General features: G+C 39.4%; 55 protein-coding genes (2 of these 55 only partly in view). 53 read left to right on the top strand and 2 right to left on the bottom strand.

Going from position 1 to position 57,671, the window contains the following annotated elements; all coding sequences use genetic code 11:
- The 41 genes from J2S11_RS03360 to J2S11_RS03560 all read left to right on the top strand — a co-directional run.
- Nucleotides 1–1,669, top strand: partial view of an FtsK/SpoIIIE family DNA translocase gene (locus J2S11_RS03360; protein WP_370875433.1) — the 3' portion only. It extends 779 nt beyond the left edge of the window; the window shows 1,669 of its 2,448 coding nt (coding positions 780–2,448); the start codon falls outside the window, past its left edge; it ends in the stop codon at nt 1,667–1,669.
- A gap of 112 nt (nt 1,670–1,781) precedes the next feature.
- Nucleotides 1,782–2,273, top strand: coding sequence for a DUF3907 family protein (locus J2S11_RS03365; RefSeq protein WP_307390912.1), 492 nt, complete (start codon nt 1,782–1,784; stop codon nt 2,271–2,273).
- Between the two features lie 261 nt (nt 2,274–2,534).
- Complete coding sequence (gene yfmF / locus J2S11_RS03370; protein ID WP_307390915.1) at nt 2,535–3,848, top strand: EF-P 5-aminopentanol modification-associated protein YfmF; 1,314 nt, start codon at nt 2,535–2,537, stop codon at nt 3,846–3,848.
- Nucleotides 3,835–5,109 (top strand): EF-P 5-aminopentanol modification-associated protein YfmH, encoded by a 1,275-nt coding sequence (yfmH, locus tag J2S11_RS03375; protein ID WP_307391090.1) that lies wholly within the window; start codon nt 3,835–3,837, stop codon nt 5,107–5,109. The genes yfmF and yfmH overlap by 14 nt, the downstream gene beginning before the upstream one ends.
- 65 nt (nt 5,110–5,174) lie before the next feature.
- Nucleotides 5,175–5,906 carry an elongation factor P 5-aminopentanone reductase gene (ymfI, locus tag J2S11_RS03380; RefSeq protein WP_307390918.1) on the top strand — a complete coding sequence of 244 codons (732 nt, stop codon included), beginning with the start codon at nt 5,175–5,177 and terminating at the stop codon, nt 5,904–5,906.
- Between the two features lie 99 nt (nt 5,907–6,005).
- Complete coding sequence (locus J2S11_RS03385; RefSeq protein ID WP_307390921.1) at nt 6,006–6,263, top strand: DUF3243 domain-containing protein; 258 nt, start codon at nt 6,006–6,008, stop codon at nt 6,261–6,263.
- Between the two features lie 250 nt (nt 6,264–6,513).
- Complete coding sequence (locus tag J2S11_RS03390) at nt 6,514–7,311, top strand: DUF3388 domain-containing protein (RefSeq protein WP_307390924.1); 798 nt, start codon at nt 6,514–6,516, stop codon at nt 7,309–7,311.
- A 14-nt stretch (nt 7,312–7,325) separates the two neighbouring features.
- Complete coding sequence (locus J2S11_RS03395) at nt 7,326–8,240, top strand: helix-turn-helix domain-containing protein (RefSeq protein ID WP_307390927.1); 915 nt, start codon at nt 7,326–7,328, stop codon at nt 8,238–8,240.
- A gap of 160 nt (nt 8,241–8,400) precedes the next feature.
- Nucleotides 8,401–8,892, top strand: a complete 492-nt coding sequence (locus tag J2S11_RS03400; protein WP_307390929.1) for a YajQ family cyclic di-GMP-binding protein — start codon at nt 8,401–8,403, stop codon at nt 8,890–8,892.
- A 172-nt stretch (nt 8,893–9,064) separates the two neighbouring features.
- Nucleotides 9,065–9,655 (top strand): CDP-diacylglycerol--glycerol-3-phosphate 3-phosphatidyltransferase, encoded by a 591-nt coding sequence (pgsA, locus tag J2S11_RS03405; protein WP_307390932.1) that lies wholly within the window; start codon nt 9,065–9,067, stop codon nt 9,653–9,655.
- Between the two features lie 63 nt (nt 9,656–9,718).
- Nucleotides 9,719–10,960 (top strand): competence/damage-inducible protein A, encoded by a 1,242-nt coding sequence (locus J2S11_RS03410; protein WP_307390935.1) that lies wholly within the window; start codon nt 9,719–9,721, stop codon nt 10,958–10,960.
- 114 nt (nt 10,961–11,074) lie between these two features.
- The gene (locus J2S11_RS03415) at nt 11,075–12,694 is read left to right on the top strand and encodes a DEAD/DEAH box helicase (protein ID WP_307390938.1); all 1,620 of its coding nucleotides are present in this window, start codon (nt 11,075–11,077) and stop codon (nt 12,692–12,694) included.
- 203 nt (nt 12,695–12,897) lie between these two features.
- Entirely contained in the window at nt 12,898–13,950 is a 1,053-nt protein-coding gene (gene recA / locus J2S11_RS03420) for a recombinase RecA (protein WP_307390941.1), read from the top strand.
- 289 nt (nt 13,951–14,239) lie between these two features.
- Entirely contained in the window at nt 14,240–14,905 is a 666-nt protein-coding gene (locus J2S11_RS03425) for a RecX family transcriptional regulator (RefSeq protein WP_307390944.1), read from the top strand.
- Nucleotides 14,906–15,132: 227 nt separating this feature from the next.
- Nucleotides 15,133–16,680, top strand: coding sequence for a ribonuclease Y (gene rny / locus J2S11_RS03430; RefSeq protein WP_472924663.1), 1,548 nt, complete (start codon nt 15,133–15,135; stop codon nt 16,678–16,680).
- 311 nt (nt 16,681–16,991) lie between these two features.
- Nucleotides 16,992–17,789, top strand: coding sequence for a TIGR00282 family metallophosphoesterase (locus J2S11_RS03435; RefSeq protein WP_307390948.1), 798 nt, complete (start codon nt 16,992–16,994; stop codon nt 17,787–17,789).
- 112 nt (nt 17,790–17,901) lie between these two features.
- Nucleotides 17,902–18,162, top strand: coding sequence for a stage V sporulation protein SpoVS (gene spoVS / locus J2S11_RS03440; protein WP_202077239.1), 261 nt, complete (start codon nt 17,902–17,904; stop codon nt 18,160–18,162).
- Nucleotides 18,163–18,316: 154 nt separating this feature from the next.
- A complete protein-coding gene (locus J2S11_RS03445) occupies nt 18,317–19,273 on the top strand; it encodes a dipeptidase (protein ID WP_307390953.1) in 957 nt (318 codons plus the stop codon).
- A 172-nt stretch (nt 19,274–19,445) separates the two neighbouring features.
- Complete coding sequence (locus J2S11_RS03450; protein ID WP_307390956.1) at nt 19,446–21,176, top strand: 2-oxoacid:acceptor oxidoreductase subunit alpha; 1,731 nt, start codon at nt 19,446–19,448, stop codon at nt 21,174–21,176.
- A complete protein-coding gene (locus tag J2S11_RS03455; RefSeq protein WP_307390959.1) occupies nt 21,177–22,043 on the top strand; it encodes a 2-oxoacid:ferredoxin oxidoreductase subunit beta in 867 nt (288 codons plus the stop codon). It begins immediately after the preceding gene.
- Between the two features lie 187 nt (nt 22,044–22,230).
- Nucleotides 22,231–23,244, top strand: coding sequence for a S66 family peptidase (locus J2S11_RS03460; RefSeq protein WP_307390962.1), 1,014 nt, complete (start codon nt 22,231–22,233; stop codon nt 23,242–23,244).
- A 138-nt stretch (nt 23,245–23,382) separates the two neighbouring features.
- Nucleotides 23,383–24,258, top strand: coding sequence for an Hsp33 family molecular chaperone HslO (locus tag J2S11_RS03465; protein ID WP_307390966.1), 876 nt, complete (start codon nt 23,383–23,385; stop codon nt 24,256–24,258).
- Nucleotides 24,251–24,970 carry a MerR family transcriptional regulator gene (locus tag J2S11_RS03470; protein ID WP_307390969.1) on the top strand — a complete coding sequence of 240 codons (720 nt, stop codon included), beginning with the start codon at nt 24,251–24,253 and terminating at the stop codon, nt 24,968–24,970. Before J2S11_RS03465 ends, J2S11_RS03470 begins: the two co-directional genes overlap by 8 nt.
- A 362-nt stretch (nt 24,971–25,332) precedes the next feature.
- Complete coding sequence (gene tdh, locus J2S11_RS03475; RefSeq protein ID WP_307390972.1) at nt 25,333–26,373, top strand: L-threonine 3-dehydrogenase; 1,041 nt, start codon at nt 25,333–25,335, stop codon at nt 26,371–26,373.
- 73 nt (nt 26,374–26,446) lie between these two features.
- On the top strand, nt 26,447–27,625 hold the full coding sequence (locus J2S11_RS03480) for a glycine C-acetyltransferase (protein ID WP_307390975.1): 1,179 nt from the start codon (nt 26,447–26,449) through the stop codon (nt 27,623–27,625).
- A 383-nt stretch (nt 27,626–28,008) separates the two neighbouring features.
- The gene (coxB, locus tag J2S11_RS03485; RefSeq protein WP_307390978.1) at nt 28,009–29,037 is read left to right on the top strand and encodes a cytochrome c oxidase subunit II; all 1,029 of its coding nucleotides are present in this window, start codon (nt 28,009–28,011) and stop codon (nt 29,035–29,037) included.
- A gap of 67 nt (nt 29,038–29,104) precedes the next feature.
- Nucleotides 29,105–30,940 (top strand): cytochrome c oxidase subunit I, encoded by a 1,836-nt coding sequence (gene ctaD, locus J2S11_RS03490; RefSeq protein WP_307391093.1) that lies wholly within the window; start codon nt 29,105–29,107, stop codon nt 30,938–30,940.
- On the top strand, nt 30,940–31,551 hold the full coding sequence (locus tag J2S11_RS03495; RefSeq protein ID WP_307390981.1) for a cytochrome (ubi)quinol oxidase subunit III: 612 nt from the start codon (nt 30,940–30,942) through the stop codon (nt 31,549–31,551). The genes ctaD and J2S11_RS03495 overlap by 1 nt, the downstream gene beginning before the upstream one ends.
- Nucleotide 31,552: 1 nt before the next feature.
- A complete protein-coding gene (locus J2S11_RS03500; protein ID WP_307390984.1) occupies nt 31,553–31,897 on the top strand; it encodes a cytochrome C oxidase subunit IV family protein in 345 nt (114 codons plus the stop codon).
- A gap of 158 nt (nt 31,898–32,055) precedes the next feature.
- Complete coding sequence (locus tag J2S11_RS03505) at nt 32,056–33,042, top strand: cytochrome c oxidase assembly protein (protein WP_307390986.1); 987 nt, start codon at nt 32,056–32,058, stop codon at nt 33,040–33,042.
- Nucleotides 33,043–33,322: 280 nt separating this feature from the next.
- Complete coding sequence (locus J2S11_RS03510) at nt 33,323–33,613, top strand: cytochrome C oxidase subunit IV family protein (protein WP_307390988.1); 291 nt, start codon at nt 33,323–33,325, stop codon at nt 33,611–33,613.
- 290 nt (nt 33,614–33,903) lie between these two features.
- Nucleotides 33,904–35,394, top strand: coding sequence for a tRNA (N6-isopentenyl adenosine(37)-C2)-methylthiotransferase MiaB (gene miaB / locus J2S11_RS03515; protein WP_307391096.1), 1,491 nt, complete (start codon nt 33,904–33,906; stop codon nt 35,392–35,394).
- Between the two features lie 2 nt (nt 35,395–35,396).
- On the top strand, nt 35,397–35,825 hold the full coding sequence (locus J2S11_RS03520) for a YlbF/YmcA family competence regulator (RefSeq protein ID WP_307390991.1): 429 nt from the start codon (nt 35,397–35,399) through the stop codon (nt 35,823–35,825).
- 205 nt (nt 35,826–36,030) lie between these two features.
- Entirely contained in the window at nt 36,031–36,597 is a 567-nt protein-coding gene (locus J2S11_RS03525) for an outer spore coat protein CotE (protein ID WP_307390993.1), read from the top strand.
- Nucleotides 36,598–36,801: 204 nt separating this feature from the next.
- A complete protein-coding gene (locus J2S11_RS03530; RefSeq protein WP_307390995.1) occupies nt 36,802–38,055 on the top strand; it encodes a putative amidoligase domain-containing protein in 1,254 nt (417 codons plus the stop codon).
- A gap of 92 nt (nt 38,056–38,147) precedes the next feature.
- The gene (gene mutS, locus J2S11_RS03535) at nt 38,148–40,934 is read left to right on the top strand and encodes a DNA mismatch repair protein MutS (protein ID WP_307390998.1); all 2,787 of its coding nucleotides are present in this window, start codon (nt 38,148–38,150) and stop codon (nt 40,932–40,934) included.
- A gap of 92 nt (nt 40,935–41,026) precedes the next feature.
- On the top strand, nt 41,027–43,168 hold the full coding sequence (gene mutL, locus J2S11_RS03540; protein ID WP_307391000.1) for a DNA mismatch repair endonuclease MutL: 2,142 nt from the start codon (nt 41,027–41,029) through the stop codon (nt 43,166–43,168).
- Entirely contained in the window at nt 43,165–43,986 is an 822-nt protein-coding gene (locus tag J2S11_RS03545) for a class I SAM-dependent methyltransferase (RefSeq protein WP_307391001.1), read from the top strand. The genes mutL and J2S11_RS03545 overlap by 4 nt, the downstream gene beginning before the upstream one ends.
- Nucleotides 43,987–44,153: 167 nt before the next feature.
- Nucleotides 44,154–45,092 carry a tRNA (adenosine(37)-N6)-dimethylallyltransferase MiaA gene (gene miaA, locus J2S11_RS03550; protein ID WP_307391004.1) on the top strand — a complete coding sequence of 313 codons (939 nt, stop codon included), beginning with the start codon at nt 44,154–44,156 and terminating at the stop codon, nt 45,090–45,092.
- Between the two features lie 42 nt (nt 45,093–45,134).
- On the top strand, nt 45,135–45,368 hold the full coding sequence (gene hfq / locus J2S11_RS03555) for an RNA chaperone Hfq (RefSeq protein WP_307391007.1): 234 nt from the start codon (nt 45,135–45,137) through the stop codon (nt 45,366–45,368).
- 252 nt (nt 45,369–45,620) lie between these two features.
- Nucleotides 45,621–46,049 carry a BrxA/BrxB family bacilliredoxin gene (locus J2S11_RS03560; protein ID WP_307391099.1) on the top strand — a complete coding sequence of 143 codons (429 nt, stop codon included), beginning with the start codon at nt 45,621–45,623 and terminating at the stop codon, nt 46,047–46,049.
- Between the two features lie 398 nt (nt 46,050–46,447).
- Here J2S11_RS03560 and J2S11_RS03565 read toward each other — a convergent pair whose 3' ends face one another.
- Nucleotides 46,448–46,996, bottom strand: a complete 549-nt coding sequence (locus tag J2S11_RS03565) for a YwhD family protein (RefSeq protein WP_307391008.1) — start codon at nt 46,994–46,996, stop codon at nt 46,448–46,450.
- A 204-nt stretch (nt 46,997–47,200) separates the two neighbouring features.
- Between J2S11_RS03565 and J2S11_RS03570 the strand changes: the two genes are divergently transcribed.
- The 7 genes from J2S11_RS03570 (at nt 47,201) to J2S11_RS03600 (ending at nt 51,868) form a co-directional block, all read left to right on the top strand.
- On the top strand, nt 47,201–47,386 hold the full coding sequence (locus J2S11_RS03570) for a 2-hydroxymuconate tautomerase (RefSeq protein WP_307391010.1): 186 nt from the start codon (nt 47,201–47,203) through the stop codon (nt 47,384–47,386).
- 141 nt (nt 47,387–47,527) lie between these two features.
- On the top strand, nt 47,528–47,878 hold the full coding sequence (locus J2S11_RS03575) for a HesB/IscA family protein (RefSeq protein WP_307391013.1): 351 nt from the start codon (nt 47,528–47,530) through the stop codon (nt 47,876–47,878).
- 464 nt (nt 47,879–48,342) lie between these two features.
- Nucleotides 48,343–48,483, top strand: a complete 141-nt coding sequence (locus J2S11_RS03580; protein WP_307391016.1) for a hypothetical protein — start codon at nt 48,343–48,345, stop codon at nt 48,481–48,483.
- A gap of 91 nt (nt 48,484–48,574) precedes the next feature.
- Nucleotides 48,575–49,798 (top strand): RtcB family protein, encoded by a 1,224-nt coding sequence (locus tag J2S11_RS03585; protein WP_307391019.1) that lies wholly within the window; start codon nt 48,575–48,577, stop codon nt 49,796–49,798.
- A 133-nt stretch (nt 49,799–49,931) separates the two neighbouring features.
- Nucleotides 49,932–50,339 (top strand): DUF309 domain-containing protein, encoded by a 408-nt coding sequence (locus tag J2S11_RS03590; protein WP_307391022.1) that lies wholly within the window; start codon nt 49,932–49,934, stop codon nt 50,337–50,339.
- A gap of 5 nt (nt 50,340–50,344) precedes the next feature.
- Nucleotides 50,345–51,112: a DUF3891 family protein gene (locus J2S11_RS03595; RefSeq protein ID WP_307391024.1), complete on the top strand. Its 768-nt coding sequence runs from the start codon at nt 50,345–50,347 to the stop codon at nt 51,110–51,112.
- A gap of 168 nt (nt 51,113–51,280) precedes the next feature.
- Nucleotides 51,281–51,868, top strand: coding sequence for a hypothetical protein (locus J2S11_RS03600; RefSeq protein WP_307391027.1), 588 nt, complete (start codon nt 51,281–51,283; stop codon nt 51,866–51,868).
- Between the two features lie 98 nt (nt 51,869–51,966).
- Here the strand turns inward: J2S11_RS03600 and metA are convergent, their stop codons facing one another.
- Nucleotides 51,967–52,875: a homoserine O-acetyltransferase MetA gene (gene metA, locus J2S11_RS03605; protein WP_307391030.1), complete on the bottom strand. Its 909-nt coding sequence runs from the start codon at nt 52,873–52,875 to the stop codon at nt 51,967–51,969.
- Nucleotides 52,876–53,309: 434 nt separating this feature from the next.
- Here metA and J2S11_RS03610 point away from each other — a divergent pair, with 434 nt between their 5' ends.
- The 5 genes from J2S11_RS03610 to spoVK all read left to right on the top strand — a co-directional run.
- Nucleotides 53,310–53,996 (top strand): response regulator transcription factor, encoded by a 687-nt coding sequence (locus J2S11_RS03610; protein ID WP_307391031.1) that lies wholly within the window; start codon nt 53,310–53,312, stop codon nt 53,994–53,996.
- A 296-nt stretch (nt 53,997–54,292) separates the two neighbouring features.
- Complete coding sequence (locus J2S11_RS03615; protein ID WP_307391034.1) at nt 54,293–55,207, top strand: ATP-binding cassette domain-containing protein; 915 nt, start codon at nt 54,293–54,295, stop codon at nt 55,205–55,207.
- Nucleotides 55,204–55,953: an ABC transporter permease gene (locus tag J2S11_RS03620; protein ID WP_307391038.1), complete on the top strand. Its 750-nt coding sequence runs from the start codon at nt 55,204–55,206 to the stop codon at nt 55,951–55,953. Before J2S11_RS03615 ends, J2S11_RS03620 begins: the two co-directional genes overlap by 4 nt.
- Before the next feature lie 20 nt (nt 55,954–55,973).
- Complete coding sequence (locus J2S11_RS03625) at nt 55,974–56,888, top strand: sensor histidine kinase (protein ID WP_307391041.1); 915 nt, start codon at nt 55,974–55,976, stop codon at nt 56,886–56,888.
- Nucleotides 56,889–56,968: 80 nt separating this feature from the next.
- On the top strand, nt 56,969–57,671 hold the 5' portion of the coding sequence (spoVK, locus tag J2S11_RS03630; protein ID WP_370875431.1) for a stage V sporulation protein K. 236 nt of this gene lie beyond the right edge of the window; 703 of the gene's 939 nt are visible here — the first part of the coding sequence; it begins with the start codon at nt 56,969–56,971; its stop codon lies off the right edge, out of view.

Genomic DNA, 57,671 nt, shown 5'->3' on the forward strand with positions numbered 1-57,671 from the left:
TCCGGTGGTTGAAGGCTCTGATACTATAGTAGGGCAGCAGGCGGAAGCTAGCAGTGATCCAATGATTTATGACTTTACTGATGTAGCTTATCAGGAGTCGGATCAAAAATCCCTCAATCAAGTGGAACAGTCACAAGCTTTAGCCACGGATGGATCCGCAGGAGATATTCCTGAGAATGTAGATATTTCTAAGCTTGACGCAATGGCGGCAGATGTAATTGCTTATGAGGAAGAAGAAAACTACTCGCTTCCACCATATGCTCTTCTGCATAAACAGACAAGAAAGCAAGTATCTGAGGTTAAAGGATTGAAGAGTACGGCGGCTAAGCTTGAGCAGACGATTCAAAGCTTTGGTGTTCAGGCTAAGGTCACCAATGTGCACAGAGGTCCAGCGGTTACAAGGTATGAGGTCTATCCTGAGGTTGGGGTGAAGGTCAGTCGTATCGTCAGTCTAACGGATGATATTGCTCTAGCACTTGCTGCCAAAGGAATACGGATTGAAGCACCTATCCCCGGAAAGTCGGCAGTAGGGATTGAGGTTCCAAATGAGGATGTATCTATGGTGACCCTGCGTGAGGTACTAGAGAGTTCGCAGTATCATGAGTCGAGCTCCAAGCTGACGGTAGGACTGGGACGTGACATCTCTGGTGAACCGATTGTAGCCCAATTGAACAAAATGCCGCATATGCTTGTTGCAGGGGCAACAGGAAGCGGAAAAAGTGTATGTATCAATGGAATAGTTGCTAGTATTTTGTATAAGGCGAAGCCTAATGAAGTAAAGCTCATGATGATTGACCCTAAAATGGTCGAACTAAACGTATACAACGGGATTCCGCATTTGTTAACTCCTGTTGTAACAGATTCTAAGAAGGCGGCTATTGCTTTGAAAAAAGTTGTGGCTGAGATGGAACGACGATACGATGTTTTTGCCTCTATTGGGGCACGTAATATTGAAGGGTATAATGATATTATCCGTCGGGAGAATCAGGAAAATCCTGAGGAGAAAAAGCTACTACTTCCGTACATCGTTGTCATTGTGGATGAGCTTGCTGATCTAATGATGGTTGCTCCAGGTGATGTTGAGGACTCTATTGGTCGTTTAGCTCAAATGGCTAGGGCAGCCGGAATCCATCTAATCATTGCTACACAACGTCCGTCAGTAGATGTTATTACGGGAGTTATTAAAGCAAATATTCCATCTAGAATTGCCTTCGGAGTTTCTTCAATGGCGGACTCTAGAACGATTCTTGATATGGGTGGAGCTGAAAAGCTATTGGGAAGAGGAGATATGCTTTTCCTACCGGTTGGAGCCTCAAAACCAATGAGGGTGCAGGGGGCGTTCGTCTCTGATGAAGAGATAGAAAAAATCGTTAACCATTGTATCGAGCAGCAAAAGGCTCAGTATCATGAGGAAATGATTCCAGAGGATAATGGATCAAGTGATCAAGAAGCAGCTTCCATTGAAGATGACTTGTATCAGGATGCTGTGGATATGGTGGTTAACCAAGGATCTGCCTCGGTTTCAATGCTCCAGCGTAGGTTCCGAATTGGCTATACAAGAGCTGCTAGATTAATTGACAGTATGGAAGCCAATGGTATTGTGGGTCCATATGAGGGAAGTAAACCTAGGGAAGTTCTAGTCTCAAAAGAGGAATCTCATATTTCTTAAATTGGTTTATGCTCAAGGTAATGGGCTAAGCTAATTAGCAATGAGAAGGATCTTTTAGACTTTGAATGACATATAGTATGATTTAGCTAAGCACAGGAGAGGGGATTAACAAATGCCTACTTTTATACTGATGGATATGTGTGAAATGACTTACCAGCGCTTGAAGCAAATCTCAGCAACACTTGAAAACTATTTGAATCATGTACATCTACCTATGCTAATGGAATCAGATGATCATGAGGAAGAAACGTACTATAAAGGATATTTGCAGGATCTGCGACATTTGTTAATCAACTGTGAGAATTCATATGAGAAATTAGGTGTAAGCTTAAGGAGAGCACAATTTAATAAAGAGTTTTCAGAGGAAGCTCTCTATCAAGCGTATCACCTTTGCGTAAATGGATTTTTCTACCCTAAAAATGAATCCTATGAGGAGGATGGACGTCATTCCTATACAGGAAGAGATGCCATCATTTTTAGAAGAGAAGTGAATCCAGAGCTGAAGAAAATTACGTTAGAGCTTTCAAAGGTATTTGAAAAGCTAAGGGATGACCTGATGTATTATGAAACAGACTATGTCACTACAAAACGCATGAAGAGCTAACCATAATAAAAAATTTATAAGTTAATAAGAAAAGCTTCTATCGAAGCCCTCTCAAAGAGGTCGTCTAGTCCATCATTAGAGGAAGCTTTTCATGCCGTCAGAAAGTATAAAATTTGAAGAAAACATGGTATCAAATTTTATACTTTCTTATACGTTAAAAATGAACCTAGAACCAATTCATTAAGAGGGTACAGGAAGACACTTGTCTTTTTTCTTAATGAATTGGTTACACTACGTAATACGAAGAAAGGAGTGTCACAAATGAGTGAAGCTTTTAACGCTGAAACAGGCTTTAAGACTAGCGAGGTTAATCGAATCCCCGTACATATTTGTTTAACGGATAAATACAAGACAAATAGCATTGCTGTATATATTAGACAACCACTAAAGGAGGAAACTGCAACTAAGGTTGCCATGATTCCTCAGGTACTGATGCGTGGATCAGAGAATCACCCTAGCGCAGGCTTAATCCGCCAAGCATTGGATGATTTATACGGTGCAACCCTCTATACAGAAGTTATTAAACGAGGGGAAGAGCAATGGGTTGTTTTTAGAATGCAAATTGCTAATGAGGTATATTTATCTGATCAAACTCCACTTCTTGAAAAAGGAATCCAGCTTTTATGTGATGTCCTTTTACGTCCTGCCTTGGAAAACGGACGTTTTAATCAAAAGTTTGTGGAAATTGAAAGGGACTTACTGTTAAAGAAATTTGATCAAATTAAGGATGACAAGATGCGTTATGCAAACAAGCGTTGTGTTGAAGAGATGTTTAAGGACGAACGCTTTGGTTTATTTGCTTATGGAGAAGAAGCACAATTAAGAAATATGGATGCCCAAGATTTATATAGCTATTATCAGCAAATGCTTCAGACTCATCCAATGGAATGGTTTGTAACGGGAGATGTACAAGAAGATGCTGTGAAAGCTATTATATCTAAGCATTTTTCTCTAACTCAACAGGAGCAGATTACAATTCCAAAAACAGATGTACCTGCAGATGTGGAGGAAGAACGTATCATTGTTGAAAAAACAAAAATTTCTCAAGGAAAGCTACATATCGGCTGCCGTACCGGAACAGTATACGGTGATGCTGATTATATCGCTCTTGTTGTGTGTAATGGTGTGTTTGGTGGCTTTAGCCATTCTAAGCTATTCCGTAACGTTCGTGAAAAGGAATCACTTGCGTATTATGTAGCATCAAATATTGAAAGTCACAAAGGATTTATGATGATTTATTCTGGGATTGAATTTAAACATTTTGAGAAAACGGTAAGTATTATTAAAGAGCAGCTTCAGCTGATTAAGGACGGACAAATCAGTGATGAGGAGCTAGAGCAAACAAAGGCCGTTTTATATAATCAAATTAATGAGTCTAATGATCAGCCATATCAAGGGATGGAAAGATATATGCACGGTGTTATTTCAGGTGTACATCGTAGTCCTGAGGAAACATTAAAGGCTATTGAAAATGTAACAAAAGAGGACATTCAGAACGTAGCACAAAAAATTCATTTTGATACGATCTACTTCTTAACTACAGAAGAGGAGGGGCAGCATGATGCAGCAAATTAAATTCGATCAGCTTCAGGAAACCCTTTACTATGAAAGAATGGATAATGGCCTAGAAGTGTACATCCTGCCAAAGCATGGATTTCACAAAACGTTTGCTACGTTTACGACAAAATATGGCTCTATAGATAATCACTTTATTCCACCGGGAAAGGAAGAGGTCAGTGTGCCTGACGGGATTGCTCATTTCCTAGAGCATAAGATGTTTGAGGAGGAGGAGGGTGACATCTTCCATGACTTTAGTAAGCAGGGAGCACAAGCAAACGCGTTTACTAGCTTTGATCGAACCGCTTATTTGTTTTCCTCGACTGATCATGTGCAAAAGAACCTAGAAACGCTGTTAAATTTTGTGCAGAGCCCTTACTTTACGGAAGAGAATGTTGAAAAAGAAAAGGGAATCATCGAACAAGAAATCCGAATGTACCAAGACAATCCGGACTGGAGAGCTTTTTTTGGATTAATCCAAGCGATGTACCAACGCTTTCCTGTTCGTATTGATATTGCCGGTACGGTTGAGTCAATCTACAAAATCACAAAAGAAATGCTGTATGAGTGCTATGAAACGTTCTACCACCCTAGCAATATGCTTCTTTTTGTTGTAGGTCAGGTAAAGCCTGATGAAGTATTGAGCTTAGTGAAGGAAAATCAGGCACAAAAGCCATTTAAAGATAAAAGTGAAATTGCTAGGCTATTCGATAAGGAACCTTCTGCTGTTCACCAAACTCGACTTGAAATAGACCTTTCAGTAGAAACACCTAAGTGTATGTTAGGATATAAAGAAACGTATTTAGGACTTCAAGGAAAAGAAATGCTTAAACAGGAAGTTACGACAGATCTGCTAATGGATATGCTTTTTGGGCAAAGCTCAAGCTTTTATCAAGAGCATTTAGAGAGTGGTTTGATAGACGATTCATTTGGCTCAGATTACACGCTAGAGCAGCATTATGGCTTCTCCATGTTGGGTGGTAATACGAATAACCCTGATGAATTAATTGCAAAAGTTCAAGAATACGTCAAAGATATTCTTTCAAACGGAATGGATCAATTAGCGTTCGAACGCAGTCGAAAAAAGAAAATTGGTTCCTTCTTAAAGCAACTGAACTCTCCAGAATTTATTGCTAACCAATTTACACGATTTCAATTTAATGACATGAATCTTTTTGATGTCATACCTGTTTTGGAGGAGATTACGTTTGAAGATATTTTAAATCGAACAAAAGAACATTTTCGTCCTGAACAATTTGCCGTTTGTATAGTGAAATAGGTTGCTTTTGCTGATAAGTTGTGCTTATTAAAGGATTTACAAGTCTAAAGTAGGTGGAGAATAAGGTGGGGGAACATACTGTATTAGTAACCGGAGCAACTGGGGGAATAGGGGAAGCTGTAGCCTATCAGCTTGCTTCAGACGGCTATCATTTACAGCTCCATTACAATTTGAATCGAGAGAAAGCTTTGGAGATACAACGCACTATTATAGATAAATTCGATGTTGATGTACAAATATTACAGGCGGATTTAAGTACTTCAGCAGGCCCGTATCATTTACTCGAACAATTAACACCAAAGCCAAGTATTTTGGTTCATAGCGCAGGTTTAGCTCACCATGCTTTATTTCAGGATGTAAGCTCTGAGGACTATGAACGCATGATCCAGCTTCATGTTACCTCTCCTTTTATTTTGACTCAGAAGCTGCTTCCTTCCTTACTCTCTCGTAAATGGGGTCGTATCATTTTTATCACGTCTATTTGGGCTGCAACCGGTGCGGCAAACGAATCCTTGTACGCTATGGCAAAAGGAGGGATGACTTCTCTAATGAAGTCTCTAGCCTTAGAGCTTGGCCCTTCAGGAATTACAGTTAACGCAGTTGCACCAGGAGCTATTGATACGTCCATGAATCATGTGTTAAGTGAGGAAGAGCGTATTGAGATTTCATCTCAGATTCCTATTGGCCGCTTTGGAACTGCAGACGAGGTTGCTCATAGTGTAGCTTTTTTACTCCATGCTAAAAGTGCGTATATTACCGGTCAAACTCTTCAAATCAATGGTGGTTGGCACATGTAGGAAAAACAGTTGCATAAAAATTCCTTCATTGAACCATATTATACATGAAGGAATTCCATGTGAATTCGCCACTATATGCTAGATTGAGGAGGATGACCAATGTCTGTATTAGATAATTTTGATCAATGGAAGGATTTTCTTGCCGATCGACTGCACCAAGGAGAGCATGAAGGTATGGATGACCATGCAATTAACGAGATTGCTTATCAAATTGGAGCGTATTTAGCGGAGCAGGTTGAACCTAAAAATGATGAGGAAAGACTCCTAAAAGAGCTTTGGGAGCGCGGAAATGAGCAAGAAAGACATGTTGTGGCAAACCTAATGGTAAAGCTTGTTCAAAGTGAAGGTACTCATTAAGCTGTAGAAATGTAGCGCAAGTGAAGACTACATGATCGATAGCAATTAGTGATCAAACGCTCTTTCATAAAATGAAAGAGCGTTTTTTCCTCAAAACAATCTTTAAAACAAAATTTTTTCAAAAATTATAGCAGGAGGGTGAAATGGTGGTGTAGAATAATGTCGATAGGGTATTATTGTAAGAGCACTTTAGAATTAGGAAGCTGGACGTTATTTTACATTAGAAAATGATTTTGAAAGGAAGATGATTATGACCAAAGATGTAAATCATCATCCACAGAAAAAGGAATGGTATCTCGAATATCAAATACATAAGAATCGCCCTGGACTACTTGGAGATATATCCTCTTTACTAGGAATGCTACAAATAAACATTAATTCAATTAATGGTGTTGATGTGGATCGCAGAGGGATGCTTCTGCAAAGCGATGATGATGATCGAATTGAGCTTTTGCAAAACTTGCTTGAACGTGTAAACAATATTACTGTGACTAAGCTAAGACACCCTCGCATAAGAGATCGACTTGCAGTTAGACACGGAAAATATATTGAACGTGATGAAGATGATAAGAAAACCTTTCGCTTTGTTCGGGACGAATTGGGTATTTTAGTTGATTTTTTAGGAGAAATTTTTAAGAAGGAAGGTCATCAATTAGTCGGTATAAGAGGCATGCCACGCGTAGGGAAAACAGAATCCATTGTTGCTTCAAGTGTTTGTGCTAACAAACGTTGGTCGTTTGTATCTTCTACATTACTTAGACAAACTGTAAGAAATCAAATGGCAGATGATGAGCTATCTCCTGATCATGTTTTTATTATTGATGGAATTGTATCTGCGTTACGATCTACTGAAAAGCATCATATTTTAGTTCGTGATGTTATGCGTTTACCTGCTACGAAAGTGATTGAGCACCCCGATATTTTTGTACGAGAAACAGAGTTCACCATTGATGATTTTGATTATATTATTGAGTTAAGGAATAATCCTGAAGAGGAAATTGAATACGAGGCGATGAATCGGAATTTTTCTAGTTTTGATATGAATTAGCGGAGGTGAACGGGTTGTCTGAGTTAGGAAAGCTATTGAAGCAAAAGCGGCTGGAGCAGGATATCTCTATGGAGAAGCTTCAGGAAGAAACAAAAATTAGAAAACGATATATCGAAGCGATTGAACAGGGCGAATATAATATTTTACCTGGGCAATTTTATGCCCGTGCGTTTATAAAAAGCTATGCTGAAGCCGTTGGGTTAAATCCCGAGGAAATTTTGCAGGAGTATGCCAAGGAGGTTCCTCAGATTCCCACAGGACCTATCGAACCGGTGCCATCAAGAAGGACGAAAAATATTAAAACACGTTCACCGATCGTCGGAAAATGGACATCTAGGATACTTTTCTATGCTTTTGCTATAATGGTGTTTTTTGTTGTGTATTTAGTGCTCGTAAATTTAAATATTTTTGGTGATGATCCGAATCAAACTCAGGATCCAAATACGGCTGGTCCTGGTATTGATGGTAACGTAGGTGAAAATACTCCTCCACCAGGCTTAGGAGGTAACGGTGGGAATGGAGATAATAATGGAAATGGCTCTTCAGATGATGGTCCAGATGAAATAGATGAAGTGGAAGAGCTAGAGCCTGAATGGACGTATGTAGGGACGGAAAATAGAACATCGACTTATCGCTATGAGAATGCGGATGAAATGAACGTAACGGTAAGAGCGGTCAATGGGAATATATGGATGGAAATAACAGATGATGAAAGTGGAGAAAAAATTGCAACGAACTTTACTGTAGCTAATCAGCAGGAAGAAACATGGGATTTATCTGAGTATAATGTAGTAGATTTTCGTTTTGGAAACACGGCTTCTGTTGAGTTATTAATTAACGGAGAGGTCGTAGATTTGTCAGATATCCCGAATAGGGGAACTTCAATTAACCTTATCATTGAGTTTGTTTCCTCTTCAACAGATGAATAACACCAGAGGATTTTAACTACTCAAGATAATTATTGAGAATCATGGAGGGTTAAATGGATAGAGAAGAATATCATGATTAGGTAGAGGTTCTCTGCCTAATCTGTACATAGATTTGATAAAGAATACTTTAAACAAAGAACTAAAGGGAGCTGAGAAGAATATGGCAAAGGATAATTCGTTTGATATCGTTTCTGAGATCAATCTACAAGAGGTGGATAATGCTATTCAGCAAACGAAAAAAGAAATTGAAAATCGTTATGATTTTAAGGGCAGTAAGAGTGAGCTGAAAAGAGATGAGCAAAAGCTCACCATTACATCTGAGGACGAATATAAAATTAACAGTGTAGTCGACATTTTACAATCCAAATTGATTAAAAGACAGGTATCCATAAAAGCATTACATTATGGGAAGGTTGAACCTGCTTCAGGGGGTATGGCAAGACAGCAAATTGACCTAGTACAAGGAATTGATCAGGATCGGGCGAAGAAAATCACCAAGCTTGTTAAAGAATCTAAAATAAAGGTACAGGTGCAAATACAGGGTGAACAGTTAAGAGTGAGTGGAAAAAATAGAGATGACTTGCAGCAGGTTATGCAAATGATTCGAGAATCGGATCTAGATATTCCTGTTCAATTCGTGAACTATAGATAAACCAATAGCTTATCGACCCTTTTAAATGTTAATGGCCATGAATTACATGGAGATTGACAAGCTAAAGGGTCTATTTTTTTGAAACGGAAAAAGCTCATTTTTGACACTGCTAGCGCTGATATATTATACTGAAAAGAGTAGTGTCGCGAGCTTACTATTGGAGGAACGTTGAATGAATTTAGCAAACAGAATAACTTTGGCACGGATTTTTTTAGTCCCAATTATCATGTTTTTTTTGTTAGTGAGGTTTGATTGGGGGCAGTTTACGTTTGCTGATGTTACTCTTACATACTCTGAAATCTTGGCTACACTCATCTTTATTTTAGCAGCTAGTACTGATGGTCTAGATGGGTATATCGCTAGAAAAAGAAATATGGTTACAAACCTTGGGAAATTTTTAGACCCCTTAGCAGATAAGCTGTTAATTACGGCAGCTTTAATTTCCTTGGTAGAGCTTGGAAGTGTAGCAGCATGGATGGCTATTCTGATTATTAGCCGAGAATTTGCTGTTACTGGTTTACGGTTGGTTGCTGCTGCAGATGGGCAGGTTATTGCGGCAAGTAACATGGGAAAGCTTAAAACAATTATTCAAATTGTTGCGATATGTGCCGTTATGCTGAATAATTTTCCTTTTGGATTAATCAATATTCCTTTTGATTCGTTTGCGATGTGGATAGCTGTTCTGATTACGATGATTTCAGGTGTAGATTATTTTATTAAAAACAAAAATGTTATTCAATTCAAAACATCTGTGCATAAATAATCTGTATAGTCTTAAAGCAGAAAGGAACTTTCTTCTTTCTGCTTTTTTCAGAGGGTGATGATGATGAGAGCCGAAATTATTGCAATAGGCACGGAGCTACTATTAGGACAGATAGTCAACACAAATGCTCAGTTTTTATCTGAGCAGCTAGCCGCTTTGGGAATCCCTGTGTATTATCATAGCGTAGTAGGGGACAACCCGGAACGTTTGAAAAAACAAATCGAGATATCCGCTGAGAGATCTAGCCTACTCATTTTTACCGGTGGTCTTGGTCCTACGAAGGATGATTTAACGAAGGAAACGTTAGCAGAGTTTGTCAACCGGAAGCTTGTTTTGGATGAAGCAGCCATGAACTCCATTACTCAATTTTTCTCTGAACGAAATGTCACCATGACTGAAAATAACAAACGTCAGGCGATTGTTTTAGAGGGCTCTCATGTTTTGCACAATGAAACAGGACTTGCTCCAGGGATGGCTTTCCAGGAGGATGAGACGTTGTATATGCTTTTACCTGGACCTCCTAAGGAACTAAGACCTATGTTTATCCATTTTGGGATACCTTATCTTAGTACTTTTCTCCCGGAGAAAAAAGTAGTACATTCGAAGGTTATGCGCTTTTGTGGAATAGGTGAGTCTGCACTGGAAACGGAGTTATTAGATCTAATTGACCAGCAAACTAGCCCAACAATAGCTCCTTTAGCTAAAGATGGGGAAGTAACTCTGCGTTTAACCAGTTATGCAAAGAGTGTGTCAGAGGCCGAACAAGAAATGGAGGAGCTTGTAGCTGAAATTCAGTCAAGAGTGGGACCATTTTTATATGGCTGGAATGAGGAATCCCTGGAGCAGGTGGCTGTGAACAAGCTTCAGGTTAAAGGATACACTGTTGCCTTTGCCGAAAGCTGTACGGGAGGCTTACTAAGTTCCTTTATTACTCGAGCTGAGGGAGCCTCTAAGGTTTTTCAAGGCTCAGTGGTATGTTATTCAAATGAGATTAAGAATCGTCAGTTAAATGTTCCGCAGATCGTTTTAGATAAAGAGGGAGCGGTGAGCGAGAAGACAGCTTCCATTATGGCTCAGGAAATCCGCAAGCTTTATCATTCTGATGTTGGGATTTCTATTACTGGAGTAGCGGGACCTACGACACAGGAAGATAAGCCAATTGGCCTAGTTTTTGTAGGCTTTGCTTTGCCAGATCGTACCTTTGTAAAAGAGCTACGTTTGGGAGGACAAAGGGACTCTATTCAGATTCGTGCAGCCAAACAAGCGTTGTACACCCTTATTCGTGAACTAGATAGCGAACAGTAGTAATGGATTTATGTCGGTCATTTCCCTTAATAAAGAAGGTCTTGAGGAAGAAACGCCCTTGAAGATACGTGGCGTTGATACAGGAAAAGAAAGATAGAAGGTGGAACAGAATATATGTCTAATTTTACAGATTTCAACTTACAGCAGCAGGTTATTAAAGCGATTAATGATATGGGCTTTGAAGAGCCATCTCCAATTCAGGAAACATGTATTCCTGCTATTTTAGAAGGAGGAGATGTTGTTGGCCAAGCGCAAACAGGGACAGGAAAAACAGCAGCATTTGGTATTCCCGTAATTGAAAAAACGACTCACTCTTCTAAAGTACAGGCGTTAATCCTTACTCCAACTAGGGAGCTTGCTATTCAAGTATCTGGTGAGCTTAAGAAAATTGCTAAATATAAAAGAACGCGTACACTGCCTATCTATGGAGGACAATCCATTGGCCACCAAATCAGGGCGTTAAAGCAGGGAGTGCACGTGGTCATTGGAACACCTGGACGTGTTTTAGATCATATCCGTAGACGGACACTTGATTTAAGTGATGTCAAAATGCTTGTCCTAGATGAAGCGGATGAAATGCTAGACATGGGCTTCATTGATGATATCGAAATGATATTGAAGCAGGTCAATCGTGAGAGACAAACATTATTATTCTCTGCAACAATGCCTCCAGAAATTAAAAAGCTATCACATCGTTATATGCAAGAGCCGAAGTATGTTTCTATTAGCCATAATGAAGTTGTTGCTCCATTAATTGATCAGTTTTACTATAAGGTTTTAGAACGGAATAAACTAGAAAGCCTTTGCCGTGTATTAGATAGTCAGGAAATTGATTTAGGGATTATTTTCTGTCGGACAAAGCGTGGTGTTGATGAACTATCTGAGCACTTGCAAGCTCGAGGCTATTTAACAGATGGTTTACATGGAGATCTTTCCCAAGCACAGCGGGATAAAGTGATGAAGGCGTTTAGAGATTCAACGATTGAGTTCTTAATTGCTACAGATGTAGCAGCTAGAGGAATAGATGTTGAAAATGTCTCTCACGTTATTAACTATGATATTCCTCAGGATCCGGAAAGCTACGTTCATCGGATTGGGAGAACAGGACGTGCAGGTCGTAAAGGTTTAGCGATTACACTGGTTACTCCAAGAGAGATGACACATTTGCGTTCAATTGAAAACAAGATTAATCATCCTTTGCAGCCTAGAGATTTACCTAGCCTTGAAGAGATTACCGGAAAACAGCAGGAAAATTGGAAGCGCCAGATTGTTGAGCAGCTTCAGAATAATGAACATTATGATTTGTTCGAGCAAATGCTAGATGAATTGACAGATGAGCATGAGCCACGTCAAATTGCTAAGGCTTTAATGTCTATGGTCTTTAGTCAGCACCTTCCGGCAAGTGATGAGGATGTGTATGACTTCGGTGAAACGGGAGCCTCTAAAGGTATGGTTCGTTTCTTTATGAATGTTGGTCGCAATATTAACATGAATCCAAAGAGCCTTGCTGAAGAAATCTCAGACTTAGTCGGAATCTCTGGAAAGTTAATTGGTCGGATTGATATCTTTGAGAAGTTTACCTTTATTGAGATTCCTGAGGATGTAGCTCCATTTGTCTATGAAGCATTAAAGCATTCCAGAATTCATGGGGCACGAGTGAAAATGGAGCCTGCGAAGCCTAGGCCTCCAAGAGAAAGACGGGAATATACACCGGCTTCGAAAAAAAGAGAATAAATGTTCGTAAAATCTATTGGCAAACGATAAAAAAAAGAGTATGATAAGAGTATGTTAAAGCGAAGTGCTTGAACGTACTCTTATTCTTTTTAGCAACATGATGTTTAAGAGATAAGTGGATATAGTGTGTAGCTTCAAGCAGAAATGCTGTTAAAAATAGCTGTAAAAAATAAAAAGAATCTTAATTTAAGGAGAGTTGTCACATGTCAGATCGTCGTGCTGCGTTAGATATGGCGTTACGTCAAATCGAAAAACAATTTGGAAAAGGCTCTATTATGAAAATGGGAGAGCAAATTGATAACCTTCAAGTCCCTACAATGTCTAGTGGAGCTTTAGCGCTGGATATTGCTTTAGGGGTAGGTGGATATCCACGAGGTCGTGTTGTGGAAATCTATGGACCTGAATCCTCAGGTAAAACGACTGTTGCTTTACATGCTATTGCAGAGGTTCAACGTAACGGAGGACAGGCTGCTTTTATAGATGCTGAGCATGCTCTTGACCCGGTCTATGCTAGAAAGCTAGGAGTTAACATTGATGAGCTTCTATTATCTCAACCTGATACAGGAGAGCAAGCGCTAGAGATTGCAGAGGCTCTTGTGCGAAGTGGTGCTGTTGATATCATTATTATTGACTCAGTAGCTGCTCTTGTCCCTAAGGCAGAGATTGAGGGAGAAATGGGTGACTCCCACGTTGGTCTTCAAGCAAGGCTAATGTCACAGGCACTACGTAAGCTTTCAGGTGCTATTAATAAATCCAAAACGATTGCTGTATTCATCAACCAAATCCGTGAAAAGGTTGGCGTGATGTTCGGGAATCCTGAAACAACTCCAGGTGGACGTGCCCTAAAGTTCTACGCTAGTGTTCGCTTAGAGGTACGCCGTGCAGAAACTATTAAACAAGGCAATGATATGATAGGAAATAAAACAAAAATTAAAGTTGTAAAGAACAAGGTGGCTCCTCCGTTTAAGCAAGCTGAGGTAGACATTGTATACGGTGAAGGGATTTCTCGTGAGGGTAGCATTATCGATATCGGTTCAGAGTTGGATATTGTACAAAAAAGCGGAGCGTGGTATGCGTATAACGACCAGCGCTTAGGCCAAGGTCGTGAAAATGCAAAGCAGTTCCTTAAAGAAAATCCTGAAGTTTGCTTAACGATTGAGAATAGGATTAGAGAGCACTATGATTTAAATCAGTCTGGAACAGCTCCAGCTGAGACAGGGCAGGACCCAGATGAATTGGTTTTAGATTTGGAATAGGATATACTTATACTTAGCTACTATCCCGCTTAATATTAAGCGGGATTTTTTACAGTCTAAGAATTTATAAAATTTGATACAATGATTTCTTCAAATTTTATAAATTCTGGCTGCATGTAAAAGCTTCCTCTAATGATGGATTAGACGACTTCCTCGAGAAGGCTTCGATAGAAGCTTTTCTTACAGTTAGTGAGCACAGATTAGAGCAAGAAATCGGGATAGAAGGTAACAATATATAGCTCTGGACAAATTAAGAGTCAAGGGCGTAAGGAAGGAGAAGCACGGACGCATGTGTATGGAGCAGGAGCATAACCCTAAACAAACAGGAACCATTTCTAAAATTGAAGTCCAAAAAAAGAATAAACAACGCTATAACATCTACATAGACGGAGACTATGCTTTTGCCGTACATGAAGACATTCTCATTTCTCAGAGATTACAAAAAGGGAAAGAGATTACAGCCAGTGAACTAGATGTGATTACAGCAGAAGAGCAGTATAAGAAGGCTGAAAGAGCTGCTTATCACTATCTAAGCTATCGTCCAAGAACAAGGAAAGAAATCAAAGATTCTCTATTGAGAAAGGATGTTGAAGCTGGGATTGTAGAGCAGATTTTGGATAAGCTTGAGACGGAAGGATATATCAACGATTTGGACTTTGCTTTACGCTGGGTTTCTGAGCGTATACAGCTGAAGCTGAAAGGACCACTCGTATTAAAAGAAGAGCTAAGGCAAAAAGGAATCTCCTCTAGGGATATAGCCGAAGCGTTAGGACAGCTTGAATATGAGGAGCAAGTTGACGCCTGTATGAGGCTTGCTGAAAAAAAGTGGGATCAGGTGAAGAAAAGATACACTGAAAAAAGAGAACAGAAGCATAAACTCATGATGTATTTGCAGAGAAGAGGTTTTTCCTTTGAGGTTATTCAGCCTGTTATACAAAGACTGGAAGAGTCTTGACAGCGTTATAGGACAACCTTTACAATTAAGGAGTACGTTTATCTTAATATTGAAAGCTTAAATTGTTCATATGGCTTGACTTTATGTTCGTATATGATACGTCAATGTTGTATATGTACGTCAACTGAACAAATGGTTTGAAGAAAGACTTATTTACAAATGAGTTAGGCAGAAACGAACCTATTTACCCAACATTATAGCAAGAGGAGGTGAAGAGAGTGAACGAGATTGTACTACCACTACTTCCTTTCATCCTCATTTTGCTAGCTCTTGCAACTGTCGCTGCAGGTGTTGGATACTTTGTCCGTAAATCTATAGCGGAAGCTAAAATTTCAAGTGCGGAAGAAGCCGCTGCTCAAATTCGAGATCAAGCAAGAAAAGACGTCGAAGCGTTACGCAAGGAAACGCTTCTTGAAGCGAAAGAAGAGGTGCATAGACTCCGTACTGAAGCAGAGCGAGAAATTCGCGATAGAAGGAACGAAATTCAACGACAAGAGAAGCGTTTGATTTCAAAGGAAGAAACTCTTGATCGAAAAATGGAGTCTCTGGAAAGCAAAGATGAATCCCTTAACCAAAAACAACGACATATTGAAGAGATTGAAAGCAAAGTAGAGGAGTTGTATAAAGCTCAACAAGATGAATTAGAGCGTATTTCAAACCTTACAACGGAAGAAGCAAAACAGACAATTTTGTCTAGTGTAGAAGCAGAAGTTCGCCATGAAACAGCGTTAATGATAAAGGATTATGAATTAAGGGCTAAGGAAGAAGCGGATAAGAAGGCCCGTGAGATTATTTCTTTAGCGATTCAGCGCTGTGCTGCAGATCATGTGGCAGAAAGTACAGTTTCTGTAGTCGCTCTACCAAACGATGAAATGAAGGGGCGGATTATCGGAAGAGAAGGTCGAAACATTAGAGCACTCGAAACTCTGACAGGAATCGACTTGATCATTGATGATACTCCTGAGGCTGTTATTCTTTCAGGCTTTGATCCTATTCGACGTGAAATTGCTAAAACAGCTTTAGAAAAGCTTGTAGCTGATGGACGTATTCACCCAGCTAGAATTGAAGAAATGGTGGAGAAGTCTAGAAGAGAAGTCGATGAAAGAATTCGAGAGTTTGGAGAACAAGCTACATTTGAAACGGGTGTACATGGCTTACATCCTGATTTAATTAAGATTTTAGGTCGTTTGAAGTTTAGAACGAGTTATGGTCAGAATGTATTAAAGCATTCTATGGAAGTAGCCTACTTAGCGGGCTTGATGGCTGCTGAACTGGGTGAGGATGTAACTTTAGCTAAGCGAGCTGGTCTTCTTCATGATATTGGTAAAGCTATTGATCATGAAGTGGAAGGAAGCCATGTTGAAATTGGTATTGAGCTTGCGAAGAAGTATAAGGAGCATCCGATTGTGATTAATAGTATTGCTTCACACCACGGTGATTTTGAAGCTACATCTGTTATCTCCTTGTTAGTTGGAGCAGCTGATGCTCTATCGGCAGCTAGACCGGGAGCAAGAAGAGAGACACTTGAAACGTATATTAAACGACTTGAGAAGTTAGAAGAAATCTCAGAATCCTTTGATGGTGTTGAGAAATCATTCGCTATTCAAGCTGGTCGAGAAATTCGGATTATGGTTAAACCTGATTTAATTGATGATGCTGAATCATATCGTCTAGCTCGTGATATCACGAAAAAAATTGAAGCTGAGCTTGATTACCCAGGTCATATCAAGGTAACGGTGATTAGGGAAACAAGAGCGGTTGAGTATGCAAAATAAGGGGAATTTACACTTTTATAAGTAAAGTTGAATTTTACCGATATGTTTGAAAGCAAAGGTGCTCTAAGGAGCGCCTTTTTTTTACAGATAAGAAAGTATAAATTTGATACCATGTTTTCTTCAAATTTTATACTTTCTGACGGCAAGACATAGGACGACTTGCAACTTTAGTTGCTTAGCGTCACTTGCTGCACTTTGTGTGAAAGCTTCCTCTAATGATGGACTAGACAACTTCTTCGAAAGGCTTCGATAGAAGCTTTTCTTATATTAGGGCAAACTATGCTAAAATAGAGATAGACAGGAGGAAAGAAATGGACATATTATTTATTGGAGATGTGGTAGGTTCTCCAGGTCGAGAGATGATTGAAACGTATCTTCCAAAGCTAAAAGCTAAATATAGACCGGGAATCGTTATATTAAATGGTGAAAATGCAGCAGCAGGTAAAGGAATAACAGATAAGATTGCAAAATCATTTTTTGAACAAGGGGTTCAGGTCATTACACTTGGAAATCATACATGGGACAAGAAGGATATCGGTCCTTACCTTGATGGCACATCCCCCATCATTAGACCAGCTAATTTTCCTGAAGGTGCTCCAGGAAGAGGTTATACGCTTGTACAAATTAATCAACATAAGGTAGCTGTCATTAATTTGCAAGGTAGAACCTTTCTTACACCAATTGATTGTCCTTTTAAGAAGGCAGATCAAATTTTAGAGGAAATTCAAAAGGAAGCCAATCTTATATTTGTAGACTTCCATGCCGAAGCTACAAGTGAAAAGGAAGCGATGGGTTGGTATTTAGACGGGAGAGTTACAGCAGTGGTTGGGACACATACGCATGTTCAAACAGCCGATGAACGGATCCTTCCTAATGGAACGGCTTATCTGACTGATGTTGGAATGACAGGACCACGTAACGGTATCCTGGGGATGGAGAGGGAAGCGGTACTCTATCGCTTTTTAACAGCATTACCTTCAAGGTTCGAAGTAGCTACTGAAGGCTCAGCTCAGCTTAATGCGGTTCTGATTTCCACTGATCCCCAGATAGGGACAGCCAAAAAAATACAAAGGATTCGAATAGATGAGAACCACCCTTTTTATGAATAGCCTATAATATGTTGAATTTTGCGAATCTTTTTGTTTATTAGGAGGAATTTTATTTCCATCTAGCGAATATAGTTAGAGTGGTAACAATCATAAATCAAGGAGGTTCAAATTCATGGAGGTATTAAAAGTTTCAGCAAAGTCCAATCCTAACTCTGTAGCTGGTGCACTTGCGGGAGTGCTGCGGGAGCGTGGCGCTGCTGAAATCCAAGCGATTGGAGCGGGTGCGCTCAATCAAGCTGTAAAAGCTGTAGCTATTGCAAGAGGATTTGTAGCACCCAGTGGTGTTGACCTCATTTGTATCCCTGCCTTCACCGATATCCTCATTGAGGGTGAGGAAAGAACGGCAATAAAATTGATTGTGGAACCACGCTAAATCAACATTCATATAGGAACCTGTTTGCTTAAACGCAGACAGGTTTTCTGTTTTTACAGCTACCTTGTCAACTTAATGTATGATACCCTTGTTATAGGATACTTTTATAAGGAGAATGTTTACATTCTCGGCTGACGGGAAGGGTGAAGAGTAAATGGACATTTTTGATGGACATTGTGATGTTTTATATAAAATGTGGAAGCTAAGAGATCGAAAGCTGTTTTATCAGAATGGTGATTCCTTACAAGCTTCATTTGCTAGGCTTAAAGAAGGCGGAGTTAAGGTGCAAACGATGGCTGTTTATGTTCCTCCAGATGTGCCTAAGGAGCAAAGACATTATATCGCTCTAGAAATGATTGATATTCTGCATACAGAAGTTTTATCGTCTACTCATAAGGTTGAACTTCTCACCTCTGCCTCTCAGTTAGACTTCATTAACGAAAATGATGATACCCTCTATATTCTATTATCTCTTGAAGGAGCTGACGCTCTACAGGGTGATTTGATGTATCTTAGAACGTATTATCAGCTTGGTTTAAGAAGTGTTGGGTTAACGTGGAATTTTAGAAATGAAGCAGCAGATGGAGTTTTAGAAAGAAATCCAGCAGGACTATCTACTTTTGGGCTTGAATTGCTACGAGAAATGAATGAGTTTAAGATTTCCATAGATATCTCCCACTTATCTGAGCAAGGATTTTGGGATTGCATAGAATATTCCAAGCAACCTCTTAGTGCTTCTCATTGTAATGCCCGTGCTTTGTTTAATCATCCAAGAAATTTGTATGATAAGCAGATCGAGGCAATGTTTGCTCAGAAAGGTTTGATTGGGATTAACTTTGTCCCTCAATTTTATAACGAAACTGGTACTGACGTTAGCGTCAAGGATGTATTAAAGCAGGTAGACTATATGCTTACCCTTGGTGGAGAAGATTATATTGGCTTTGGCTCAGACTTTGATGGGATTAGTAAAACCATCCATGGTCTAGAGAATGCCTCAAAGATGGCTGATTTTGCTAACATTCTACTGCAGCATTACTCAGCTTCGATTGTACAGAAGCTTCTCATGGATAATTGGAAAAACTATTATAAGCGACTATGGAACGAAGTCTAAATGATGGTGTAAAAAAGTCGGTGTAAAAATATGTCGAAAATCGACGATAGGGGTTGCTTTTTCACCATATTAGGACTACAATTGTAAAAGTTTAAAGTATCTAAAAAAATTATGAATTTTTTATGTAGATGTTGCTTAAATTCAATAGTGGACTTTTAAAGGAGTGGAGTATATGATCAATCAACTTTCATGGAAAGTTGGAGGACAACAGGGTGAAGGAATCGAAAGTACAGGAGAAATTTTCGCGATTGCTTTAAATCGCTTAGGGTATCATCTTTATGGCTACCGTCACTTTTCTTCTAGGATTAAAGGAGGACATACGAATAATAAGATTCGTGTAAGTACGTTTGCCTCTCGTTCTATTTCTGATGATCTTGATGTCCTAGTTGCTTTTGATCAGGAAACCATTGATGTTAATATTCATGAGCTTTCTGATCACGGTGTTGTCATCGCTGATAGTAAATTTGACCCTGTTTTACCTGAGGGAGCTAAAGGACGTTTATTTTCTGTGCCTTTTACTGAAATCGCTGACAATCTAGGAACTTCCCTAATGAAAAACATGGTTGCTGTAGGAGCTTCAAGTGCAGCACTTGGGATGGATCCTAAGCCGTTTCAGAATGTAGTTGCTGAGATTTTTGCTAAAAAGGGACAAAAAATTATAGATATGAACGTGGAAGCGATTGCTAAAGGTGCTGAGTACTTTACTGAGCAGGCTGGTGGAAAGATTGAAGCCCTTCAGCTTGAAGAAGCAGATGGTAAGAAAAGAATGTTCATGATCGGAAATGACGCGATTGCTTTGGGTGCGCTTGCAGCAGGGTGTCGCTTTATGCCTGCTTACCCGATAACTCCAGCATCTGAAATTATGGAATATTTGATTAAGAAGCTTCCAGAGCTAGGTGGTACGGTTATCCAAACAGAGGATGAAATTTCTGCTGTAACGATGGCTATAGGCTCCAACTATGCAGGTGCTAGAGCTCTAACTGCTTCTGCCGGACCTGGTTTAGCTCTTATGACTGAGGCTATTGGTCTTGCTGGTATTACAGAAACGCCAATTGTTATTGTGGACACTCAACGTGGTGGACCAAGTACAGGTCTTCCTACAAAGCAGGAGCAAGGGGATATGAACTCATTAATATATGGTTCTCCTGGTGAAATTCCTAAGATTGTTCTTACTCCAAGCACGGTTGAAGATTGCTTCTATGATACTATTGAAGCGTTTAACCTAGCTGATGAGTATCAATGTCCAGTTATTATTGCGACTGATCTTGCTCTATCACTTGGTAAACAGTCTGTAGATCCACTTGATTATAGTAAAATTGAAATTCGTCGTGGTAAGCTGCTTAGTGAGGTACCAGAGCACGAAGAAGAGTTATTTAAGCGTTATGAAGTGACAGAGGATGGTATTTCTCCTCGTGTTATTCCTTCACAAAAGAATGGTATCCACCATGTTACTGGTGTTGAGCATAATGAAGTAGGACGTCCGTCGGAAGACCCTATTAACAGAAAAAATCAAATGGACAAGCGCCTAAGAAAGCTAAACAGCTTAAAGTTTCAGGAAGCTGTAAGAGTAAATGGGGAAAATGAAAATCCAGATGTATTGATTATCGGTGTCGGTGCAACAACTGGTACAATTAATGAAGCAAAAGGGCGTCTTGAGGCGGATGGCATTAAAGTCAATCATGCTCATGTACGCATTATTCTTCCTTTCCCAAGTGAAGAGCTAAAGCCATTAGTGGATGCTGCTAAAACAGTTATTGTAGTAGAAAATAATGCAAGTGGTCAATTAGCAGACCTTGTTAAGCTACATGTTGGTGGAGCAGATAAGATCAAAAATATGCTGAAATATGATGGAAATCCATTTTTACCATACGAAATTCATGAAAAAGTAAAGGAGCTGATCTAGATGGCTACTTTTAAGGATTTTAGAAATAAAGTTAAGCCAAACTGGTGCCCAGGCTGTGGTGACTTCTCTGTTCAGGCTGCCATTCAACGTGCTTCTGCTAATGTTGGACTAGAGCCTGAGGATCTTGCTGTAGTTTCTGGAATAGGATGTTCAGGTCGTATTTCTGGATATATTAATGCCTATGGTTTCCATGGTATCCACGGAAGAGCATTGCCAATCGCTCAAGGTGTGAAAATGGCAAATCGTGAATTAACGGTTATCGCCTCTGGTGGAGACGGAGATGGTTTTGCTATCGGAATGGGTCATACGGTCCATGCTATTCGTCGTAATATTGATGTAACATACATCGTTATGGATAATCAGATTTATGGATTAACAAAGGGGCAAACATCACCTCGTTCGGAGGTTGGTTTTAAGACGAAAAGTACTCCAGGTGGATCTATTGAATCAGCATTAGGCGTTATGGAGCTAGCTCTAACGGCTGGTGGAACGTTTGTTGCTCAAAGCTTTTCAAGTGACTTGAAGGGCTTAACAGCTTTAATTGAGCAAGGAATTCAGCACAAAGGCTTCTCTTTAATCAACGTATACAGCCCTTGTGTAACGTTCAACAAAATTAACACGTATGACTGGTTCAAAGAAAATATTACTGAGCTTTCTTCTATTGAAGGATATGATCCAAGCAACCGTATGATGGCTATGCAAACGCTAATGGAACACAATGGTTTAGTTACAGGCTTGATTTATCAAAACACGGAAAAGAAATCCTACGAGGATATGGTTCCAGGCTTCAAGCCAGAAGGACTTGTAAACCAATCTCTTGAGATTTCTGAGGATCATTTCTCCAAGCTTTGTAGTGAATTTATGTAAAATATAGATAGACACGTCGATCGTGCTATTGAAATATAACTTCTGTAGAGGGTCTGCCGCAGGTTTTCAAATGGATGCGACAGTTCTTGTCAAAAGACGTTTCTAAACCACATAATTGGTATTAGAAGCGTCTTTTTATATCTTGAATTACTAGGTTGTGAAACAAAGAGAATAAGGGGCTGAGTAAATGATTAAGTATCCGCTTTTGACACAAGGGGCAGCTATTGGTGTGACTTCGCCGTCTTCTGGAGTAAATGATGAACTGCACGACTTACTTTACCTTTCCTTTAAAAGTTTAGAAAGTAAAGGCTACACAATTAATTCAGGACAAACTATATGGACGCAACACAAAGCAAAGTCTGCACCAGCCATAATAAGAGCAAATGAATTTAATAAAATGATGACTGATGAACAGATTGATATCATCATTCCCCCATGGGGAGGTGAGCTATTAATCGAGATTCTTGAACATCTAGATCTTGAGCGATACCAACCAAAATGGGTTTTGGGTTATTCAGATACAAGTGTTTTACTACTAGCCATTACATTAAACACAGGCATTGCTACAGCTCATGGAACAAATTTAATTGATTTGCGAGGTGAATATTCAGATTCTACAACGGAAATTTGGCAATCTGTTTTATCGACTAAAGCAGGTAAATCTATCGTACAATATTCCTCGGAAAAGTTTCAAAAGCAGTGGAACCATTCTGATCCTTCACCATGTGTTTTTCACTTAACAGAGGAGACAAAATGGAAGACTGTTACCAATACTAAGGTTAGAGCACAAGGTCGTTTACTTGGTGGATGTATTGATGTAATTAGACATTTAATTGGTACACCATACGGTGACGTAAAGCATTTCCAACAACAGTATATTAATAATGAGCCATTCATTTGGTATATAGAAAATTGTCAGCTATCGACCACTGAATTACGCCGATCTCTAGTTCAGATGAAATTAGCGGGATGGTTTGATCATTGTTCTTGTCTTCTATTTGGAAGAAGTGACGGGAATAGAGCTATTGATCAATATACCGTTGAGGATATTTACAAGGAGCTCTACGAAGAATTAAAGATTCCAGTAGTCTATGATATTGATTGCGGACATGTACCACCTCAAATCACATTCATCAACGGAGCACATGCTGAGATTGAAGTAGAAGAGGGAAGAGGGATTGTCAAGCAGCTTTTTATCTAAGACTTCAAAAGCTATAGGGATAAATACATGTTAGTCGGTTTAAAAGCAGAAATTAAATAATGCTTGAACCTTACGTAACGTCATCTTTTATAATGGATTGAAAGCTGACATAACGTAAGGAAAGGAAATGAAGATATAATGAATATAATTATAAAATCATTAATTTTTAATAAACAGGTTCGTTTATATTTTGTCGATAATACAGCGTTGATTAAAGAGATCTTAGCGCTAAACCAGATCAAGAGTAAGCTGTTCAATTTGGCTCTTGGAAAAACGGTTTCAGGGCTTAGTCTGCTTTCTGCAACGATGAAAGGAGAGCAAAGGCTAAGTGCTACAATAACGATGAGCAACCCACGTTATCAGATTTTTGCTGATGTTGAGGCAAATGGTAATGTGAGAGGTTACGTTAGTAAAAGCGTACTAGAAGGAAACATCGAGGCTGTCACCCTTTCAGAGCTTATTGGAGACAAAGCAGCTATCCGAGTCATTAAAGGATTTAAAATGAATCAATTTACAGGGATTACGGATATGCCATACAAAACCCTTGACGAGGATATTTCCCATTACTTTAAGCAAAGTGATCAAATAGAGACTATCATTAAAACAAATATTGAATTTGATGAAAATCACCGACTTTTATCCAGCTACGCTATGTATGCACAATTACTCCCAGGTGCTCCTCAGCATTTACTAATGCCTATCAAAGAAAAGCTGAATATGAGCTCAGTATTCTTTAATGACATTCGATATATGTGCACCCAACAGATTGAGGATACGTTAAATGAGATGTTTTCTGATGCTCAGCTTATAGGCTGTCAACACCTGCAATTTTTCTGTGTTTGCTCTAAAGAAATGTTCTATGGTTTACTTTATTCAATAGATCGGAAGAATTTAGAGAAATCTATTCGGGCAGAGCAGTCGGTTAACTCAACTTGTCATGTTTGCGGGAGAAGCTATGTTTTCTCTCCTTCTGAGATTCAAGCTTTTCTTGAAAGAGGTGAAATAATTGAATAGTCAGTGGAAGGTTGGAGAATTAGCGGACCTTACAGGACTCTCCATCCGTACGTTGAGATATTATGATCAAATTGGGCTGTTCACGCCATCTAAATATACAGATGCTGGCCATCGTCGGTACACACATAATGATTTGGAAAAGCTTCATCAAATCCTTGTCCTAAAACAAATGGGCTTATCCTTAGATAATATTCAAGAGCTGATAAAACGGGATAAAAAACAATCGGTAATGGATGTCATCGAAACACAAATGAAGCGTGTCCAATCCGAGATTGAAGAGCAAGAACATTTGCTTAGACAATTAAAATCTATCAAAAATGAGCTTTCTCATAATAAAGTAGTTTCTGTTAAGGAGCTTACCTCGCTGTTTGAGCTAATGAAATTGAACCGCTCTAAATACTTTACAGAGGAACAGCTTGATGAATTAAAAGCTTTTTATGAGAGCTTAGAGAAAGATGCCATGGGAGACTTTGAGAAAGAATTTACTCAGCTTCTGTTCCAATTAAGAGAGAATAAAGACCAGGGAATCCCCCCGAGTCATCCTACAGTAAAAGAGTTAGCCTTGAGGTGGAAGAAGATAACTTATTCAACATTAGAAGGTAATCCGGAATTAATAAAAAGTGTAGAAGCCTTTTATGCGGAGAATCCTGATGTGGCTATGGGTCAAGGAATTGATGCTGATTTATATGCCTATATTCAGAAAGCCTTATAGACCTTATAGGATTATTGAAAGGGTTAGTAGAATACCCAAGTTCAAGTCCACTAGCCCTTATTATATTAAGGGAGCTTATTTCTCATAAAGATAGTTAATAATAATTTGGGAATCAGAGAGCATAATAGTAGCAAAGAAGAAGAGCTGATCAATCAGCTTTTTTAACGTTTAAAAAGTATAAAATTTATACCATGTTTTCTTCAAATTTTATACTTTCTGAGGGCAGGACATAGGACGTGATAAAAGTCATATTATTTGTTCATTCGGCATGGACATCTTATTTACTCTTCTATTATAAAGGTGCTATAATGTTATAAAATCAATACTTTACACTGATTTAATAACTGAGAGGAGAGTTCACCTTGAACGGAAAGATGAAAGCAATTGTAAAGCATCGCGAGGGATTTGGTGCAGAATTACAGATGGTAGATATACCAAAAATCAAACCAAATGAAGCGTTAATTAAGGTAAAAGCTACGTCTATTTGTGGGACGGATGTTCATATTTATACATGGGATGCATGGTCTGCTAGTCGAGTTAAAACCCCGTATGTCTTTGGTCATGAATTTGCTGGTGAGGTTGTAGAGGTAGGGAGTCAGGTGACTAATGTTCAGGCTGGAGATCATGTCTCTGCTGAAACACATATTATCTGTGGAGAATGTCCCCAATGTCTAACAGGTCAATATCATATTTGTCGTGAAACACAAATAATTGGAGTGGACACGCAGGGGTGCTTTGCTGAATATGTTGCTCTACCAGCTACTAACCTGTGGAAGAATGATAAGGAGCTTCCTTTCGAAATCGCTTCTGTCCAAGAACCAATGGGGAATGCTGTACAAACCGCCTTGTCAGGTCCGATTGTGGGTAAAACAGTAGCTGTGATTGGTTGTGGACCAATAGGCTTGATGGCAGTAGCGGTAGCGAAGGCTTCAGGAGCTTCCGAGGTCTATGCTATAGATATTAATGAGTATCGTTTGGACATTGCTTCTAAAATTGGAGCTACAGCTACCATTAATTCTGGGAAAGAAAATCCAGTGGAGAGAGCAAAACAACTTACGCAGGGAAATGGTGTAGACGTTATATTAGAAATGTCTGGGCACCCTATGGCTATTGACCAAGGATTTAAAATGGTGACGAATGGCGGGCGTGTGTCTATGCTAGGCTTACCAACTCAAAAGGTCGAGCTTGATATCACTAATGACATCGTATTTAAAGGTATTCAAGTGCATGGTATAACAGGTAGAAAAATGTTTGAAACGTGGTTCCAAACGTCAGGCCTTTTAAAAACGGGTGCCATTGATATGAATTCAATTATTACACATACATTTAGCTTAGAGGAGTTTGAAAAAGGATTTGATTTGATGATTAAGGGACAGTCAGGTAAAATTGTATTGATTCCTTAATAAATGGTGTGATTGGAACGAATGTTTTACTGAATAACATTGAAAATCCAATTAGATAAAGGAGGCTACAAAAATGAAGGGCTTTGAATATTTAGAGCAGGAACTACAAGAAATGAAAAATAAGGGGTTGTATCGTTCTTTAACGGACATCCAAGGTGAGCAGGGGGCTACTGTTCAAATAAACGGGAAGGAATTAATTCAGCTATCGTCCAATAACTACTTAGGTCTTACTACACACCCTCGTTTGCGTAAAGCGGCTATAGAAGCTGTTGAAAAGTATGGTGCCGGAACAGGATCTGTTAGAACAATTGCTGGAACATTCTCTATGCATGAAGAGTATGAGCGTAGGCTTGCTGAGTTTAAGCATACAGAAGCAGCTTTGGTGTTTCAGTCTGGCTTCACGGCTAACGTTGGAGTTCTTTCCTCCCTTTTAACGGATCAAGATGTAGTAATCAGTGATGAGCTTAATCATGCTTCTATCATTGATGGGATTCGTTTGACAAAGGCTGGGCGAAAAATTTATAAGCACAATGACATGGCAGATCTTGAGCAAGCTCTAAAAGAAACACAGGAGTATCGCAAACGCTTAGTGGTAACAGACGGAGTATTTAGTATGGACGGTGATATTGCTTTACTTCCAGAGATTGTAGAATTAGCTGAAAAATACGACGCCCTAGTCATGGTAGATGATGCTCATGCTAGTGGAGTGCTCGGTGCTAATGGTCGTGGAACAGTCGATCATTTTGGTTTACATGGACGTGTACATATTCAAGTGGGCACCCTAAGTAAAGCTATCGGTGTGTTAGGAGGATATGTGGCAAGTACTAAAGCTGTACGTGATTATCTTATCCATAAAGCTCGGCCATTCCTATTTAGTACGTCACACCCACCGGCTGTAACAGCTGCTTGTGACGCTGCACTCGATGTCCTGCTTGAAGAGCCTGAACTAATTGAAAAGCTGTGGGACAACACAAAGTTCTTTAAAAAAGGCTTGGAGGAGCTGGGCTTTGACACAGGTCGTAGTGATACGCCAATTACACCGGTTATCATTGGAGATGAAGCGGCTTGTATGAAATTTGCAGATGAACTCATCCAAGAGGGCGTATATGCTCAAGGAATTGCTTTTCCTACAGTAGCCAAAGGGAAAGCAAGAATACGTACAATTGTATCTGCTGTACATAGTAGAGAACAGTTAGAAAAGGCATTATTTTCCTTTGGCAAAGTAGGTAAGAAATTAAGTATTCTAGGCTAAAAGTGTTGATAATACTAGGTTTATATCTATAAATGACCCTGTGACAATCATGTGAACGTCTTGTCGACTTAGGCTTGGTTATGCTATTCTATGTATGTACTGACTTCGAATTTGGTATAATTAGAAAGAACAATTGTACCAATTTGTTTTTTTTTGTGTTCTATCTACCTTGACCGCTTTTGAATTTTTACACTGACGGAGAATGAGAAACTGGCAATGAGCATGTTGCACCGCTGAAAAGTATACAACATAGAAGCCACACTTAGAGGATTCGGAGTAGAACTTTTCTTGCAGCAGATTTTAAGCCTATGAAAGCTGTTAGTCTTAAAATTTGGTTTGGATTTGGTAGAAGATATCAACAGAGAAAGTGGGGTTTATGTGTAATGAGTCATTGGCCATTTGTGAAACGCTTACTTCCAATAGTAGCGTTGGCTTTGCTACTTGCTGGATGTGGGGCTCCAGAACTTTCTGCCCTGAATCCAAGTGGAGCAGTAGCTGAAAAGCAATTATCTTTGATTATCTTGAGTATTTCCATTATGGTCTTGGTTTTTGTCGTGGTAGCGATTATCTTCACTTATGTTGTTATTCGTTATCGTGAACGTCCAGGACAGGAAAAAGAAATTCCAGTACAGGTGGAAGGGAACCACAAGCTAGAGATTATCTGGACTGTTATTCCTATTCTACTCCTTATCGTACTCGCCGTGCCAACGGTTATGACGACGTTTTCTTTAGCTGAAGAGGCACCGGAAGATGCGTTCTGGGTTGACGTAACCGCTCATCAATACTGGTGGAACTTTGAGTATCCTGACACTAATATTGTTACGGCACAGGAGCTTGTGATTCCAACTGGTGAAAGAGTGTACATTAACTTAGAATCAGCTGATGTTATTCACTCCTTCTGGGTACCTGCATTAGCTGGTAAAATGGACACCAATCCTGACAATACGAACAAAATGTATATTGAAACGGACACGCCTGGTATTTATGACGGACGTTGTGCAGAGCTTTGCGGTGAGGCACATGCCCTTATGAATTTCAGAGTGGTAGCCTTAGAGCCTGCCGAGTATAACAACTGGGTAGCAGGAATGCAGAACTTCGATGAGGAAGTTGTTTCAGCTCAAGCTACTGAAGGTCGTGAATTATTTGCTCAAAGCTGTATTGGCTGTCATGCTGTTGATGCCTCTCAGCCTGGCTTAGGTCCTAACCTAGCTGGCTTTGCAGAGCGTGGAACGATTGCAGGATTTTTAGCCAAGTCAAGTGATAACCCTGAGGAAGCTGACGCTAATCTGAAGGCATGGATTAAAGAAGCTCAAGCGGTTAAACCAGGAAATGCTATGCCGAATTTTCTTGATTTAAATGATCAGGAGTTAGATGCAATCGTTGAGTATCTAAATTCATTAACGCTTGACTAATCACAGTAGGAATAGACGTAAAAGGGGGTAGACATTAGTGTCTCAAGTGAAGAAGTATACGGGCGTTATGGATTGGCTAACGACCGTTGATCATAAGAAGATCGGTATATTATACCTCATAGCTGGAACCTTCTTCTTTCTATTAGGTGGGCTGGAGGCTATGCTGATTCGTGTTCAGCTTATGTATCCAGGAATGACTCTTTTAGCTGGAGATATGTATAACCAGGTTCTAACCATGCATGGTACAACCATGATCTTCTTGGCAGCTATGCCACTATTATTTGGTTTTATGAACTTTATAGTACCTTTACAAATTGGTGCTCGTGACGTAGCATTCCCATTTGTTAATGCACTTGGGTTCTGGTTGTTTTTAGCAGGGGGAATTATCTTAAACATTAGCTGGTTTGCTGGAGGAGCTCCTGATGCGGGGTGGACAGCCTATGTTCCACTAGCCAGTGAGTATAGTGGATCGGGAATTGATTTCTATGTGCTTGGTCTACAGGTTTCGGGTATTGGTACTTTAGTTGGGGGAATTAACTTCCTAGTAACGATTATCAATATGCGTGCTCCAGGAATGACATTCATGAGAATGCCACTATTTACGTGGTCATCCTTTGTATCATCTGGACTTATCCTACTTGCATTCCCTGCATTAACTGTAGGTTTAACTTTACTAATGTTTGATCGTGTATTTGGTTCAGTATTCTTTGATGTTTCGGCCGGAGGTAGTGTTATCCTTTGGCAACATATTTTCTGGATCTTTGGACATCCAGAGGTTTACATCTTAATCTTACCTGCGTTCGGTATTATTTCTGAAGCTATTTCTACCTTCAGTAGAAAACGTCTTTTTGGATATACGGCAATGGTATTTGCTACTTTACTTATTGGTTTCCTAGGCTTCATGGTATGGGCTCACCACATGTTTACAGTTGGTTTAGGTCCGGTGGCTAATGCGATATTTGCCGTCCTCACCATGGCGATAGCGGTGCCTACAGGGATTAAAATCTTTAACTGGCTCTTCACGATGTGGGGTGGACAAATTAAATTTACCACAGCTAATCTTTTTGCTGTAGGATTTATCCCATCCTTCGTTATGGGTGGAGTAACAGGGGTTATGTTAAGTGTGCCTCCTGCTGACTATCAGTATCATGATTCCTATTTCGTAGTTGCCCACTTCCACTATGTAATTGTTGGTGGGGTAGCGTTCGGTCTATTCGTAGGAGCGTATTACTGGTGGCCGAAGATCTTCGGAAAAATGCTTAATGAAAAGCTTGGAAAGTGGAATTTCTGGACGTTCTTTATCGGCTTCCACCTGACGTTCTTCCCACAGCATTTCCTTGGATTAATGGGGATGCCTAGACGTTACTTTACGTATATGCCAAATCAAAGCTTAGAATTTGGTAACTGGTTAAGTACAATTGGGGCAATAGGAATGGCAGTTGGTACTATAATCTTTGTTGTGAACATCATAGTTTCTGCAAAAGGACCAAAGGCTCCTGCAGATCCTTGGGATGCACGTACACTTGAATGGTCTATTCCTTCACCACCACCAGAGTATAACTTCAAGCAAACACCTTTGGTTCGTGGAATTGATACTTTATGGCTGGAAAAAATGGCTGGAAACAAAGGGGTTACACCTGCTGAGCCAGTTTCAGATATTCATATGCCATCGCCATCGATAAGTCCATTAATTATGTCCATTGGATTGTTTATCGCTGGTTTAACTTTAGCTATGCAAGCATTACCTTTCTTTGCTGATAATAGAACGCTACTATATATTATTACAGGTATTGGAATAGGGATTACGTTGATTACGATGTTATTCCGTTCTCTATACGATGATCATGGATATCACATTCATGCAGAAGAGCTAGAAGATGGAGATAAGGGGGTAAAAGGCTGATGCACTCAAATGATCTGAAAACCCTTCCTCCTAACCCAGAGCGTGCAACACTGGAAGGTAAAAATAAATTCATGGGCTTTTGGCTTTTCCTTGGTGGAGAAACCGTATTATTCGCTACATTGTTTGGTACATTTTTAGGATTAAGAAACCAAACAGCAGGTGGACCTACTTCTCAGGAAATCTTCCATTTAGACTTAGTTGCAATCATGACAGTTCTTCTCTTAACGAGTAGTTTAACAAGTGTTTTTGCAACGATTGCAATGAAAAATAATCAATTTATGAAGATGCAGGTTTGGTTAGGGATTACTGTTATTTTGGGACTTGCATTCCTTGGAATGGAGATCTATGAGTTTGTTGTTTATGTTTCTGAGTATGGATTAGGCTTTACAACGAGTGCATTTGCTTCTTCTTTCTATGCCCTTGTTGGATTCCACGGAGCTCACGTACTATTTGGTATACTGTGGATTATTACCCTAATGCTACAAGCTACTAAGAAAGGTCTAACAGTAACGACAGCACCTAAGTTTTATGTGGCTGGGTTATATTGGCACTTCGTAGATGTTGTGTGGATCTTCATCTTTACTGTAGTATATTTAATGGGGGTGGTATAACATGCAACCTAACGTAAATCAGGAGACGAACGTTTCTCCAGCGGTAACTAAACGTATCGAGAAAACACATCATTCTCGTGAGGTTAGTCATCATTTATGGACATTTCTTGTTTCTCTTACTTTGACAGCATTTGCTTTTGCTGCCGTTATGCTTGAGATCTTTGATAGTAAGCTTGCTTTAGGTATGTTCCTGCTTATTCTTGCTATCATTCAAGCGATGTTCCAATTGTTTGTGTGGATGCATTTAAATCAGAAGGAGCATTCAATGCCTATCCTGTTTATCTTTTCAGGAGTATTTGTTGCTATTCTGACTGTAGTTGCTTTATCCATTCTTATATTCTGGTAAAGTAAAGCTTAGAGATATAGGCTTTAATATGATAGAGTGGCTGCAATGTACATTGCAGCCCTTCTTCTATTGGTAGACAAGACAACCTCTTGGAATGGGGGCTTCGAGTGAAGCTTTTCTTATTATCGTTATCTTGATATGAAGGGAGGATGGCATTAATGACTTTAAGTTTTCAGTCACAGTTATTTGCTGCAGATGGTTCTCATCATAGTAATACCGTAACTCAGAGCCCTGGCTTCTTTGAATTTTGGAATATCGAGGTTTTTTTGTTCTCTGTGGTAATTATTGGTCTTTACTTTTTATTAGTCGGAAGGTGGAGAGAGCAATATACGGATGCTGAACCAGTTCCAGCGTCTAAGCAGGTTTATTTTTTAACGGGTATGATCTTGTTCATCTTGGTTAAAGCCACGCCGCTTGAATATTATGGACATCATTATATGTTCAGTGCTCATATGATTCAAATGGCTGTTATTTTCTTGGTTGTCCCACCGTTACTTCTTTTAGGACTCACCAAGTGGATGTTTTCACCAATCATAAAGCGCAATTGGTCTAGAAAAGCTTTCTCAGTACTTACTAACCCATTAGTATCAATCTTGTTATTTAACTTGTTGTTTTCTTTGTACCATGTCCCTTTTGTTTTTGATAATCTGATGGTTATGCCAGTTTTAAATACTGCTTTTTATCTTGTGCTGTGGATTGGTGCTGCATTAATGTGGTGGCCATTAATGGACATTTTGGAGGAAAATAAAATTGGTGGGCTTTGGAAGATCGGATATATGGCAGCGAATAGTGTTTTAATTACACCGGTTTGTGCGATTATTATCTTCTCCACATCGGTTATGTACACGTCATATGTTGATGCCCCTCAGTTAATCAGCGGATTCTCTACATTGGATGATCAACAAACCGGCGGAGTAGTTATGAAGGTCGTGCAAGAGCTAACTTATATTACGGCCATGGCAGTCGTGTTCTTCAAGTGGGCTAAGGATGAAAAGAGAAGAGAAGGGCTTACAGACGAACAAGCCTTGCTTTATCAAGAAGAGGCTTTTTCTAAGGCAAACAAGAATAGTCAAAATGATCTTGGGAAAGATCATGCTCCAAACTTCCCTATTCCAGATTCTTCCAACTCAACTAAGCCTTCATAGACTTATTATTGCTTACTTGTGTTATTTTTACAAAATCAAAAGCGTAATGTTTATTATTACTGTTAGCATTAAAGCACCTTATCTAAGCATTGGATAGGGTGTTTTTTATTTTTCATTTATTCATTCTTTATATCGTTCATAAAGTTATCTTTTCAGTAGCTACATTTATAATTGCATTTATAAAAATTTCCGTTTTGAAGGGCGACTAACTTGGCATACTAAGTGTAGATGAAGATAGATTATCTGCACGAAACTAAGCTGAGCTTAGGAGGGAAAGAATATGAGTCAAGCTAAAGCCAAAAGCAGAAGAGAGATGACTACAATCATCTGGGCCTTTGTTTTATCTCTTATCATCACAGCCATAGCCTTTGTTGCTGTAGGATTAGGAATGATTCAAGAACGGATATCATTATTTTTGTTTCTCGTTTTATTAGCCATCCTACAGGTTGCTGTACAACTGTTTTATTTTATGCATTTAAAGGATAGAGGACATCGTTTTCCTCTTCTGTTTGCGGGATCTGCAGTTTTTGTAGCGGTTGTTTTGGTTGCTGGAATTGTCATTTGGATGTAGATGTGTTGTAAATGTAAAGAAAGGATAAGGCTGCTTCGAAGAAGCAGCCTTTGTGCTGGTAAATTGTCGCTTTTTTGTTACAGGTTCCGTAGTTCAAATCGGTATGGAAGTATGATATAATCAATGATTGATATACAGATATTCCCGTTATTTCTGATTGATGTAGAAAGGATGTGGGAGCTTTGACAGACAAGAACAAGAATGACTTATATACATTTAATCCTTCTAAAGCGAAGTATGAGCGAGAGAAGAATTTTAAGGACTATAGTCAATACTTTGACAGCTATAGAGTGGTTGATCAAAGCGAAAATAGACGTAAGGTTAAGGTGAACGGAAAGACAGCCTTTATTTACTCCGAGCCTGACTATAAGGAAGGGAAAAAACGAGGGAAAGAAGAGATTGTTCACCTTAAAGCGGATATTCCTGAAGAAATGCTTGGAATTGGTAAAGGCAAAACGTATTTGCTGAAAACGTATGGTTGTCAAATGAACGAGCATGATAGTGAGCATATTGCTGGTCTTCTCGAGAGTATGGGCTATGAGCCTACACATGATGAACAGACGGCTAATGTCATTTTGTTTAATACTTGTGCGATTCGAGAGAATGCTGAGGATAAGGTGTTTGGTGAAATCGGTCGCCTTAAGCATCGAAAGCTTGAAGACCCGGAGCTAGTTATAGGCGTATGTGGGTGTATGTCTCAGGAGGAAGCGGTAGTCAATAAAATTCTTAAAAGCTACCATCAGGTGGATATGATTTTCGGTACACATAATATTCATCGACTTCCTGTCCTATTAAGAGATGCTCTTCTTTCGAAGGAAATGGTCATTGAGGTCTGGACGAAGGAAGGGGATATCATTGAAGATATGCCTCAAAAACGGGCAGATGGTCTTAAGGGCTGGGTAAACATCATGTATGGCTGTGATAAGTTCTGTACGTATTGTATAGTCCCTTTCACTCGTGGAAAAGAGCGAAGCCGTAGGCCAGAGGATATTTTAGCTGAAGTAAGAGAGTTAGCTAGATTAGGGTATAAGGAAATTATCGTATTAGGTCAAAATGTGAACTCATACGGGAAGGATTTCGAGGATCGTAAGTATAGGCTGGCTGATCTGTTACGAGATATACAGAAGATCGATATTCCTAGAGTTCGTTTTACAACAAGCCATCCTTGGGATTTTGATGATGAGCTTATTACGGTATTAGCTCAGGGTGGAAACCTGGTTGAACATATTCATCTGCCTGTCCAATCAGGAAATGACGATGTGTTGAAGCGCATGGGAAGGAAGTATACTCGACAGAGCTATTTGGAGCTGATTCAGAAAATCAAGAAAGCCATTCCGCATGCTTCCTTAACAACAGATATTATTGTTGGCTTTCCAGGTGAAACGGAGGAGCAGTTTCAAGATACACTTAGCCTAGCTCAAGAGGTAGAATATGATCAAGCGTATACGTTTATCTATTCTCCGCGTCATGGAACGCCAGCTGCTGAGATGCAGGATGATGTTTCTGAAAAGGAGAAGAAGGAACGCTTGTATCGTTTAAACTCTGTGTTGAATAAGCATGGGTTGAGTAAAAATGAAAGCTTACGTGATCAAGTGGTAGAGGTTCTGGTTGAAGGTGAAAGTAAAAATAATCCAGAGATTCTAGCTGGGCGTACAAGAACTAACAAGCTAGTTAATTTTAAAGGTTCCAAAGAAGATATAGGGAAGCTCGTTCAGGTACGTATTACTGAACCCCAAACCTGGACGTTAAAGGGAGAGCAAGTACAAATAGTGGAGGTTTAGTTATGGCAGAGATCAAAACAAGAAAAGAAATTATTGAGCAGGCAGAAAAGCTAGCTAAAATGATTGCCGCTTCAAAAGAGGTAGATTTTTTCAAGCAAGCCGAGCAGCAAATTAAAAATAATGATAAGGTACAAAATCTCATTCAGGTGATTAAATTTAAGCAAAAGCAGGCTGTTAATGCCGATCACTTTGAAAAGGATAAAGCCTTGCAGGATTTTGAGAAATCTTTAGATCAATTAAACACTGAGCTTGACGAGATTCCTGTAGTTCGTGAGTTTAAGCAATCACAGCAGGAGGTTAACGCTCTATTACAAATGATTACAAACATCATTTCTAATAAGGTAACTGATGAAATTATTATTTCTACTGGAGGAGACCCTCTATCAGGCAAAACGGGTGGAAGAAATGATTCAAGCTGCCCGATAGGATAAGATAATTTCATCAAATAGTCTTGCTTATTTCTAAAAAACAGGCGCACACACAGTATGCTAGGCATATGATAAGGTATCATTGTGCTTCTAGTGAGAGAAAGAAAGCTTCGGATTCACATTGAAATTCGAAGCTTTTTTTGCACCCTAGACGTATGTCCTGCATACAATTAACTGAACGCGATGTTTGGAGGAGGTAAGCAACGATATGTCTCATACAGAAAAAGACGTTCAATGTCGTGAGATTATTACCAAAGCAGTTTGCGGTAAAGGACGTAAGTTTTGCCAGGCAACCCATACCGTCACGCCGTCACACTCCCCAACCAGTATATTAGGATGTTGGATTATCAACCATACCTATACAGCTGAAAAGGTGGGTGACACCGTGGAGGTAAGTGGATCCTATGATATTAACGCATGGTACTCCTACAGCAACAATACAAAAACAGAGGTTGCTACAGAAAATGTTTCATATTGCGATAGTATCCCACTTACCATTGAGGATAAAAACGTTCTAGACCAAGGTTTAGAGGTTTTTGCCAAAGCAACACAACAGCCTACTGCATCTGAAGCGACAATCTCAAGCTCAGGAAATTCAATTCTTGTTCAAGTAGAAAGAGACTTCTATGTAGAGATTGTTGGAGAAACAAAAATTTGTGTGATGGTTTGCCCTCATGGCTGTGATGATGATGACAAAGAGTTTGGTTTTGGTGACGATGAAGATGATGGCTTTGAAGAACTTGATTCAGATTTTTTTATTGATGACCTAGATTAAAGTGGAGGTATTTTTACCTCCTTTTCTTTTTGTCTAAATGGGAAAAAAGTATTTTTACTTTTCCGATTTATGCTTTCTTTTTTTGGATGCTCCATTCTCTATTTGGACGGTTAGTTAAGCCCTTGTCGTTGCACTTCTCTGCTTGTCCACGCATACGCTGGTAGAAGTGAAAGCCTATAAAGGAAAACAAGGAGCCTATACAGTATGAGAGTGTATCAAAGACCTGGAACAGAGGCTGAAAAAGATATCGAAGCAAAGATATTGAGCATAAATGGGATACCTCGGTATTCTTCACGGCGAAAAAGGAGTAGAAAGTATCGCTTTTATATTTATCATTTTGAGGTAATTGGTCTTTTTCACAACACTACAAGCATAGAAGCTCAACCTTGGCTTAAGGAAAAATCAAAGCAAAAGGAACGCTGGGCTCGGATTAGCGCCAACAAATTAAGCAAAGAGGTTCTAAAAGCAAAGAAGTTGGCTTTACGAACCTTATACATTTTAGGATACGATTTGGGTATGGTTGAGGTCAGTGTTCATGCCTCTGCTCCACAATATACGATTTCAAAAATTTTTTATCATGAGGCTGTAGCTAAAGAGCTGCAAAGTCAATTGGAGAAAAATAGAAAAAGTGAGGAAGAAAAAAGTATCAGCTTTGGGGGACAAACCTCTATGTTAGGTGCTGATCTTGAGGTAGCTCTAAGATCTACAAATGGGAAGTTTGTTCTAGCATCAAAATATTTTACCAAAAAAGGAAGGGTGGGTCATGATGCTATCTGGCTAAAAGGCCAACGTAGTAGCTATCCCCTTGTGGAATTACGCCCTGAACCGAGTAATTGTCCTAGAACCTTATTTAAAAACATCCGCAGTTGCCTAAAAAAAGGGGTTAAAAAGGTCAATAGTTCTTCAATTCAATGGCTTGCTGGTGGATGCCCATTAAAAAATTATCCTATCGGAGGACATATTCACTTTAGCAAAATAGCCTTAACTCCACATTTTATACGAGTATTAGATAACTACCTGGCATTACCACTTCGTTGCCTAGAAAGCAAAGAATCAATAGCACGGAGACCCAAGTACGGGTATTTAGGTGACTATAGAGAGCAATATCATGGAGGTTTTGAGTATCGCACACCGCCTAGCTGGATCACTCATCCAAGAATCGCCAAAGGCGTGCTTTGCTTAGCGAAGGTTTTGACGAAGGAGCAAAAGAATCTTAACTGGTTTCCTCTGAATAGCGAGGAGGTACAGTTGAGCTTTTATAAGGAAGATACAGAAGGATTATATCCGATTGTTAAAAACGTTTGGAGTCAGCTTCAAGCAACAACAACGTACGAGGCGTATGCTGAGGAGCTAAATTCCTTCTATGAGTTAATTGAACAGAGATATGTATGGGATGAGTTTGCAGATATCCGAGCAGCATGGGCTATTTCCCCATATTCAGCTAAAAACATGGTATAATCAAAGGAAATTGGGCTCTCAATGTGGGATGTCAATTAGAATTTTTTATCAGCAGAATTGAACTTTTTTCACAGTAATGGAGGAAGCTATCCATGACAACAACGTATACACCCATGATTCAACAATATTTAGGAGTAAAAGCGGATTATCCTGATGCTTTTTTGTTTTTTCGTTTAGGAGACTTTTATGAGATGTTTTTTGAGGATGCTGTGCTAGCGTCCAGAGAGCTAGAAATTACATTAACCAAAAGAGCAGGAGGGGGAGAGGATAAGATTCCCATGTGTGGCGTTCCTTATCATTCTGCCTCCCAATACATACGGAAATTAATTGAAAAAGGCTACAAGGTGGCTATTTGTGAGCAGGTTGAAGATCCAAAAGAGGCTAAAGGTGTCGTGAGACGTGAGGTTGTTCAGGTCATTACACCAGGTACCCTTATGGAAGATAGTATGCTTAAGGATCGAGAAAACAATTTTATTTTATTTTTGGCTAAGCATGAAGATAGGTTTGCCTTAGTGGCCTGTGATCTATCTACCGGGGAAGTAAGCGCTACTCAAGCGAGTGAATTACAAACTTTGGCAGAGGAAGCTCAGCCATATAATGCGGCAGAAATTGTATTAGGGGAAGGCTTTAGTACGGCTGATCAGCAGCAGGTAAAAAGCTATTGTCCACAAAGCTCTGTTGGATTTACTGCTGAACGTGGGCAAAGACATGCTATTCCTATATCTAAAACTGACGAGGTCACTTCACAGAAGGAAGCTGAAGGTCAGGTAGAGAACCTCCTTTCTGCTATACCAAAGCAGCAGCAAACAGGAGCTATCATTCAATGCGTACAGCTTTTGCAAAGCTATTTAGAGGATACTCAAAAGCGTTCCGTTGGACATTTACAGCCTGTTCAGCTTTATCAAACCCATAGCTTTCTGCACCTTGATCCGTCCTCTAGACGTAATCTGGAGCTGACAGAAACGATAAGAGCTCAGTCTAAGAAAGGCTCTTTGCTATGGCTATTAGATGAAACATCTACGGCTATGGGAGGACGACTAATCAAAAAGTGGATTCAGCGTCCTTTAATGGATCAGAAGCTAATAGATGAGCGTTTAGATGCGGTCCAGCTTTTTCTGGATCATGCCTTAGAGCGTGAGGAGCTTATGCAGCTTTTGGATGAGGTATATGATTTAGAGCGTCTAGCGGGGAGAGTTTCCTATGGAAATGTAAATCCTAGAGATGTCGTACAGCTGCGCCGTTCGTTAAAGGCTGTTCCCGAAATTACAGCTTTGTTGAATCAGCTACCAGGGTCATATATTCAAGAGAAGCTGTCTAAGCTTGATCCGTGTACTGAGCTGCTAGAGCTGTTAGAGGGTTCTGTACTGGACGAGCCTCCGATTAGTGTGAAGGATGGAGGAATCTTTAAGCAAGGCTATCATGAGGAGCTAGATCGCTTGCTAGAGGCAAGTCGGAATGGCAAGCAATGGATTGCCGACCTAGAAGCGACAGAACGTGAAAAGACAGGAATTAAATCGTTGAAGGTAGGCTTTAATAAGGTATTTGGCTATTATATTGAGATCACAAGAGCGAACCTACACGCGCTCCATGATGAAAGGTATGAAAGAAAGCAAACCTTAGCGAATGCCGAACGATATATTACTCCTGAGCTTAAGGAAAAAGAAGCGCTAATTCTAGAGGCCAATGATCGACTGATGGTACTTGAGTATGAGCTGTTTGTAGAGCTAAGGCTAAAAATTAATCAATATTTACTGCGTTTGCAGGCTTTAGCGGAGGGGATTGCTCAGCTTGATGTACTTGGTTCATTTGCCAGAGTGAGCGAGAAGTTCCAGTACACGCGTCCACATTTTAATTCTGATCGACTCTTGTCTATTGAAGATGGGCGTCATCCAGTTGTGGAGAAGGTTCTAGGTGAATCTACTTTTGTGGCTAACGATGTAAGGATGGATACAGAGGCTAGACAAATTCTTTTACTCACAGGTCCTAATATGGCAGGAAAAAGCACGTATATGCGTCAGACTGCCCTGATTGTAGTCATGGCTCAAATCGGTTGTTTTGTTTCTGCTAAGCGTGCCAAGCTCCCGGTCTTTGATCAAATTTTCACTAGAATTGGAGCTGCTGACGATTTAGTTGGTGGTCAAAGTACATTTATGGTAGAAATGATGGAGACTAAGCGTGCCATTACTAAAGCGACTGCGGACAGTCTGATTTTACTCGATGAGATCGGCAGAGGAACGTCAACGTATGATGGGATGTCTTTAGCTCAAGCGGTCGTTGAATATATCCAGGAGCATGTGCAAGCCAAAACGCTATTTTCCACGCACTATCATGAATTAACTGGACTTGAACAGCAATTAGCTGGCCTAACGAATATCCACGTCGCCTGTTCTGAACGTGAAGGTAGGGTTATTTTCCTGCATAAGGTTAGGGAAGGGAAAGCTGATCGTAGCTATGGAATCCATGTTGCTCAATTAGCTGAGATGCCTTCTACGGTTATTCGTCGTGCTCAGGAAATCCTTAGTGTTTTGGAGGGGCAAAATCAAGTAGCTTCAAGTCTTGATGAACGAACAGATCAAGGCTGGGAAAGTGGCAGCAGTAGTGAGAATGAAGTAAGAAATCCAGAGAAGGCAATGCAATCCTCTCAGGAGAAACAAAAACAATCCTCACAAGAAAAGCCATTGCAAACCACTCAGGAGAAACAAAAACAATCCTCAGAAATAACTGCTGTTGAACAAATGCAATTTCAATTCGGTCTAGAAGGAGAAGAGCAGCAGGTGTTATCTCAGCTTAAGGAGACGAATTTATTGACCATGACTCCATTAGCCGCTTTAAATTTGCTTTATGAGCTACAGGAGCAACTTAAAAGTAGTAAAAAGTGAAAAATTCTAGAGGATGTTACTTAAAGATTAAATTAGAGTAAAATCGTATTACTCAGAATACGGACTATATAATAAAGCTGAGGTGAGTAGTTGTGGCTAAGATCGAAATTATGGATGAATATCTTTCCAATAAAATAGCGGCAGGTGAAGTGATCGAACGCCCTGCCTCTGTTGTTAAAGAACTGCTTGAAAATGCAATTGATGCCGGGAGTACGAGAATTGAGATCATCATTGAAGAGGGTGGACTGTCTAGGATTAAGATCATCGATAATGGTCATGGAATGGAACGGGCTGATGCTACGATGGCCTTCGCTAGACACGCTACGAGTAAGCTGAAGAGTGATAAACAGCTATTTCAGATTATGACATTGGGTTTTAGGGGAGAGGCTTTACCGAGTATTTCTTCTGTTTCCCATGTGACCTTGCAAACCTGGGACGGTGAAGAGGCTGTAGGGACTGAAATTCAATTAGAGGGTGGTAAGGTTATTCACGTTGAGGACGCGCCACTACGTAAGGGTACACGGATTGAAGTGACACAGCTTTTTTATAATACTCCAGCTCGTTATAAATACTTAAAATCAATTCATACGGAGCTAAGTCATATTACGGATTATGTAAACCGTTTGGCTTTAGCCCACCCACATATCGCTTTTATTTTAACGCACAATGGACGTGAGCTGCTTTCAACGAATGGTAAGGGAGAAGTCTTGCAGGTTCTTGCAGCGATTTATGGACCAAGCATAGCAAAGCAAATGATCCCTTTTTATGCTCAGGATATTAACTATACGGTTAATGCCTATCTTGGGAAACCAGAGCTGACTCGCTCCAATCGCCAGTATATTTCTGTGATTATTAACGGACGGTATTTAAAGAATTATGCGATTAGCCAAGCGATCCTTCGTGCTTACCATACGTTGTTGCCTATAAACCGCTATCCTATTGTCCTCCTTTCGATTGAGATGGACCCTAGCTTACTCGATATCAACGTTCATCCAGCAAAGCTTGAAGCAAGATTAAGCATGGAGACGGAGCTGGCTGATTGGCTTGAGAAGGAATTGAAGAATACGCTTCATCAAGCACAATTAATTCCTACACCCCTGCAGCAGTTGAAGATTAAGCAGCCAGTAGTGATTCAAGAAAAGCTTGACCTTCGTTTACCTCAGAGAGAATGGGGGAATCCGGCGAATACTCCAAAGGTTGATGGGTCAGGGTTAGGTAGGTCTATCCTTGATAAGGATAAAACAGAAGCCGCCGGAGGAGCAACTAGTGGATTAAGGAGTACCCTGATGGGGGAAGAACAGACGGAGCAGATTGAGGAAAACGGGAATATTGATGAGTTGCAGGATCAAATAGGATCGGAAGGTATGAATGATCTTAAAGATCATGTAGAGGATAAGGATGAAAAGACGGATTCTGCGCATTATAAGCAAGTTCATGAGTTCGTACAAGATAAGAGAATACATGATGAGCAGCATGAAAACGCTGGTGACAGGACGTATGAAGCTGATGACAAGACATATGGTGCTGATGGGAAGACGCATGCAGTTGATCGAAAGACTGGGAATAAAGCAGATCATGATTTAGCCCGTAAAGCAGACCATAAGGCTGATGGAGAAACGTATACGGAGTCAGAGCAGACTAAAGCTAAGATTCCTCTATTAGCTCCTTTAGGACAGCTCCATGGGACATATATTTTAGCTCAAAATGAACAAGGCTTGTATATGATTGATCAGCATGCGGCACAAGAGAGAATCTGGTATGAGCATTTTTATCAGAAATTAAATGAGCCTAGTCAGGAGATTCAAGAGCTGCTGATCCCTTTTGTTCTAGAGTTTACGGCTGGAGAGGATCAGTTGCTTCAAGAACATCTGTCCTTTTTAGAGCATATAGGTCTAACGTTTGAGGAATTTGGACATCATTCATATAGACTACGTTCTCATCCTAACTGGTTTCCAGACGGTGAGGAAGAAGGATTGGTGCGTGAAATCCTAGATTTGATCACTCAGCAGAAAAAACAGCTAGAGTGGATCTATTTTAGGGAAAAAGTAGCGATTATGATGTCCTGTAAGCAGGCGATAAAGGCTAATCATTATTTGACCTATGGGGAGATGGAGGCCTTACTTGAGCAGCTTAGAATTTCTTCTAATCCGTTTACATGTCCTCATGGGCGCCCTATCACGGTGCTGTTAAGTACGTATGATATTGAGAAAATGTTTAAAAGAGTGATGTCATGATTGTTACGACAAGTGCTAGAAGGCAGGAAGAGCTCATCGAAGAGGCTCAGGAGGTAGCTATGGAGTTGAAGGCTACTTTTGTTCCTCGGGGAAAGAGATCTGTGGAAGGAATTTTAAAGAAATACGTAAATGAAGATGTTTTGCTTGTTACCAAGGATGGTTTAAAGCTTGTACAGCAAGAACAGGAGAGTCCTCACCATCAAGCTGGAGATGAGGCTCCAAGCTCTTTACAGGAGCCTTTCTTTTTTCATCCAAGCTCGGCTATGTTTCGCTTAAAAAGACTTCTTCGGGGAGAGCAAGATCCTTTTATAGAGGCAACGGGTTTAAAGCGAGGGGATTCCATATTAGATGCTACTTTGGGGCTAGCGTCAGATGCTATCATCGCTGCCTTTACTGTAGGTGAGCAAGGGAAAGTAGTTGGAGTAGAGTCTAATCCAGTTTTAGCTTTTATGGTCGCGAAAGGCTTACAGTCTTGGGAAACAGATAGTGTAGAGTTGAAGGAAGCGATGGCACGTGTGGAGGTTATACAGGCAGATCATATGCCATTCTTAGCTAGCTGTCCTGATCGATCCTTTGATGTTGTCTATGTAGACCCGATGTTTGAATCAAGTGTTGCTTCATCAACAGGTTTATCTGGATTAAAACGGTTCGCTAATTATGCTCCTTTTTCCAAGGAGGCATTGCAGGAAGCGAAAAGGGTAGCTAGGAAGCGTGTGGTGATGAAGGAGTCCAGCTATAGTGCAAGATTTGAGGAGCTGGGCTTTACGGCTATAGAGCGCAAGTATGCATCTCATTGGTTTGGCGTTATTGAGTTATAGATGCAAAGAAGTATTAAGTCAATGAAAGAATAATTGAAAGATAAATGCAAAATAAATATAAGATAAATGCAAATAAATAACTGATTGATTAATGGGTTTTAAAACGTATTCTGAAGTATAGAAACCAAGAATATAGGTAACTAGAAGTAACAGATGGAGTAGATGCTATGAAGCAGCCGTTAGTGAGTATCATCGGACCAACCTCAGTAGGAAAGACAGATTTAAGCATACATATAGCTAAAAGGCTTCAAGGGGAAATTATCTCTGGAGACTCGATGCAGGTGTATAAAGGAATGGATATAGGAACCGCAAAGGTAACACAGGAGGAGATGCAGGAAGTTCCCCACCATCTCATTGATATCCTTGAGCCTAATGAGAGCTTTTCTGTGTCAGATTTCCAATCGTTAGCTTCGGAAAAAATTTCGGAGATTTGCGAGCGCGGCAAGGTTCCTATTTTAGTAGGGGGGACTGGACTTTACGTTCAGTCAATTACTCATGGCTTTTCCTTTGCCGAAAATGGTAATAATGATATAATAAGAAAAAAATGGAATGATTACTTAGAGGAACACGGAGCAGATGCGCTGTACGAGCAAATACAGCAAAGAGATCCGGAGTTCGCTAAGACTCTTCATCCTAATAATGCTAGAAGAGTGATAAGAGCTTTGGAGGTTCTAGAGGTGACGGGCCAAAGCATGGCTCAATTTCAGGGAGATTGGCAAAATGAATCCCCTTATCAGTTGGTTATGCTAGGTTTGACTATGGATCGCGAAAAGCTTTATCAGCGTATTAATCGCCGAGTCGATCAAATGCTTCAGGATGGACTAATTGAAGAGCTGCAAGGCTTGCTTGAGCAAGGAGTCCCTTTATCAGCTCAATCGTTTCAAGCGATTGGATACAAAGAGATTATGCCTTATCTAAAAGGGGAATGTACAAAGGAGGAGGCTGTCGACCTTTTAAAGAGAAATACACGGCGTTTCGCTAAGCGTCAGCTCACTTGGTTTAGGCGCGTCTCTGAAATTACTTGGTTTGATGTCACTGATTTATCTCAGTGGTCAGGTACAAAAGAAAGAATTACTGAATATGTGAAGGAAAGTTTAAGTCAATGACGAATATAAATAAATATAGTATAAATGAGGAGGCAGCTTTTCATGAAACAATCTATTAATATTCAAGATACGTTCCTGAACCAGATTAGAAAAGAGAACATTCCTGTAACCGTGTATTTATTAAACGGTTTTCAGTTACGAGGCTTTATCAAAGCTTTTGATAATTTCACCATTGTCATTGATAGTGAAGGTAAGCAGCAGCTTGTGTATAAGCACGCTATTTCTACCTTTACTCCAGCAAGACCTGTTTCCTTAATGCCTGAGCAGCAGGATTAGTCAGCTAGATCAGCTTTTTTAAGTATCAGCATATTTGATGCTTTATAAGAAGGTCGGTGCTACAATAGGTGTAGGGAACCTTGGACATTCCTGACCTTTAAGCAAGGTTAAATGTTAACTAAATTAAATGTAGAAGTACGTTTAATGATCTGTACTTATTAGCTTTAAGAGCTAAATACATGTTAAACAAAGGTCTGAGGAACTCTAAGGAAGAAAATATATGTAGTATTCTTGGAGGGATATATCTTGAATATGTTTTTTAATAATTATATGGAATCAATGATACAGCCAATGAGGGATGAACTGACTCAGCATGGCTTTAAAGAGCTTTTGACACCAGAAGAGGTAACAGAGGCGTTTGAAGGTTTAGAGGGTACGTCGTTGGTTGTTGTGAACTCTGTATGTGGTTGTGCAGCAGGTTTAGCGCGTCCAGGAGCTGTTGCTTCCTTACAGCATGACAAGAAGCCTGATCATATTTTGACGGTTTTTGCTGGTCAGGAAAAAGAAGCTACAGCTAAGGCAAGAGAATACTTTGAAGGATATCCACCTTCTTCTCCTTCGTTTGCTTTAATGAAGGATGGTAAAATCATGGGTATGGTGGAGCGTCATGAAATTGAAGACAACGATATCCATACGATTGTAAATAAGCTGACTACTTTGTATGATCAGCATTGTGAGTAATTAAATAATACTTAGACTGTGTAAATACGTGAAAGAGCTGTCCAAAATGTAGATTTTTACAAATGGACAGCTCTTTTTGGTTCAGATTTCATTTATATCTTATTTCTAACGGACATTTTTGACCCTTGGAGAGCAATTTTTACATTGTTGGATCTCTAGCGGTCATTTTCGACCGTTAGAACGAATAATTCAGTGATTTGGGTCAGAAATGAATGGCTAAGTTGCAATTATGACCGTTAGAGAGTTCAAAGCTCAAAATTAGGCTTTTAAGGTGCAATTATGACCGTCAGAGAATTAATGCAGTTGTGCCCAAGGCAGAGCCTTGATGAATCCCCCTTATCGCCGTTTCCAGTCGTGGTATAAAGACGTTTAAAAGGGGCTATTGATAAATTAGCTTTTTACACCGCGTTAAGTCCTTGTTTCAGTTCATCAGTGGAATTTTCCCACATTTGTTCGTTAAAGCCTTTGAGGAACTCAGCCAATATGTTTTTGGATTTGTCGTCCATGAAATCGACCATGATTTTCCGTTTCAGTGACTTATCCATTTTGTTAACATGCTCAGCTAGATTTTTATAGCCTCTACGGATCTCTTCATCAACTGTGAATTCACACGCGGTTACTCCTGCATAGTAAGGACCTTTTGGTGAACGTTCAATAGCAACCCATACCATCCAGAAAGGTCGGCCATTAGGAACCTCCTCTTTGTTAGGAAGGAACTTAATTCTCTTCTCTATAGCACTTCTTGCATGCATGGCTCCCATGTCTACGACTGCCGTTCCTTCTTGAACATCAATGATCACAGGTGAAATATTGTCCAAGCTTAGGGTTCCCACTCCAAAACCACCGTGTCCGCTTGTTGAATCACCACTGAGGATGGTGAAGCTTTGTGTGGTTTTCTTTTTTTCAGTGCCTTGTTCATTATTTTTATTATTGTTGTTTACGTCCATGTTCATCTATCCTTTCTACTTCCGTCCAATACAAATTAATGCTATGATACAATATAACGAATAGGAACGTGGTTACTAAATCATTCCTTTTCTTTGTTCCTATCATACCATATTCAGGGGAAGCATGCATTTGAAGCACTCTTGATTTAGGCGATTTAGATGAGTTTAATTTAGTCAGTTATAGTAATTGAAGGAGGAAATAACATGCCATACGTAACAGTAAAGATGCTAGAAGGACGTACCGATGAACAAAAAAAGGCATTGGTGGATAAGGTGACTCAGGCTGTTCATGAAACAACGGCTGCACCGAAGGAGAAGATTGTTGTTTTTATTGAGGAATTGAATAAGAAGCATTATGCGATTGACGGTAAGCTTTTAAGTGAAGAATAGACAGTAGAATGAATGCTTAGTCGGGGTAAGACTGATTAGGTAAGCGAAATTCTTGTATCCTTTTATGAAAAGTTGTTATACTTTACTTATAGAAGCAATTCCTATTTATTGAACACTCCAAGATCAAAGGAGGGATAACTGATGATTACGATTACGGAAAATGCAAGCTCCAAAATAAAAGAGATGATTCAGAACGAGGAAGGCAATCCATTCCTACGTGTCGGAGTTAAAGAGGGTGGCTGTAGCGGCTTCTCATACGGTATGGGCTTTGATCCAGAAAAAAATGATACCGACACTGAGCTTGAACAGCATGGGATTAAAATTCTAATTGATGATTATAGTGAGCGTTTTATTAAAGGTACTGTTATCGATTACAAGGAATCGATGATGGGAGGAGGCTTTACGATTAATAATCCGAACGCAACGGTTTCATGTGGCTGTGGCTCTAGCTTTAGAACTGCTGAGGCTGAGGGTAAGCCTGCTGATTGCTAAGGATAGAGGGTTATTAACTGTTTGTGGAGTTAATGATTTGTAATCACTTAATACTATTGAACAACCCTACTTATAGCCTTTAGGGTTGTTACGATACACCTTTAATGGAATTTTGATAATCTGTTGGGGGTGTTTTTTGTTTTTTATGTGCTAAATGAAAGGAAATTATTGTTATAATAATAAAGTATGAGTACCCTGTTTTACTGGATGAACATTTGAATGTAAAGGGTGTGCAGTGACATGAAGAAGAATAGAAAAGGTAAAATGACAATACTGCTTTTATTGATCTTCCTAGGAGCTGTTTCAATTCTTTTATTTCAAAGTAAGGAGTATTCAGGATCTCAAAATCTGGACTAGTACTAGATAAACACAATAACCAAGGTGAATACACGATTATATTTAGGCAGCTATCTCATGATAATATAAATGGGTATGAGGATATTCTAATTGGGGTCAGGGAAGAAATGGTGTGGCATCTGATACAAGTAAATGAAACCTATTTTGTTAATACGAAAAGTATTAATCAAAGAACTCCATATCTCATTCAAATTGAACCAAATCCAGATTTCAAAGTGCTTTATGGCAGTATTCTTTTAGATGATTGATATTGATTCAGAAGTTGTAATTATTAGAGAAGTTTTACTAAAAACAAAACAAAACATAATATAAGATAAGGCATAAAGAGAGGGAAACAACATGTACAAAATCATAGATGGAGTTAAAGTATGGGGTGAGCCTCAGGATAACGCCGTATCCCAAGCCGTAACGTGTTCTATGCATGGAAATGTAGTGCAAACACTTTTGATGGCAGATCATCACAAAGGATATTCGCAGCCGGTGGGAGGTGTGGTTGTTTATGATGGTCAGATTTCCCCATCAGGTGTAGGGTATGATATTGCTTGTGGAAATAAGGCGGTTCGAACGAATTTAAAGCATGATCAAGTAAAAGATAGTTTACCAAGAATCATGGATCAGATTGCAAAGGGTATCTCTTTTGGTATTGGTCGCAACAATAATGAGAGAGTTGATCATGAGCTTTTTGATGATGAGGATTGGAATGTATATAAGCAAATTGGTGTTCATGAGCATGATGCATTGAAGGCGTTAGCAAGGAAGCAGCTAGGAACGGTTGGGAGTGGGAATCACTTTGTTGATATTTTTGTAGAGGAAGCTACGGGCGATGTATGGTTGGCTAATCATTTTGGAAGTCGTGGCTTTGGTCATAAGACAGCCAGTGGCTTTTTAAATCTAGCTAATGGCCGAAAATTTTCGGATAAAGCTCCTGGAGAGAGTATGGATCAAGCCCCAACTCTGCTAGACGTAAAAAGTGAATTCGGAGACATGTACCTTAAGGCGATGAATCTAGCTGGAAGATATGCGTATGCTGGACGAGATTATGTGATTGAGCAGGTGCTAGGAATATTAGGAGCTTTGCCTACCTTCGAGGTACACAATCATCATAACTTTGCTTGGAAAGAACAGCATGATGGCAAGGATGTTTACGTGGTGCGTAAAGGTGCCACTCCTTCTGCCCCGGATCAGCTAGGTTTTATTGGCGGAAGTATGGGGGATATCTCTGTTATAGTCAAAGGAAAGGACTCGCAGGAGAACAAAGAAGCTTTCTCTAGCACGGTTCATGGTGCAGGTCGAATTATGAGTAGAACGGAAGCGGCTGGAAGAATGAATTGGAAGACAAAAACTCGTTCTGGTGGTAAGGTTACTCCTAAGCAGATGGAGGAAGCTATAGATGCATATGGTGTAGAGCTTCGAGGTGCAGGGACAGATGAGAGCCCGTTTGTGTATAAAAAGCTAGCAACGGTTCTGGAGGCGCATAAGGAAACATTAGATGTGATGCATGTGCTTAAACCAATTGGAGTGTGTATGGCTGGGGCTAACGAATTTGATCCGTATAAGGATTAGGGTAAGCTCTGAGTAGATGCTTTAATTTGTGATTGATTATTAATATTAAATTGAACTGACTTGAAGACATTTTAATATCATTTACTTAATTAATAATGTGGGACGGTGTTCTGACGGAGAGGTGTGGTAGGAGATGAATTACTCTTATTTATATCTGCTGTTTTTGTACTATTTTAATTATAAAAGGGATTATTACGAGTGCCACGATGTCCTTGAGGAGCTTTGGTTTGAGACGCAGCGGGATCGGTTTTATCAGGGGCTTTTACAGGTTGCGGTTGGTTTGTATCACTATCGGTGGAATAATCCTAAAGGCTCCATTCTATTGTTTGAAGGAGCAGTGGAGAAGCTTCAGCCATATCCTGAATACATGAGAGGTATTCATGTGGGTAAAATACGAAAAGAAGCTGAAGAATATTTATACAAGCTGAGACAGCTAGAGGAGCATCCCTTTGATTTTTATGATTTAACGATTGATATAACAGATGAAGAGCTACAGCTAATGGTGGATTCTATTCACAAAGAGGTCGAGGAGAGGAGCTAAGAGCAATGGTTGTTTTTGAAGGAGATAAGGATTTCATCATGATGACTCAGCATGATCATGCCGATGCTTCCGCCCAATTTGCTAAAGGTCTTCCGGTAGAGTGGTTTGAAACAGAGCAGCATAGAAAGGATTTCTTATTTGCTGTTCAAGAGCATGACCGAGGATGGATTGATTTGGATCATACGCCTTTTTGGAATGATGAGCAGATGGCACCGTATTCTTTTATGGACTTTCCGATGAGACCAAAGCTTGCCTTCTATGAAAAAGGTGTGAATGAGGTTGAAGCGCAAAATCCTTTTGCTGCGTTATTGTGTAGTTTGCATTATGAATCTTTTTTTGATCTAGATGAAGAGGATGAAGCAATTCAGAACTACCTAGCCTTGGAGCAGGGGAGGCAGGAAAGGATAAGGGGGAAGCTTGAGGAGCAAGGAGTTGAGCTTGGGAGAATCCCTTATTATTTCAAACTGATTCAGCTTTGTGATAATGCCTCTCTTTATATTTGCTTGAATGAACCTGGTGTCACGAAAAATGATGAATTTCCTTGGTATCGGCAGGGCTTTAAGCAAAAGCTTGAAACTCTCAATCATGAGGTTATTGTTCCTGAGTGGTTATCAGTTGATACTGTTCGCTTGGCTCCATTTCCTTTGGCAAAAAAGATTGAGGTTCAGGTCCCTTATAAGCGAGTAGAGAAACATGAGATTGGGCGTTCTGGATTAGTAAAAGCCTATGAGAAAGCAGAGGTTGAGGTAAGGAAGGTTTGTTTTACGGCATAACTAATAAAATTTTCAGATCTTGAAAGAAACAATATTACTTTCAATTCAGACAGGTTCCTTTTAATCTGTCTTTTTTTTTTAACAAAAATCGAATTCTATTATTTCTACTAGCAGGAAAAAAGTAGTTATTTGTCGAAATGAATCTTTAAAAATTTGGAGGTGTAATTGTTGGAGAATGAGCTTGATTTCAGTAACTTCAAATCTGCTAAAAAATATATACAAGAATTAGAAAGTACGGTATGTTTAAAAAAAGATAGTTTGAAAAATATTGAAATATTGAAAGAGTCACTATGCAAAACTCACAGCTTAGATGAACTTACAACTTTAAAAATAAAAATAGAATCTGAATATGATATCTACAGTAAAGAAGCAACAAATGCTAAACAAATCCAAACAATAGTGTTAACCTCATTTATCACACTATTTGTTACCTTGATGATTTCTACATTTACAATTTTTTCGGAAGTTTCCAATAGTTTATTGGGGAATCTCCTTTCAGTTATTAGGGATAGCGGACAAATGAGTACAAACGATCTTGTAAACTTTACTGATGAAAAATCAAAAGAGTTAGTTCAACATCTAACATCTAATATTTTACCAATAGGTATGTTTTTAATAGCCTTTATTACTATAGAAAGTTTTATAATTTTGTGGTGGAAAAATAGAACTGTAAAAAAACATTGGGATATCTATTTTTATAAGGTGCTCCTTGAAGAGTGTATAAAAAGAAATCAAGACAAAGAGAAACTATTATAAATAACCATTAATAAAATCAGTTTAAAGGTGAACTTGCCTACCCTCAACTTAAGTTGAGGGTAGGTTTTTGATTATGATTAATTGATAGATCATAAATTTTACTCCCACTCAAACGGAGTTTCTTGATACACATAATAGTTCAGCCAATTCATAAATAAGAGGTGGGCATGGGAGCGCCAGGTATGTCTTGGTTTTTTCTCAGGATTGTTGTCCGGATAATAATGTACTGGTGGGTCGATTTGATCTTCCCTTTCAATATCTCTCATGTATTCTTCATGCAGGGTGTAGCAGTCATATTCGGGATGCCCGGATAGGAAGATATGCTTCCCGTTTTTTGAAGCAACGAGGTAAACTCCTGCTTCACTTGATTCAACTAGGATTTCTAAATCCTCAATCTCCTCTAGATCGTCATGTCTAACCTCCGTATACCTAGAGTGAGGAGCATAAAACTCTTCATCAAAGCCCCGCAACAGTCTATGGTGCTCCTGTAGCACTTGATGATCGTAAATGCCTGAAAGCTTTGCTCCACATTCATATTTAGGTACACCATAGTGGTAATACAGTCCAGCTTGGGCCCCCCAGCAAATATGTAGGGTAGATGTAACGTGAGTTTTAGACCATTCCATGATCTCCGTTAGCTCCTGCCAATAGGTAACCTGTTCAAATTCTAGCCGTTCTACTGGTGCCCCGGTAATAATCATACCGTCGTAGCGACGGTCTTTTATCTGTGAAAATGTTTGATAAAACTCCTTTAAATGCTCTTCAGAGGTCGTTTTCGGTGTGTGTGAATCTGGTCTAAGCAGGTCAACGTTAACCTGTATCGCTGTATTGCCAATAAGACGCATGATTTGGGTTTCTGTTTTAATTTTTTCCGGCATTAGATTAAGAATTAATATGTTAAGAGGGCGAATGTCTTGGCTCTCGGCTCTTTCTTTTGCCATGACGAAGATATTTTCTTGTTGTAGGATTCCTTTTGCAGGCAGCTTACTAGGCATATTGATGGGCATAATTTCCCCTCCAATTTATAGTATTGTTAACATATGTGTGACAATTTGAATAGGTTTATTTTTTAAGGATGAAAGTTTAAATAAATGTGGTTCATATGTATTAGCTTTCTACATGACTAATTTAAGAAGCTTGGTAGCTTGACGGAGCTTTTTTTCTAGCTACATAATTCCTTTTATTATAGTCAAGAAGGTTCAGAAAGTATAGGCTACTTATAAAATTAGCGAAACATAACTTAGATTATTCATAATAAAAAGGTTTTCCGATTGAGGAATATGCTAATCTAGTTCTTCAGTTTGGCTCTTAGAACAGAAGAGATAAGTTGTGTTTTCCAGCCTTATATGATTCCGTCAACATTTTTAGACCGAATCAGTCACTATTTAAATCAAGTAAATAAGCTATAATGAAATTTAATCAATTAGAACAAAAAGGGTTGATGATTGTGAATGAAGGTAAACGAATTTTAATTATTGAAGATGACCAAGAAATTAGCAGATTATTAAGTGTGATTTTCACAAAATTAAGGCTGGATTCAGTTGTAGCCTATTCTGGTACAGAAGGACTGTTACAGCTTAAGAATCAAACCTATGATTTAATTTTATTAGATTTGATGTTACCGGGGAAAAATGGAGAAGAATTAATTAATCTGATTAGGGAAGATAGTGATATCCCCATTATTGTCATATCCGCTAAGGTTGACATCGAAAGTAAAGTACAAGTATTGAAAATGGGTGCAGATGATTATATAACCAAGCCCTTTAATCAAGAAGAAGTTATAGCAAGAGTTGAGGTTCAATTACGAAAATCAAGCGGGCAATCATCACGAACTCCAGAAAAAATATGGCGGGGACTTAAGATCAATCCAGAAAAGTTATCTGTAACGTTAGAAGGCAATGAACTGCAGTTAACGCATGCGGAATTTGAAATCCTCTCCTTATTCATTAATCATCCAGAGCGTGCTTTTTCCAAGAGGGAGATTTATGAACGAACATGGAAACGAACCTACTTAGGCGATGACAATACGATTAGTGTTCATGTCTCGAATCTTCGTAAAAAAATGGCCGAAATCACTGCTGATGAGTATATAAAAACGATTTGGGGAGTAGGCTTCATGCTCATTTAATTTCTTTATGATTTCTTTATGTTTTGCTTAAGGGAATTTAAAGACTCCTAAGCTAAACTTAGTGTAATCAGAGTTTGAAAGGTCATTGAAAAAAGTTTGATCTTTAACTTTTTTCAGCTTTTTTTCAATGACCTTAAGCAATGTGCGTAACCGTGGTCTGTTCTGAAAGCCTGATTACTAGTGGTTTCTCGTATCAGGTGCACAACGTGTGAAGCTATTGCTACTCTAATGAAAGGCGCTGAAAAAGTTGATTTGTATTTTTCCAGTGGCCTCATTTTAGCGAAGGAGTCAATAAGATGGATACCATTATTCAAACCTTTCATTTGAAGAAAATCTTTAAAGAAGAAGAAGTCATCAAGCCGCTTGATTTCTCATTACACCAAGGAGAAATTTGTGCCTTAATCGGGAAAAATGGTGCAGGAAAATCGACGTTTTTTAAAATGCTTTCGGGACAATTAATTCCTACTGCCGGAGACATTCACTTATTTGGGAAATCAGGCAAGGAAACGACCAAGGCACAAAAAAGAATGGGTTTTATGATAGAGACACCTGAATTTTTTCCGGATTTTACTGCCACTCAAAATCTAGAGTATTTTCGAATTCAACGAGGGGTCGTTGAGAAAAAAAGGATTTATGAGGTCTTACAAATTGTTGGCTTAGCCAATGAAAAGAAGAAACGGTTTAAAGATTATTCAATGGGAATGAAACAACGACTAGGGATCGCCCTTTGTCTTCTAAGTAGTCCAGATTGTTTAGTGCTGGATGAGCCCATTAATGGTTTAGATGCTGAGGGCATTATGGAGATTCGTCAGTTATTATTGAAGCTAAATGAAGAAAAACAAATAACCATCCTCATTTCTAGTCATATCTTAAGTGAATTACAATTATTAGCTACGCGTTTTGTCTTTATTAAGAATGGTGTCATTGTCGATGATTTGAGCAAAGAGGCGTTAGATGAAAAAAGTAAAAAGCAAATCCTACTTAAGGTCAATGATACAGCCAAAACAGCACAATTGTTAGAGCAAGCCTATGCAGATATCCAATATAAAGTTCTTCCTAATCATATCGTGACGATTCAAAATCATGTGGATGAAGGTGGAGAGATTAATCGCCTTTTAACCTCAAATGGTGTGCTAGTGATGGAGTTTCGTTTCGAAGCACTGAAATTAGAAGAGTATTTCTTAGGATTAGTGGAGGAGAATGAAAAATGATAAATTATATCAAAAGCGAACATTATCGCTTGCTACGCAAAAAAGGGCTCTATGTTACGAGTGTCATTGGGTTAGCCTTAATTGTTGCAGCCGCGGCTGTTTTATACTTTACTCAAAATGCCGATCCAGATTTTCCTTACGGAACTAGCCTGTTTTTTTATTCAAACGTGATTGGTAGTGGCCTATTACTTATGATAATAGGATTACTCTTTAATTTGACCCTTACTGGGAAGGACACGGCTATCGTCAAACAATCTATCTCCTTTGGTGTTTCTCGGAACACCATCTTCTGGTCAAAGCTTATGTTAACCTTCATTTATTTTCTATTGATATGTGTAATGGGTCTAGCCTTAACCATTGTATTGGGAGAGAGACTTTTGATTAGTGAGGATCAATCGGTTATGAATTTCCTAATAGCTAGTTTAAATATGGTACCCATTGTGGTTAGTGGATTTTTTCTTATCCATGTACTAAAGATGTTAAAGGTCGGCGATGTCTATATCCTTATCATGTTGCTCTTCCTCTTCCTATTTTCTGGTGATTTAGTACGAATACTATTCCAATCCATTTCAGGAATGAATGAACTCTATACATTTGCACCGAGTACTCTATTAAACGAAAATTTAATGAGCTTTATGGCACAAGATGTTCAATCCGAGTATCGGCCTTGGCTTACTGGTATCGTGATGTCGGTGATTGTTTTACTAATAGGATCAAGAAGATTTGCTAAGCAAGAAATTCATTGATGGAGAAGGGATGAAAGAAAGTGAACAGCTGGTTGATCATCATCATTTTGATTTTTCTACTAATGATTAGTACTGGGATGCTTCTGCTTCTCCTTTGGGATATGAAAAGAATGACGAAGCAATTAGAAGAGATTATCGGTAATTTTGGTACCAATGAATTGGTTCGCACAAATACTCATAGTAAAATCCTGGTTAACTTCATTACGAAAATCAACCAGCTTATTTATTTATTCAAGCAAGATCAGCAGAACTTAATTAAGAAAGAGAAAGAACTCAAACAAGAAGTGACAAACATCTCGCATGATTTGAGAACCCCTTTAACATCCATTAAAGGCTTTTCCGAGCTGTTAACGGATTCGTCTTTATCTGAGGCAGAAAAGAAAGAGTTTCTAAGTATCATTCAAAAGAAAATTGACCATCTCACAATGACTGCTGATACTTTCTATGAATTATCTCAGATTGATTCCTTAGATAAGCCATTAATCCTAGATCAACAGTTTTTAGATAAAATAGTTATAGAAACAATGCTAGTGTTCTACAATGATTTTGAAAAAAATCAATTAAAGGTACATATGGATGAGGTGACCGTCTCGCCTATTTTAGCGGACAAGAAGGCAGCTAACCGGATTGTAACCAATATCATTCAAAATGCATTAGGGTATGCCAAAAGCTATGTCTCCGTTAACTTGATTGAAGAAGAAACGTATTTCCGATTAAGAGTCGTAAATGATGTTGACCAGTTTGATCGTACTGAGCTTAATCGAATTTTCGATCGATCATTTAGATTGGATACTAGTCGTAGTGGCGGGCAGCTTGGCTTAGGCCTCCATATTGTTCAACAGCTTATAAGCAAACAAGAAGGGACAGTTGCTGCCGACGTTCGTGACAACGAATTTCTGATTGATGTAAGGTTTAAGAAAATGGGGTTGAAATGACAATAGAATGGGATTCTTTCACCTTTTCCTAGGCATCTGCGTATAGTAAAAGGACATCGGATTAAGCGAGGTGAAAGATTGTGGCAAGACCTGTAATTCGTCAGCATTCAGGTCAGATTAACGTAACTTTTCCATTAAAGACTGACTTGGCAACATCATATTCGATAACGCAGCAAAGTGACACGTTGACCCAGCAGCATAAGCATACGGCCTTAGACAGGGTAATGAAGCAGCTAGATCTTTTGGTTGGTTTGAACAATGTGAAGGATTTTGTCTATGAGATCTATGCATGGCTATATATTACTCAGTGTAGAAAAGAGCAGGGACTTAAGGGAGCACACCAAACCCTACACATGATTTTCAAAGGGAATCCAGGCACGGGGAAAACGACCGTTGCGCGGATTTTAGGAAAACTTTTTCAGGAGATGAATGTGCTTTCTAAGGGACATTTAGTTGAGGTGGAGCGTGCTGATCTAGTAGGTGAGTATATCGGGCACACGGCGCAAAAGACAAGGGAGCTGGTTAAAAAGGCGCTTGGAGGCATTTTATTTATTGATGAAGCTTATTCCTTGGCACGGGGTGGAACGAAGGATTTCGGGAAGGAAGCGATCGATTGTCTTGTGAAGGCGATGGAGGATCATAAGGATGAATTCGTACTTATATTAGCCGGTTATCCGAAGGAAATGGAGCATTTTCTTTCCTCTAATCCGGGATTGCCGTCTAGGTTTCCTGTACAGCTTGAATTCAGCAATTATACTGTTTCGGAGCTTTTAGAAATTGCCG

It is taken from the genome of Bacillus horti (genome assembly GCF_030813115.1).
Lineage (GTDB): Bacteria > Bacillota > Bacilli > Caldalkalibacillales > JCM-10596 > Bacillus_CH > Bacillus_CH horti.

What these genes read in the sequence shown, in the direction of transcription:
- J2S11_RS03365 (WP_307390912.1), top strand. Translation starts at nt 1,782, where the DNA reads ATGCCTACTTTTATACTGATGGATATGTGTGAAATGACTTACCAGCGC.
- yfmF (WP_307390915.1), top strand. Translation starts at nt 2,535, where the DNA reads ATGAGTGAAGCTTTTAACGCTGAAACAGGCTTTAAGACTAGCGAGGTT.
- yfmH (WP_307391090.1), top strand. Translation starts at nt 3,835, where the DNA reads ATGCAGCAAATTAAATTCGATCAGCTTCAGGAAACCCTTTACTATGAA.
- J2S11_RS03385 (WP_307390921.1), top strand. Translation starts at nt 6,006, where the DNA reads ATGTCTGTATTAGATAATTTTGATCAATGGAAGGATTTTCTTGCCGAT.
- J2S11_RS03390 (WP_307390924.1), top strand. Translation starts at nt 6,514, where the DNA reads ATGACCAAAGATGTAAATCATCATCCACAGAAAAAGGAATGGTATCTC.
- J2S11_RS03400 (WP_307390929.1), top strand. Translation starts at nt 8,401, where the DNA reads ATGGCAAAGGATAATTCGTTTGATATCGTTTCTGAGATCAATCTACAA.
- pgsA (WP_307390932.1), top strand. Translation starts at nt 9,065, where the DNA reads ATGAATTTAGCAAACAGAATAACTTTGGCACGGATTTTTTTAGTCCCA.
- J2S11_RS03410 (WP_307390935.1), top strand. Translation starts at nt 9,719, where the DNA reads ATGAGAGCCGAAATTATTGCAATAGGCACGGAGCTACTATTAGGACAG.
- J2S11_RS03415 (WP_307390938.1), top strand. Translation starts at nt 11,075, where the DNA reads ATGTCTAATTTTACAGATTTCAACTTACAGCAGCAGGTTATTAAAGCG.
- recA (WP_307390941.1), top strand. Translation starts at nt 12,898, where the DNA reads ATGTCAGATCGTCGTGCTGCGTTAGATATGGCGTTACGTCAAATCGAA.
- J2S11_RS03425 (WP_307390944.1), top strand. Translation starts at nt 14,240, where the DNA reads ATGTGTATGGAGCAGGAGCATAACCCTAAACAAACAGGAACCATTTCT.
- J2S11_RS03435 (WP_307390948.1), top strand. Translation starts at nt 16,992, where the DNA reads ATGGACATATTATTTATTGGAGATGTGGTAGGTTCTCCAGGTCGAGAG.
- spoVS (WP_202077239.1), top strand. Translation starts at nt 17,902, where the DNA reads ATGGAGGTATTAAAAGTTTCAGCAAAGTCCAATCCTAACTCTGTAGCT.
- J2S11_RS03445 (WP_307390953.1), top strand. Translation starts at nt 18,317, where the DNA reads ATGGACATTTTTGATGGACATTGTGATGTTTTATATAAAATGTGGAAG.
- J2S11_RS03450 (WP_307390956.1), top strand. Translation starts at nt 19,446, where the DNA reads ATGATCAATCAACTTTCATGGAAAGTTGGAGGACAACAGGGTGAAGGA.
- J2S11_RS03455 (WP_307390959.1), top strand. Translation starts at nt 21,177, where the DNA reads ATGGCTACTTTTAAGGATTTTAGAAATAAAGTTAAGCCAAACTGGTGC.
- J2S11_RS03460 (WP_307390962.1), top strand. Translation starts at nt 22,231, where the DNA reads ATGATTAAGTATCCGCTTTTGACACAAGGGGCAGCTATTGGTGTGACT.
- J2S11_RS03465 (WP_307390966.1), top strand. Translation starts at nt 23,383, where the DNA reads ATGAATATAATTATAAAATCATTAATTTTTAATAAACAGGTTCGTTTA.
- J2S11_RS03480 (WP_307390975.1), top strand. Translation starts at nt 26,447, where the DNA reads ATGAAGGGCTTTGAATATTTAGAGCAGGAACTACAAGAAATGAAAAAT.
- coxB (WP_307390978.1), top strand. Translation starts at nt 28,009, where the DNA reads ATGAGTCATTGGCCATTTGTGAAACGCTTACTTCCAATAGTAGCGTTG.
- ctaD (WP_307391093.1), top strand. Translation starts at nt 29,105, where the DNA reads ATGGATTGGCTAACGACCGTTGATCATAAGAAGATCGGTATATTATAC.
- J2S11_RS03495 (WP_307390981.1), top strand. Translation starts at nt 30,940, where the DNA reads ATGCACTCAAATGATCTGAAAACCCTTCCTCCTAACCCAGAGCGTGCA.
- J2S11_RS03500 (WP_307390984.1), top strand. Translation starts at nt 31,553, where the DNA reads ATGCAACCTAACGTAAATCAGGAGACGAACGTTTCTCCAGCGGTAACT.
- J2S11_RS03505 (WP_307390986.1), top strand. Translation starts at nt 32,056, where the DNA reads ATGACTTTAAGTTTTCAGTCACAGTTATTTGCTGCAGATGGTTCTCAT.
- J2S11_RS03510 (WP_307390988.1), top strand. Translation starts at nt 33,323, where the DNA reads ATGAGTCAAGCTAAAGCCAAAAGCAGAAGAGAGATGACTACAATCATC.
- J2S11_RS03520 (WP_307390991.1), top strand. Translation starts at nt 35,397, where the DNA reads ATGGCAGAGATCAAAACAAGAAAAGAAATTATTGAGCAGGCAGAAAAG.
- J2S11_RS03525 (WP_307390993.1), top strand. Translation starts at nt 36,031, where the DNA reads ATGTCTCATACAGAAAAAGACGTTCAATGTCGTGAGATTATTACCAAA.
- J2S11_RS03530 (WP_307390995.1), top strand. Translation starts at nt 36,802, where the DNA reads ATGAGAGTGTATCAAAGACCTGGAACAGAGGCTGAAAAAGATATCGAA.
- mutS (WP_307390998.1), top strand. Translation starts at nt 38,148, where the DNA reads ATGACAACAACGTATACACCCATGATTCAACAATATTTAGGAGTAAAA.
- J2S11_RS03545 (WP_307391001.1), top strand. Translation starts at nt 43,165, where the DNA reads ATGATTGTTACGACAAGTGCTAGAAGGCAGGAAGAGCTCATCGAAGAG.
- miaA (WP_307391004.1), top strand. Translation starts at nt 44,154, where the DNA reads ATGAAGCAGCCGTTAGTGAGTATCATCGGACCAACCTCAGTAGGAAAG.
- hfq (WP_307391007.1), top strand. Translation starts at nt 45,135, where the DNA reads ATGAAACAATCTATTAATATTCAAGATACGTTCCTGAACCAGATTAGA.
- J2S11_RS03560 (WP_307391099.1), top strand. Translation starts at nt 45,621, where the DNA reads ATGTTTTTTAATAATTATATGGAATCAATGATACAGCCAATGAGGGAT.
- J2S11_RS03565 (WP_307391008.1), bottom strand. Translation starts at nt 46,996, where the DNA reads ATGGACGTAAACAACAATAATAAAAATAATGAACAAGGCACTGAAAAA.
- J2S11_RS03570 (WP_307391010.1), top strand. Translation starts at nt 47,201, where the DNA reads ATGCCATACGTAACAGTAAAGATGCTAGAAGGACGTACCGATGAACAA.
- J2S11_RS03575 (WP_307391013.1), top strand. Translation starts at nt 47,528, where the DNA reads ATGATTACGATTACGGAAAATGCAAGCTCCAAAATAAAAGAGATGATT.
- J2S11_RS03580 (WP_307391016.1), top strand. Translation starts at nt 48,343, where the DNA reads ATGGTGTGGCATCTGATACAAGTAAATGAAACCTATTTTGTTAATACG.
- J2S11_RS03585 (WP_307391019.1), top strand. Translation starts at nt 48,575, where the DNA reads ATGTACAAAATCATAGATGGAGTTAAAGTATGGGGTGAGCCTCAGGAT.
- J2S11_RS03590 (WP_307391022.1), top strand. Translation starts at nt 49,932, where the DNA reads ATGAATTACTCTTATTTATATCTGCTGTTTTTGTACTATTTTAATTAT.
- J2S11_RS03595 (WP_307391024.1), top strand. Translation starts at nt 50,345, where the DNA reads ATGGTTGTTTTTGAAGGAGATAAGGATTTCATCATGATGACTCAGCAT.
- metA (WP_307391030.1), bottom strand. Translation starts at nt 52,875, where the DNA reads ATGCCCATCAATATGCCTAGTAAGCTGCCTGCAAAAGGAATCCTACAA.
- J2S11_RS03610 (WP_307391031.1), top strand. Translation starts at nt 53,310, where the DNA reads ATGATTGTGAATGAAGGTAAACGAATTTTAATTATTGAAGATGACCAA.
- J2S11_RS03615 (WP_307391034.1), top strand. Translation starts at nt 54,293, where the DNA reads ATGGATACCATTATTCAAACCTTTCATTTGAAGAAAATCTTTAAAGAA.
- J2S11_RS03620 (WP_307391038.1), top strand. Translation starts at nt 55,204, where the DNA reads ATGATAAATTATATCAAAAGCGAACATTATCGCTTGCTACGCAAAAAA.